This window comes from Enterococcus sulfureus ATCC 49903 (assembly GCF_000407605.1).
GTDB lineage: Bacteria > Bacillota > Bacilli > Lactobacillales > Enterococcaceae > Enterococcus_G > Enterococcus_G sulfureus.
Map to the genome: position 1 here is coordinate 576,713 of NZ_ASWO01000005.1, position 57,671 is coordinate 634,383.

A 57,671-nucleotide genomic window follows, 5' to 3' on the forward strand; every position below is an offset into this window, starting at 1 on the left:
CAATATCGTTTAGCAGTGGATGGTGATTACGACAAAATGATTTTATTAGAAATCAAAAAATCAGAAGTCTCTACACCAGTTGCAGAAGAAGACAATGTCACTGTCTATGGAACATTTTTAGGAATGGTTTCGTATGACTCTACCTTGGGTGAAAAAATTTCAATTCCGGCAATGCATGTTCATATGTTGACAAAAAATTAAAAAAGAGGCTGTGACAGACGTCTGTCACAACCTTTTTTTATTTATTCAAAATGACGATCAGAATTTTGTTCGCTTTGTCCTTCTGCAATCATTCCTGATAATTTGCGATCTAAGACGGGTTTTTTCTTATCTTTAGACTTGATTGCTGCCTTATACTGCCCTCTTGTCATCGCGACGGTCTCTTGTTTATTAAACCTTTTTACAACTTTATCCTCTGGTTTTTTTTCTACGTAGTCTGCATCCTCTTCAAACAAAAGATAATGCTCGTCACTTTTTTTCAATCCAGCCAATAATGCATCTGTCTCTGCTTCTTCTTTTGGACGATCAGGAATCAAAGACTCTGGTGTAAACGTCGGGACAAACGGTGTTTTAGCTTCCGTTTCTGCTACGATCGGTTCTTTCTTGACTGTTTCTACTTTGGGAACTACTTGACGCGTATAACTGCCAAATAACTTTACTTTACCGGTTTTAGTTTCTTCACGTACTGGTTTTTTTCCGTAATCCGGCAATTGCTCTCGATGTTTTTTTAATTCATCTTGTTGTGCTAGACTATGCCCATATCGTTTGGCTAAAGATTTTGGAACATGAGTTGTTCTTCTTCGTGCACGCAACTGTTCACTTTCTGTAAAATCTACTGAAGTCGGTGTAGTCGCTTCTGCAGCTGAAGTTGGCGGCAAATCCGTTAAAATCCATGGCTCTGTGGATGTAAATGGTTTACGGGTTGCATTTGGTTGTAACTTTACACCATCTGTATCAGAAAACGCTGGAAAGCGCGCATATTTACGGTTGATTTCTGAAATCTCTACCATCTAGTTCCCTTCTTTCTAAATCATACATTCTGTTGTTATCTTAACATAAACTACTTTATGCGGCTAATGGTTTTCTACCGTCTCTTGTGACTTTAGTACGATGAATGGCTCTAATGTACTTTGTTTCAACGCATTAGCCAATACTTGTCCTTGGATTATAGGCGATAGTTGTTGAAACTCTTTATAAAAACGCTGTGCTCCATCAGATAATGGATCTTGATCGACTTGATAGATCGCATGTTCAGAAAATAAAGAAGTTTGTTTAGCTGCCGTTAAAAAAATCGACGGACGAAGGATTCGTTGTCGCGCCTTTTTTTCTAGAATGACCTGGATTTGATCTAAAAAATATTCTGGGTCTACATCTCCAATCAATTGTTCTAACGATTCATACTGCTGAAGCTGAAGTTGCTGACGCATCGCTAAAAAGTAATGGGGCAATGTCATCGGCCAAGCTGTAGCAGCATATGCACTTAAAGAGAGCTGTGTGCTGTTTATCGTCGCAGGATAGCAGTATATGAATTCTGATGGTACGATTTCCATTACTTTTTGTTGCTCAAACTCTTGCGTACAGTAATAAAGAAGTCGTTTTGCTTCGTATGACTGTAAATAAGAAAGTAGTGTAGTACACATTTCTTGAACGATAGTTTGATCACGTGTTGCGTCATAAAGAAAACGCGTAGAAAAGTAACGTCGTTCATGACGACAAATCCATCCCAAATTGATGAGTTTTTCTAATTTTCGTTCTACTTTTATCGTTGGGAATTCTTGTTTCAACTGACGAAGCGTAGGTGGCGTGTAGGTAGCTAAATAGTCGATCAGTTTTTGATAAAATCCATCTTGTAACGCTTGTTCTTCTTGTTTCGTTACATTTGCATATAGTATATTCATTTCGACCTCCAAAAAAAAGACGCTCTTAGATTGCTCTAAAAGCGCCTTTATGCTTATTGAAACGCTGCAGTCAATTGTGGCACAACTTGTTTTTTACGTGAAACCACGCCTGGTAAGAACGCACGATTATTTTCTAAAGTAACAGAAAAGGCTTTTTCTACTGGTGTCGTTACATCACCCACAACTAGAATTTCTGAATTGTTTTCTAAAATATCAGTCACGACTAAGACAAACAAATCAAACCCTTGCTCTTCGTTCATCACTGCCATGGTTTTTTCTAATTCTACTTGACGTTCAAACAGTTCATTAATGTCTACTGTATTCACTTGAGCGATACGAACGGTTTTATCGCCCATTGGAAAACTTTTCGCATCTAGATCCACTAATACTTCGACTGTTTTATCTGCTAAATTAGTCCCTGCTTTTAATAAATCTAATCCATATTGTTCTAAATCAACGTTAGCTAATCCAGCTAACTCTTGTGCAGCTGCAATGTCTTCTTTTGTACAAGTTGGTGATTTTAATAAAAGTGTATCTGAGATAATCGCAGATAGCATCATTCCTGCAATCTCTTTTGGGATCACAATTTGATTTTCTTTGTATAGTTTCAATACGATCGTACTCGTACATCCAACTGGTTCTGCACGATAATACAATGGATTTGCCGTTTCAAAATTAGCAATACGATGATGATCCACAACAGCTAGGATATTTACTTCTTGAATATCTGCGACACTTTGTTGGAATTCATTATGGTCAACTAACATTACGTTTTCCACTTCATTTGCTACCGTTTCAATGACACGTGGTGCTGTTAAACCAAAGGTATCTAACGCAAACTGTGTTTCTTCATTTGGTGTACCTAACGCTACAGCTTCTGCTTCATGACCTAATTGATTTTGTAAATGTGCAAAGGCAATCGCTGCGCCAATTGCATCTGTATCGGGATTTTGATGTCCGAAGACTAAACTTTTTGACATGTAATTCGCTCCTTTAGTTGAGTTTCCGATTCTATCATAGCAAAAAAAACGAGATAAGAAAATAACAAATTTCTTATCTCGTTTGATTTATCTTGTTTGATACCCCGTATAGTCTGCGACATGTAACAATTCTTTTGCATTTTCGACCCGATCGTTTGTCGGTGGTTCGATTCCTTCTAAAGGATAAGTCAATCCTAATTCGTCCCACTTGAATTTCCCCATCGTATGATAAGGTAAAATTTCAACTTTATCGACATTTCGAAGTGTTTTGATAAAGGCATCCAAACGAATCAAAAACTCATCATAGTCACTTCTAAATGGAACCAATACGTGACGAATCCAAACCGGCTGATTGATTTCAGATAAATAACGTGCCATGTCTAAAATATTTTCATTGGATTGCGTCGTCAATTGTTTATGCGCCTCGTTATCGATTTGTTTAATATCAAATAAAATCAAATCTGTATATTCCATTAGTTGCGTAAATTTACTAAAGAATGGTTCTTCTCTCGTAAATGGTTTTCCACACGTATCTAGCGTCGTATGAATTCCTAACGCTTTTGCTTTTTTGAATAATTCAATCAAAAAGTCGACTTGTAATAATGGTTCACCACCACTAACGGTAATCCCACCATCTTCGCCCCAATACGCACGGTATTTCAACGCCTCTTCTAATAGCTCATCTGCAGTGTATTCTTTTGCCGTTTTGGCTCCGATTTTCCACGTATCCGGATTATGACAGAATTGACAACGCATCCGGCAACCTTGTGTGAAGATGACAAACCGAACTCCTGGGCCGTCGACGGTACCAAAATTTTCTGTTGAATGTATACTTCCCTTGATTGCCTGATCCATTGCAATTCCTCTTTTCTTTCGCGTTAAACGCGTAATTTTTATAAACGGTCGTGAGAGGTACGTGCGATTACGTCTGCTTGTTGTTCCGGTGTTAAATCACGGAATTTCACGGCATAACCAGAAACACGAATCGTTAAGTTTGGATATTTTTCAGGATGTGCTTGCGCATCTAACAATAATTCATTTGTAAAGACGTTCACGTTGATATGGTAACCACCTTTATCAAAGTAACCATCTAAAACGTTACGTAAGTTGTTGATACGTGTCATATCATCTTTACCTAACCCATTAGGATTGATGGTTTGCGTATTTGATATACCATCTAATGCGTGTGAATACTCTAAACGTGCAGTTGAATTTAATGAAGCTAATAACCCATGTTTTTCACCTAAGAATTTACCATCTTGATAACTTGGGTTTGCTCCTGGTGCTAATGGTTGGCCCGCACGACGTCCATCTGGTGTATTCCCAGTTGCTTTACCATAGACCACATTTGATGTGATCGTAAGTAATGAAGTCGTTGGTGTTGAATTGCGATACGTATGTTGACGTTTGATTTGTGTCATGAAGTAATCTAAGATCCAGTTGGCCATTTGATCAGCTTCAGCATTGTCATTTCCGTATGTTGGGAATTCATTTTGTGGTACATAATCCACAGCCAAGCCTTCTTCATCACGAATCACTTTTACGTTACCGTGTTTGATCGCCATGATACTATCTGTTGCGTGAGAGATTCCAGCGATCCCTGTTGCAAATGTACGTTTCAAGTCAGAATCCATTAAGGCCAATTGTGCTGCTTCATAAGCATATTTATCATGCATGTAATGGATCACGTTCAATGTATTCACATACAATTCAGCTAACCAATCTAATGTTTGTTTGAAGCTTTCCATAAATTCATCAAAGTCGATTTCTTCACCAGTCAATGGACGGTATTTTGGTCCAACTTGCATTTTGGTTTTTTCATCGACACAACCATTGATCGCATACAATACCGCTTTAGCTAAGTTTGCACGTGCGCCAAAGAATTGCATATCTTTTCCGACAACTGTTGCCGATACACAACATGCAATTGCGCAATCATCTGAACCCCATTTTTCACGTAATAAGTCATCATTTTCAAATTGAATCGATGAACTTTCTTTCGCAATACGGGCTGCAAATGTACGGAAACCTTCAGGTAAGTGTGAAGAATACAATACTGTTAAGTTTGGTTCTGGTGATGGTCCCATATTGATCAAGGTGTGTAAGATACGGAAGTCATTTTTTGTGACTAATGAACGACCGTCAATTCCCATACCAGCTACACATAATGTTGCCCAAATTGGATAACCTGAGAACAATTGGTTGTAATCTGGTGTACGGGCAAATTTCACCATACGTAATTTCATAATCAAATGATCGATCATTTCTTGTGCTTCAAATTCAGTGATCACACCACGATCTAAATCGCGTTGGATATAAATATCTAAGAAAGCTGAGATACGTCCGATTGACATCGCCGCACCATTTTGAGATTTGATCGCCCCTAAATAACCAAAGTATAACCATTGGATCGCTTCTTGCGCATTTTCAGCCGGACGTGAAATATCAAATCCATATGAAGCGGCCATTGTTTTTAAGTCATTTAATGCACGATATTGTTCTGAGATTTCTTCACGTAAGCGAATCACATCGTCAGTCATCACTTTGTTTCCGCAGTTCTCATGATCTTTTTTCTTTTGTTCCATCAAGAAATCGATTCCGTATAAGGCTACACGACGATAGTCCCCAATGATACGTCCACGTCCATATGCATCTGGAAGTCCAGTAATGATTTTGTTTTTACGTGCTAAACGCATTTCCGGAGTATACGCATCAAATACGCCTTGGTTATGGGTTTTACGCCAGTCCGTAAAGATTTTTGTCATTTCAGCATCGACTTCATAGCCATTTGCGGTTAACGCATTATTCGCCATTTTGATTCCGCCAAATGGTTGGAAGGCTTGTTTTAATGGAACATCAGTTTGTAATCCAACGATTTTTTCCTCGTCTTTAATTAAATATCCAGGTCCATGAGAAGTCAACGTAGATGGAATGTTGTTGTCCATATCATACACACCATTTTTTTGATGTTGTACTTCAAATAGTTCTTGTAATTTGTTCCATAATTTTTCAGTACTAGGTGCGATTGGTTCTAAAAATTGATCGTCACCACGGTATTCAGTGTAGTTTTTTTGGATGAAGTCACGTGTGTTCACTTCAACTTGCCATTCTCCACCTTTAAATCCGTCCCATGCTTTTGTTGTTTCTGTATTGGTCATTTCCATTGTCATCTACGGTTCCTCCTTTTGATGTTGTTACTACAACAACTTTACAAAAATAGTATAACACATCACAATCTTTATGCAAGTGTTTTCAGTCTTTAAAATCCCGTAAAATCAACTATGTGACAAAAACGTTCGTACATATAGAGTAGAAAAGGATTTTTATTGTGAAAAAAATACTTATATTTTAAGAAAAAGTAAAACACATCTACAAACTGTACTGAAACAGTTCGTAGATGTGTTTTAAAAAAATATAACAGTTACTCTACTTCATGGATATGAACTTGAGTAACGAGACCCCCATCTTTTTCATTTAAAATAAAGGATCCATTTGACTGTCGATCCGTAATCGGATAGTGGACAGCCATCACCTCAAGCTGGTCGCCTTTTTGATTGATGACTTGTAGACCAACTTCGCCTAAAGCCATTCCCACAACACGATGCGCTTGTTTCTTTAATTCTCTAAAGACCATCAATCCTCGTTGAGCACGAGCGGTAGCAGGGATTTCTTGAGCAATCATTCGCTTTAATGCCCCGCGTTGCGTCACATACGTCACAGGTGTTTGATCTAGTGGATCAATCAAGCTAGCACCTACTACATAATCTTCTGCTTTAAGATTCACCGACTTCACACCGGCAGCTTTTGCGCCTAAGACAGGGATATCTTTTAGAGGATATCGTAGTGCAAACGCTTGATGTGTCGTTAAATAAGCATCGAGTGTATCACTTGGTTGCGTTGAAAATACCCCAATCAGTTCGTCTGCTTTATCTTTAAATTTGATCATCGTTTGTGAACGTGTCTTATACGTTCGCCATGGAGAAAACTCGGTTTGCAAAGTTTGTTTCGTATATCCATCTTTAGTAAAGAGTACAAACGTAGCATTTTCTGTAAATTCGCGATACGCAAACACCTGAAAAATCGTCTCTTCGATCTCTAGATTTGTAATCATTTGGGAAATATGTTCGCCAACTTCTTTAAACCGCAGTTCTGGTAACTCATGAACCGGTCGATAGATCACATTGCCTTTATTGGTCACAAGTAATAAATGATCCAACGTATTGGCTTGCGCTTGGTAGACAACATAATCGCCATCTTTCATTCCAGTGTCTTCACCATTTGATGCACTATAAGAACGCAAGCTGCTTCGTTTCATATAGCCTTCATGCGTAATCGTGACCATAACATCTTCTTGTGCAACAAGCACTTCTGTATCGATGGTGATTTCTGTGATTTCTTTTTCGATGGTCGTCACACGTGGCGTACCATATTTTTTCTTGACTTCACGTAATTCTTGTTTCATGAGTTTGAATAACTCTTCTTTATGTTGGATGATTTTTTCTAATTTTGCAATCGTCACAGCGAGTTCTTCTGCTTCTTTGTTTAATTGCGTAATATCCGTATTCGTCAAACGATATAACTGTAAGGTCACAATCGCTTCTGCTTGCTCACTCGTAAAGGCATGCATCATCACCAAATTGTTTTTTGCATCTTTTTTATCTTTACTTTGGCGAATGGTCTCGATGACTTGATCTAAAATCGATAGTGCTTTGATCAGACCTTCTACGATATGCTGGCGTGTTAACGCTTTTTGTAGTTCGTACTGACTGCGTTTTAAGATAACAGATTGTCGATGCTCCACATAACTTGCGAGCATGCGTTTGATCCCAACTTGTTGCGGACGCATCTTATCGATTGCTACAATATTAAAGTTGTAATTGATTTGCAAATCAGTATTTTTGAATAAGTAGTTTAAAATCCCTTGTGCATTGGCTTCTTTTTTTAATTCAACCACGATTTGTAACCCTGTTCGATCGCTCTCATCACGCACTTCAGCGATCCCATCTACTTTTTTATTTAAACGGATCTCATCCATTTTTTTCACCAATGAAGCTTTATTCACTTCATAAGGGATTTCTGAGATCACGATTTGCTGTTTTCCACCTTTAATTTCTTGAATCTCCGTTTTTGAACGAACGATTGCTTTTCCACGGCCAGTTTCATAAGCTTTTTTGATTTCATCTGCTCCTTGTAAAATCCCACCAGTTGGAAAATCAGGTCCTGGAATAAACTGAATCAAATCGTCCACACTAGCTTCAGGATGATCAATTAGATAAATCGTGCCATCGATGACTTCGCTTAAGTTATGTGTTGGAATTTCAGTGGCATACCCTGCGGAGATCCCTGTAGAACCATTAACCAATAAATTAGGAAATTTAGCAGGCAATACTGTCGGTTCTTTTTCTGTATCGTCAAAGTTCCAAACAAAATCGACTGTTTCTTTTTCAATATCTTTTAATAGTTCTCCACTGACTTCAGATAATCGTGCCTCGGTATACCGCATCGCAGCAGGTGGATCCCCATCCATACTTCCGTTATTTCCATGCATTTCAATTAATACGTTACGCAATTTCCAATCCTGACTCATGCGAACCATTGCTTCATAAATACTACTGTCTCCATGCGGATGATAATTCCCCATAATATTTCCGACTGACTTCGCTGATTTACGGAAACTTTTTTCGTGTGTATTTCCATCTTGATTCATTGCAAATAAAATACGACGTTGCACAGGTTTTAATCCATCACGAATATCAGGTAGTGCACGTTCTTGGATAATATATTTTGAATAGCGACCAAAACGGTCCCCCATTACTTCTTCTAATGTCAATTCCTGAATATTTTGTCCGTGTTCCAAGAAATCAACTCCTATTCTTCAACTAAACTTGACTCACTTTATTCAGTAACTTTTTCTTCTGTTGTTTCTAAAATGCTACCTTCTTCTTCTAAGGTAAACTGTACATGGGATTCGATCCATTTACGACGAGGTTCCACTTTGTCTCCCATTAAGGTCGTCACACGGCGTTCTGCTTGAGCAGCATCGTCGATTCGAACTCGAATCAACGTCCGGTGTTCCGGATCCATTGTGGTTTCCCACAATTGATCTGCGTTCATTTCACCTAGTCCTTTATAGCGCTGGATCATATAGCCTTTGCCCATTTTTTTCGTTTGAATCGCTAACTCTTCATCGGTCCACGCATACGCAATTTGAGCCTTTTTGCCAATTCCTTTTGAAACTTTATAAAGAGGGGGTAAGGCAATGTAAACACGACCTGCTTCGATCAATGGTTTCATGTAGCGATAAAAGAACGTTAATAATAAGACTTGGATATGCGCACCATCGGTATCCGCATCGGTCATAATAATCACTTTATCATAATTGCAATCTTCCAAATCAAATTCTGGACCTACTCCTGCACCGATCGTATAGATCATAGTATTGATTTCTTCATTTTTTAAAATATCTTGCATCTTCGCTTTTTCGGTATTGATCACTTTTCCGCGTAAAGGTAAGATCGCTTGGAATTTACGGTCACGACCTTGTTTTGCCGAACCTCCAGCAGAATCTCCTTCGACTAAATACAATTCATTTTTTTTAGGATTTTTGGATTGCGCAGGTGTAAGTTTCCCAGAAAGCAACGATTCACTTTTTTTCTTTTTCTTGCCATTACGACTTTCTTCTCTTGCTTTTCGAGCCGCTTCTCTTGCTTCACGCGCTTTGATCGCTTTTCTGACAATTTGTTGGCTCATCTCACTATTTTCTTGCAAGTAAAATCCTAATTGATCGCCTACTACACTGTCAACAGCATTTCTGGCTGCAGGTGTCCCTAATTTTTCTTTGGTTTGTCCTTCAAATTGTAATAAATGTTCTGGTACGCGAATAGACAGCACGCTTGCAAGCCCTTCACGAAAATCGGTCCCTTCTAAATTACGGTCTTTTTCTTTAAGCAAGCCGCTCTTACGTGCATATTCATTAAATGATTTCGTCAACGAAGCTTTAAATCCAGCTTCATGTGTACCACCGTCTTTTGTACGAACATTATTAACAAAAGACAAAATCGTCTCAGAGAATCCATCATTGTATTGAAACGAAACTTCTACTTCAATCCCATCTTTTTCTCCAGAAAAATAAACGATCGGTGTCAATGGATCTTTTTCTTCATTTAAATACTCAACAAACTCTTTAATCCCTTCTTCATAGTGAAACACTTCTTGAACGACTTCACCCTTACGCTCATCCGTTAAGGTAATCTTTACATCACGTAATAAAAAGGCAGATTCACGCAAACGTTCGGCTAACGTTTCATATGAAAATTTTGTCGTACTAAAAATGGATGCATCCGGTAAAAAATGAACCGTCGTTCCATTTGGTGCCTTTGTTTTTCCGATTTCAACAAGTGTTCCTTCTGGATGACCACCATTTACAAATTTTTCTTGATACTCAATACCATCACGAACGATGGTGACGGTTAACCAAGAAGACAACGCATTGACAACACTTGCTCCGACACCATGCAGTCCACCAGAAGTCTTATAGCCACCTTGACCAAATTTCCCTCCTGCGTGTAACACAGTAAAAATCACTTGGACTGTCGGAATACCTGAAGCATGCATCCCAACTGGCATTCCTCGTCCAAAGTCTTGGATGCTAATACTTTGATCACGATGGATGGTAACGCGAATTTCTTGACCATATCCTGAGAGCGCTTCGTCTACGGCATTGTCTACGATCTCATAGACTAAATGATGTAACCCTCTATGGTCAGTCGATCCAATATACATTCCCGGTCGCTTTCTAACCGCCTCCAACCCTTCCAGGACTTGGATGGACGCATCATTATATTCATTGGATTTATTTACCAAAGTGAACTCTCCTTTATGTAACTTACTAAATTGTAAAACAATACTTCTCATACTCTATATGAAAATCTCTAAAAAGAAAAGTCTCAAAGCTATTTTTTTTTGACAATTTGATCAGATGCTTAGGTTTTAATGAAAAATTTTAGGAATAATTGTTGTTCCGTGCATTTCGTGATAAAATTCTGCTAGGTCAATAAGAAAGTGGGATATTATGACAATTATTCTTTTATTCATTTGTGCATATCTTTTAGGTTCCATTCCTTCTGGTGTATGGATTGGACAATTATTTTTTCATAAAGACATTCGAAAATTTGGTAGTGGGAATATGGGTACAACAAACACCTTTCGTGTTCTAGGCCCTATCGCTGGAACAATCGTGCTGTTCATGGATATTTTAAAAGGGACACTGGCCACGCTATTGCCTAGCTTTTTTGGGTTCACGGCCATCAATCCTTTATGGTTTGGTGTTTGTGCGATTTTAGGGCATACTTTCCCGATATTTGCAAAATTCAAAGGAGGCAAAGCTGTTGCAACGAGTGCAGGGATGATTTTAGCGTATAATCCCTTATTCTTTGCTTATTCAACAGTAATTTTTCTTATTTGTTTATTTTGCACTAGTATGGTGAGTTTAACGAGTATGATCGCTGCGGTTTTAATTACCTTCTCTACTATTTTATTACCACTACTTCATACGCCGATTCTACCAACGTTTAATTGGTTACTTACAGTCATCGCATGCGGCGTCACAGTATTTATTTTTTATCGTCATAAAGCAAATATCGCACGGATCAAAGCTGGAACAGAAAGCCGAATTCCTTTTGGTTTGCGTAAACAAAAAAAATAAGCTTTTCCCTCAATGTTCAAGCGAACTTGAGGGGAAAGCTTTTTTAATACACACTAATTGTATAACTCGTATCAAACACCTCATCATGAGCTAAGGTTTGGATCCCTAATTTTTTTGAAAAATCACCTGTCGTATCAACAGTATCCGCTATTCCTGCCCATGGCTCTAAACAAACAAAGTTGGATTCCACAGGTGAAGTCGACCAAACCCCGAAATAAGGTAAGTCTGTATACGATACCGTAACGCCGTGTGGAGAACTGTCCGAACGAATCGAAAAAGCTGTTTTGCCTTTCGTTTCGAAAATCAGCGCATCTTCTTTAAATAGATCATGAGTTAAATCAATCGCCGTATTCGTTTGACCAAGTGTTTTATGTTCTAGATCGATCAAGTCGTCTTTTAATGGTAAAAACGTACGTGATTTTAATGGTTCAGACACCAAATAATAATCTTCAAACGCTAAAGAAGGATCAACGGGAACATTAAAGGCTGGATGTCCACCAACAGAAAAATGTAGTGTCTGTTGCGAAGGATTTTCAATGTGATACTGTACTGTCAATTGGTTATCCACTAACGTATACAACACGTCTAAACAAAACGCAAAAGGATACATTTTCTTGGTTTCTGCTGTATCAGTCAATCGAAAACGAGCGTGTTGTTCCGTGCATTCCATCACCTGAAATTCTTGATCTCGTGCAAATCCATGACGTGGCAATGTATATACTTCTTCACCCACTTTATACTCGTTATGTTTCAACGTCCCTACGATTGGAAATAATATTGGTGCATGCCGTCCCCAATGTGTCGGATCTGCTTGCCACATGTATTCCAGTGCGTTTTCTTTATCTAAAAAATGATGGATTTCAGCACCAAGTGTATCGATTTGTACTTGGTAGCGTGTATTTTCTAACGTGACCTTCATCGACTCTACCTCCAATTATGAACGTGCAAGTTCTTCTTTGAATCTTGGATTTAACACTTTTAGATACGTCCCTTTCATGCCGAGTGAACGAGATTCAATGATGCCAGCTGATTCTAATTTCCGCAACGCATTCACAATAACAGAACGAGTGATCCCGATCTCATCTGCAATACTAGAAGCTGTCAGACGACCTTCATCTCCATCCAGTTCATCAAAAATCGCTTGTACAGCTTTTAATTCACTGTAGGACAACGTGCTGATCGCCATTTGGACCGAAGTCGCACTGCGAATTTCTTCTTCGATCGTGCGAGATTGTTGGTATAAAAATTGCATTCCCACAACTGTTGCACTGTATTCAGCTAATACTAGATCTTCGTCGCTAAATGTTTTTTCAACACGCGACAAGATAATTGTTCCTAAACGCTCTCCTGCACCAAAAATTGGAACTACAGTCGTTAACCCATTTGGATACAGTTCACGACTTTCGATTGGAAAAGCAGTCATGTCACTGCTAATTGGAATATTGGATTCCGTTTGTGACAGTTGATCGACCATATCGGTATATCGGTCCGGAAATTGTTTTTCCACTAACATATTTTTCACACGATCATTATTAAAATCATGTTGTTCTGTAAAGCCTAATAAAGAGCCATTGCTACTAATAATATACGTATTGCTATCTAAAATTGACCCCAAGCTATGCGCCATTTGGTTGTAAGGTAGATCGGCATGTACACGAAATGTATTTTTTTGTTGCAATAATTCATTAATGCGACGTGTTTTATCTAACAGTCTCTCCATCGTTTTCCCCTCTCACCTATAAAATATAGCGGCTTAGATCTTCATCTTGTGCAATATCATTTAATTTTTCATTTACATAGGCTTCTGTGATTGTAATCTCAGCCATTTGCATGTCAGAAGCTTCAAATAATAAGTCTTCTAATAGTTTTTCTAAAATCGTATGCAAACGACGAGCGCCGATATTATCTGTTTCTTGATTGACTTGATACGCAATATGGGCAATGCGTTCAATTGCTTCCATTGTAAAGGTTACAGAAACATCTTCTGTTGCAAGTAATGCTACATACTGCTTAATTAAAGCGTTATTAGGTTCTGTCAAAATCTTAACAAAGTCTTCTGTCGTCAAATCATCTAATTCGACACGAATTGGGAAACGTCCTTGTAATTCCGGAATCAAATCACTTGGTTTTGACAAATGGAACGCACCTGAGGCAACAAATAAGATATGGTCTGTATTGATGACGCCATATTTCGTGTTGACTTGCGATCCTTCCACGATTGGCAGAATATCACGTTGGACACCTTCGCGTGACACTTCACCAGAATTGCTTTGTGATTTTGATGTGATTTTATCAATTTCATCAATAAAGATAATACCGCTTGATTGTGCTAATTTGATGGCTGCACTATGAATATCCGCATCGTTGACTAGTTTAGCCGATTCTTCTTGAATCAACAATTCGCGAGCTTCTTTTACGCTAAGTGTGCGTTCAATTTTTTTGCTTGGCTTTAACGCACCTAGAGTTTCATTTAAATCGATTCCCATTTGTTCCAATCCATTGTTCATCGCAGGCGCTTGAACTTTTGGCTCTTCGATTTTAATGGTCACTTCACGATCATCTAACACGCCACGTTCTAACTGTTCAAAGATCGCTTGACGATTTGAACGAATCTCATCTGTCAATTCTTCTTTTGGTTCTTCCGTTTGTTGCGTTGCGTTAAACATACTCATCATTTGCTCGTAAGGATTTGTACTTGCTTGTTTTTGTTCTTTTTTAATTCCTGGAACAAGTGCTTTCACTAAACGGCGATTGGCTTTTTTAGAAGCTTGTGCATAGACGCTGTCGTATTGTTCTTTTTTCACTAATTGGATCGCATGTTCTACTAAGTCACGAACCATCGATTCTACGTCGCGTCCTACGTATCCCACTTCGGTAAATTTAGTCGCTTCGACTTTCACAAAGGGTGCAGAAACGATTTTTGCCAAACGACGAGCGATTTCTGTTTTCCCAACCCCAGTAGGTCCGATCATTAAAATATTTTTTGGTGTCACATCATGTTGCATTTGTTCATCTAATTGCAAACGACGGTAGCGATTACGTAAAGCTACAGCAACTGATTTTTTTGCTTGGTGTTGTCCAATAATATACTCATCTAAATCTTTGACAATTTCTTTTGGTGATTTCGCTTGATTCATCATATTAAAATTCCTCTACTATAATATTGTGGTTGGTGAATACGCAGATATCCGCTGCGATATTTAAGGCGTTGCGTGCAATCTCTGTCGCATTTAATTCGCCACCGTATTCCTTCATCGCACGTGCAGCCGCCAAAGCGTAATTTCCGCCTGATCCGATAGCTAAAATACCATCATCAGGGGCAATCACTTCGCCCGTTCCAGAAACAAGTAACATTTCTTTTTCATTCATGACGATCAACATCGCTTCTAATTTTTGCATCGCTTGTTGTGTGCGCCATTCTTGTGCAAGTTCTACTGCTGCACGTTGTAAATTCCCATTGTATTCATTTAGTTTGCCTTCAAATTTTTCTTCTAGTGTAAACGCATCGGCAACACTTCCAGCAAAGCCTACGACTACTTGATTATTGTAGATACGACGAACTTTACGGGCAGTTCCTTTCATGACGATTTGTTCACCCATAGTGACTTGGCCGTCTCCAGCCATTGCAAATTTACCATCTTTTTCGACAGCACAGATTGTTGTAGAATGAAATTCTGATTTCATAAATAGATACTCCTTTTATTTGGCACGTGGATGGAATTGACGATAATTTTGTTGTAACGTCTCTTTTGTCACATGTGCATAGATTTGTGTTGTAGATAGATTACTATGTCCTAATAATTCTTGCACGGTTCGCATATCTGCACCGTTATTTAATAAATGAGTCGCAAAAGTATGACGTAACTTATGCGGATGGATCTCGCTATCGAGGTGACTCTTTTTTAATAGTTGTGTCAAAATATAATCGATCCCTGCTGTGGTGAGACCTTTTGCGCGATGATTCACGAAAAATAGCGTATGCTCTTCGTGATAATGTGCGCATAACCAAGCGCGACCTTGTGTTTCATAGGTTTGCATCGCATGCTTGGCATGATCATTAAACGGAACGATTCGTTCTTTGTTTCCTTTTCCGATCACTTTAAGCACTTGCATTGTATAATCGATCGCATCTACACGTAATGAGGCACACTCACTCACCCGTAAACCACACCCGTATAAGACTTCTAATAAAGCTAAATTCCGTTGATCTAAGGGTTCTGTTCCCTGTACGCTATCAAATAACGTTTGGATCTCGTCTTCGTAAAAGAAACGTGGCAATTTTGGTGTCTTCTTTTTGAGTTGCAAGTACGTAAACGGATTTTCAGCAATTACTTGTTGTCGCAACAAGTACTGATAAAATGAGCGTAAACTTGCGATCTTACGACTAATACTATTGCGACTATAGCCTTGCTCAGATAATTTACTCAAATAAATTCGAACATCGCGATATTCCACTTGCGTATAGTCTGACAAATGAATTTCGTTTAAAAATACTTGGAATTGTACAAAATCTTCCGTATATGCAGCTTTAGTTTTTTCTGAATAGCCCCGTTCAACCGTTAAATAACGGCTAAACTGTGCAAACCAATCTTGACTCATGTCCTAGCCTCATTCCTTTGCTAAATCACGTTTGGTTACACTTACATTTCAAACGGTTGATTAAAATTTAGCACAGTCTTTCTTAAAAAACAAATGAATTGTCAGAATTTAATAAATTGTTCAAAATTCCTTTACAATTCTGAATATTAGCAGAAAATTCTCTCATATTTTTTTAACAAAAAACGTGCAACTGAATGATTCAGTTGCACGTCGTTTAGTTACGAACGAGTCCGATAAGTTTTTTGATTACTTGATAACTTTTGTATTTTACAGGTGAAACGACTTTTGTGTATACACCAAAACGTTCTTCAACTCGTCCATTAAACGAATCCTTAAATTTCAATACGCCATCTGATCCGTCGTATAGACCGTCTACGCCATAAAAATTATAACGTGGAATCTTGCGCGCGATGGCTTCTTGCATCATATAATCTTGAATCAAATACGGAGCATAGAATTTTTTATATTTTTCATAAGTTCCGCTAAACAAATACACCACTTCGGTAGGTTCTATGGCAAACAAGGCTCCAGCCAAAATAACATCTCCAGGCGTTTCGTTGGCAAATTGAGTCGCTTCTTCCATACGTACGTGTACAGTACGTAATTCATCTTCAAATTCGCGTTTTTGATTGTTCTTTTTACGACTTTTTGGATTGATAACCAAAAATGCTTCGATTTCATCTAGGGTTTGTTGGATTTCATTTGCCCGTTTTTCAAGATTTGCCGCATAGGTTGTAAAGTTGATCTCTGCTACGACAAATTTTGCCTTTGGTCCAAATTCACGAAAGAAAGCTTGGTAATAGGCTAAGGATTTATCTGAAAATCCTCGGCGTTCACTCGTTTCTTCGGTTAATTTTTTGAATTTAGGTAATTCTTCATAGGACAACTCACGTAAAATAATGCCATAGTCTTTCGTTTTTTTCACACTATACTGCGCTGATTTAGTATAAGAAGCACGCAAAGTATCTGGTGTAAGCAAAGAAAGATCCTTAATGAAAAATGGTTTTCCATAACTAATATACGCATCTGAATCAATTGGATCAATCGAAAAACCTTGCTTTTGATAGACCACATCATCATCAAACGGCACTTTTTCTAATTCTTCGCCTTGCGCTGTTAGCCAACGTTTCGCTTGGTTCGGTGCAATCGTCAAGATCAAGCCTTGATTTTTTTTGGTATAAGCTGTCAATTCTGCTAAAAAGGTCTCTAGACACGTTGAATCTTGTCGATCGACCATCATGCCGCCATTGATCAGATACATTTGACCAAAACCTAATTTTGTATGCGTCAATAATGAAGAAGCTACGACATCGCCTTGACTATTTTTTAATCCGACAAATTCGCCGTGCCATCCGTTTTTTTCTTGTACTGCTTTCATTTCACTTGTTTGTAAAAAATTTGCTTGTGTAAATTGCGCCTGGTGCGCTTGAAATTCTTCAGGTGTTAACTTCGTAAAAGTATACATATAGGACAACTCCAATTTTCACTTTCTTTTCACAATTTTAGTTCATCGTTTGTTAGTGTATCACTCTTTCTTTCATTTGAAAAGTTAGGCTTTTAGCATTTACTAAAATCTTCAAAAAAAGTCGATTGCTATTTAGCAATCGACTAGATCTAGTTTACCTTATACTTCTGGTTTTTCTTCAGTTGATTTTGATTGCGTAGACTGCACCGCTTCAACTAACTCGCGATTGCCTTTTGTAGTCGCCATCGAATCATTGATCAGGGTGATCAAATCTAGACCGGTTGTTTCTTTGATCGTTTCAAATGTGCGGGCAAGACCAGCTTGTCCCATCTCATGAACCCCATCCCCTTGACCAAAACTTACGATCTTATCGATATTGCTAATTGGTGCATTCACTTCTTTCGCAATTTCTGGTAAGACTTTAATAAACTCGACCAAAATACCTGCTTCATTTAATTTTTGAAGCGCTACTGCCATTTGTTCTTGTGTTTGTGCTTGCGCTTGTCCTACTTTAGTAATTTTTTGTGCTTCTGCTTCCCCGAGTTTCGTCACTTTTTCAGCTTCAGCTTGAGCAGCTAGACGAACTTTCTCAGCTTCGGCTTCGGCATGAGCGATCTCTTTAGCTTTTTCGGCTAAGGCGCGTTGTTCCACAACATATTTTTCGGCTTCAGCTTGCTTACGTAGTGTCGCATTTAATTCTTTTTCCGTTAATTCAGCTTGTTTGCCTTGAATCTCAATATTTTTTTCTTGTTCAATCAAGTTGACTTTCATTTTTTCAACAACTGCGATTTGTTCAGCTTTTGCGTCTGCAACTTCACGCTCTTGTTTATACTGTGCTTCTTTTAAGGCCATTTCTTTATTGGCTTCGGCAATTTCCGTACGACGACGGATTTCTTCTTGTTGAGCCAATTGTTCATTACTCGCTTGCTTAATCCGGGTTTCTCTTAACGCATTGGATTCTGCGACTTCTGCATTCTTTTTCACTTCAGCAATTTGGGGACGACCCAGTGCATCTAAATATCCATTTGGATCACTTACATCTTTAATCGTAAAGGATACAATTTCTAGTCCCATTTTTCTTAAATCTGTAGATGCTACTTGTTGGACTTGTTCTGCAAAATCATCACGGTTTTTATAGATAGCTTCAACGGTCATCGTTCCTAAAATGGCACGTAGGTGTCCTTCTAGTACTTCGCGTGCTTCGTCTTCTAATTCTTCTGTCGATTTGCCAAGATATTGTTCAGCCGCTGTTTTAATCGAATCGACGCTATTGCCGATTTTGACCAATACAGTTGCACTAGCTTTAATTGGTACACCTTGTTCAGTATACACTTCAGGTGTCCCAATTTCTAATTTATGTGTTAATAAGCTAAGGGTATGGGCTTTTTGAACGATTGGAATGACAAACGTTCCACTATTTTTTAAAATTTTAATCCCATCTTTGCCCAAAAATGATCCTGTTACGATTAACGCTTCATCTGGTTTTCCAATACGATAACGAATCATTAAAAAGGTGATGATAGCTAGTAAAGCAATCACAATCCAAACAATTGGGTTCATCAATAAATCTGTAATCATAGTCAATTCCCTCTTTCTAAAAATGAATTTGCTTTTGCGACACGCGCTACGCCTTCTCGATCAAATTCAATAATCAAGACCTTTGTTCCAACAGGATATAACACATCGGCTTGTTGTTCATCTAATTGAAATAAGCGTGCTGGATATAAACTTTGATGCTCAGTGTCTAACACTTCGCCATATCCTTTACCTTGAATTTTAAGTGTAACTTCACCTAAATAATAGGTACGTTCTTCCGCAACGTTCGATTGATTTCTATCTGTAATTTTGTTGTACAGATACATCATTGGTGCAAAACACACACTTAATAAAAGATAGGCTAGAAGAATAGCAAGTAACAACATTAAAATTTTTAATACAAGTGGTGCTTCTTGAATCGCTTGTATACTTTGATTTATCATGCGTTCACCTCTTCTCTTTTCATCATATCTTAATTTTCGAGCGCTTACAATCATTTTCATAAAAAAAGAACTATCGCTCGGTGCGATAGTTCTTTTTTTATTAGACAGTTACTTGTACGCCTTCAACTGTTGCGAGCGCATCTAAAGCACGGTTTGCTAAAGTTTCATAACGTGTTTTTTTGTCACGAATACGTTCTGGAAGTTCTGGGAACAACCCAAAATTAGCATTCATTGGTTGGAAATGTTTACCCGAAGCGTGCGTGATATAATACGCCATCGAGCCAATTGCGGTTTCTTGTGGAAACACGATCAATTCTTCTTGTTTGGCCATTTTAGCTGCATTGATTCCTGCAACTAATCCACTTGCTGCACTTTCAACATATCCTTCAACACCGGTCATTTGACCTGCGAAAAACAAATCATCGCGCTTACGTGATTGATAGGTTTGGTGCAATAATTCTGGTGAATTCATAAAACTATTGCGATGCATCACACCGTAACGTACGATTTCCGCATTTTCTAGTCCTGGAATCATTTGGAATACTCGTTTTTGTTCGCCCCATTTTAAATGCGTTTGGAATCCTACGATATTATAAAGAGAAGCAACCGCGTTATCTTGGCGTAATTGGATAACCGCATAGGGACGTTTCCCTGTTTTAGGATCTTCTAGCCCAACTGGTTTCATTGGACCAAATAACATCGTCTTAGGACCACGTGTTGCCATCACTTCGATCGGCATACATCCTTCAAAGTATTTCTCTTCTTCAAAATCTTTTAATGGAGCCACTTCAGCTGTAACTAATGCTTCACGAAATGCTTCAAATTCCTCTTTGTTCATTGGACAATTCAGATAAGCCGCTTCGCCTTTATTATAGCGTGATTTTAAATACACTTTCTCCATATCGATTGTATTTTTATCAATGATCGGTGCCGCTGCATCATAGAAATAAAAACCATCTGAACCATTAAATTCTTTAATGGCTTGTGCTAGTGGCGCCGAGGTCAACGGACCTGTTGCGACAATCGTAATCCCCTCTGGAATTTCTGTGATTTCTTCTTCAACCACAGTAACAAGAGGATGTTCTTTCACTCGTTTTGTAATTAATTCTGAGAACGTATCGCGATCGACAGCTAACGCGCCTCCTGCAGGTACAGCAGTTTGATCAGCAGAAGTGATAATGACAGAGTCTAAACGACGCATTTCTTCTTTTAATACCCCCACTGCATTTGTCAAATTATTTCCTCGTAATGAATTTGAACAAACAAGTTCAGCAAAATTTCCAGTATGATGCGCCTCAGTTGATTTTTTAGGGCGCATTTCATATAAACGAACCGGTACACCTGCTTTTGCCACTTGCCAAGCAGCCTCGCTTCCTGCTAAACCTGCCCCGATAACATTAACTGTTTTCATATCGTTTCCCCTTTATTGAATAAATTATTTTTGCACATCTTCTTCGTAATCGCCAGTTGGACAAATGACTTGTTTCCCACCTTTGACTTTCTTTTCAACAAGATAATGCGTACATTTTGGACAATCGCGTCCAACTGGTTTATCCCACGACGTAAATTCACACGTTGGATAATTGGTACATCCATAAAAAATACGGTTTTTCTTTGATTTACGTTCGACTACTTGCCCTTCATGACACACTGGACATGGTACGCCAATTTCTTTAACGATCGGTTTTGTATTGCGACAATCTGGGAAATTGCTACATGCATAAAATTTACCATATTTTCCTAGTTTGATCACCATCGGATGCCCGCATAGTTCACAATCAAAACCTGCTGGTTCATCTTTGATTTGAATTTTTTCGATTTTTTCTTCTGCTTCTGTCAACTCTTTTTCAAATGGACGATAGAAACGATCCACAATATTGACCCATTCTTCTTTGCCTTCTTCAACACGATCCAGATTTTCTTCCATCTCTGCTGTAAAATGAACATCCACGATTTGCGGGAAGAATTCTTCTACTAAATTATTCACGATTTCACCAAGTTCTGTTGGTTCAAAGCGTTTTTGTGCTAATTTGACATAGTAGCGTCGTTGAATCGTTTCGAGCGTTGGCGCATAAGTCGATGGACGTCCGACACCATTTTCTTCCAACGTACGAATCAGCGTCGCTTCACTAAAACGTGCTGGTGGTTGAGTAAAATGTTGTTTTGGTTCGATATCGACTGATTTTACAATATCTCCGACAGCAAGTTCAGGTAAGATGTTTTCTTTATCTTCTTTTCCATCGTCGCGCCCTTCTACATAGACCTTCATAAAGCCTTGGAACTTCACTTTAGAGCCATTGGCAATAAACATTACTTCATCTTGTTCGAGCGTAACTTTCATCGTATCTAAGATAGCTGGTTTCATTTGACTGGCAACAAGACGCGACCAGATCAAACTGTATAATTTCATTTGATCTTTATCTAAATATTTTTCTAACGATTGTGGTGTACGTAAGCTGCTTGTTGGTCGAATCGCTTCATGGGCATCTTGAGAGCCTTGAGCGTTGGCCAATTTCTTAGTAGAATGTGCAGCAAATTCTGCACCATAAGTTTCTTCAATAAATCCTGTTACTTCAGCTTTCGCAGAATCTGCAATTCGTTTTGAATCTGTACGCATATACGTGATCAATCCAACTGTACCTTGCTTACCAAGAGAAATTCCTTCATACAATTGCTGCGCGACCATCATCGTTTTACGTGTTCTAAAATTCAATTTACGTGCGGCTTCTTGTTGCATACTACTTGTTGTAAATGGCGCTGCTGGATTGCGTTTCCGCTCATTTTTTTCAACTTTTTTTACTTCAAATTCACGTTTGGTCAACCGTTTTGTGATCGATTCAACATCTTCTTGTGTCTGAAGTTTTTGTTTCTTGCCTGCGACACCCCAAAAATTAGCTTTAAATTTTTTCCGAGCTTTTAAAAAATTACCCTCGATCGTCCAATACTCTTCTGGTTTAAATTGACGAATTTCTTTTTCACGATCAATAATAATTTTTAACGCAACCGATTGTACACGCCCGGCACTTAATCCTTTTTTCACTTTACGCCATAGAATCGGACTTAATGAGTAGCCCACCAAACGATCTAATATCCGTCTAGCTTGTTGCGCATCCACACGATTGATATCAATCGTTCTTGGTTCTTTAAAAGCCGCTTTCACAGCTTCTTTAGTAATCTCATTGAATACTACGCGGTTTTTATCATTTAAGTCTAGTCCTAATAAATACGCAAGATGCCACGCTATAGCTTCTCCTTCTCTATCCGGGTCACTAGCCAAGAAGACTTTTTCAGCTTTTTTAGCCGCTTTACGTAGCTCTTTGATTACATCGCCTTTTCCCCGAATCGAAATGTAATGTGGTTCATAATGATTTTCGACATCAATTCCCATCTTACTTTTAGGCAGATCGCGAATATGACCAACACTGGCCACGACTTTATAATTTCTTCCTAAGTATTTCTCGATTGTTTTTGCTTTTGCAGGTGATTCTACAATAACTAAATATTTATAGGCCATAAAAATGGCTCCTTCCTAAAAGTTTCTACTATATAATAGTTACTTTTTTGTGTTACAAATCGTAGCTAATCATATCGAGTAGAAATTTATTTGTCAAGAAGCGAAGAAATTTTTTTATGCCTTTTTGCACATTTTAGCGATAAAATTGTGTTTCATTGATTATTTTTTGGGCATTTGTTGTGCAAATCGCGCCATCTAAAATCAATTCGTGACACCCTTGGGATTGCCCGGATAAAATATCGCCCGGTACAGCAAATACATCCCGCCCATACTCTAGTGCAAGTTGTGCAGTAATCAATGCACCACTACGCTGTTTGGCTTCGACCACGCAAACCCCATCTGCAATACCTGCGATCACTCGATTTCGCATTGGAAAATGATGCCGTTTTGGCTTGGTGCCTATCGGGTGTTCACTGAGGACTAAATGATGACGGCACATCTCATTAAATAACGAAATAGATTCTTTTGGATAACAATAATCTAACCCGCAAGCTACCACACCAATCGTCTTACCAGTATGGCGGAGTGTTTGATCATGTGCACACCAATCGACTCCTTTAGCTAACCCACTGATTGTTACAATCTCTTCTTTTATAAGCTCTGGAATAAAAGTTCTAATCACTTTATAGGCATACGAAGTCGCTTGTCTCGCTCCTACGATTCCAATAATCTTTTTAGCATCTAATAACGTAATATCCCCTCTATAAAATAACACTAGAGGCGGGGAAGAAATTTGTCGCAACTGTTCAGGATACATCGGATCGAAATAGGTAATAAATTGTTCCATTTTTAGTTTCTCTTCCATTATTTCAGAAGTCAATGCAGAAAAACTAGTCATAAAATCGATACGTGTACGGTGTAATTGTGCAATTTGGCTTAATTCACTTACTGACAATTGGGAAGTGTTTGTTTCTATCAGATGCATCAAAATTTTCCATTTTCCAACGATCCCAATTCCTTTAGAATATGTCAAACGCAATAATAGTTGCGAGATAGATGTTAATTTCTTAAATTTTTCCAAAAAAATCCCTCTTTCCGTAAGTCTTTATATCTACTTACGCAAAAAGGGAACGATTTAACAATATTGTTTTACCGGTGCAAAGGTTTTACGATGAATCGGTGTAATTCCAGTACTCGCTAGTGCCGCAAGATGCTTTTTAGTTCCATATCCTGCATTATGTTCAAAATCAAATTCAGGATATTGCTTCCCATACTCTGCCATTTGTTGATCGCGAATTGTTTTAGCGACAATACTTGCTGCCGCAATCGATACAGATCGTGCATCGCCTTTGATAATCTTGTCTTGTGCAATCGGAAGATCTAGATACATTGCATCGATCAATAAATGATCTGGTTTTACTGTAAGATTTTCAACTGCTTGACACATCGCAAGTTTACTCGCTTGATATATATTGACCTCATCGATCACTTTCGCTGTAATTTCACCAACACCAATAGCCAGAGCACACGTACAAATCTCTTCATAAAGTGCGAGACGTTTTTTTTCACTAAGTTTTTTTGAATCATCTAGTCCTAAAATACCATGATTTTCTGGTAAAATAACCGCAGCTGCTACAACCGGACCGGCTAGTGGGCCACGACCGACTTCATCGATTCCAGCAATTAATCGAGCACCTTGTTGTCTAGCATGCCGTTCAAATTCAGACATTTCAAAACATTTGATGGCGAGTTCGGCTTGTTTTTGTTGACGCTTTTCATATTGACGTAGGGCTTGTTGCACCCCTTTACGAGAATCTTGCTGAAATGTCGTCATTTCAGTTTCAGAAAGCTGCGTGATCGTTGACAGATACTCTTTGATTTCTTTAATCGAGTCCATCATTGTCATCCTCAAATTCATCGACACGATCGAGCGTAAAACGTCCTAAACGTTCTTGACGAATATCTAATAAAATGCGTTCACTGGCGCGTTCATAATCGTCACGAAATCCTAATTTTTTCGTAATTTCCATCAGCAATTCTGCAGCAGGCAATTGCTCCATTTCTTCTGCTAATTTATAACGTTTCGCCAAACGCGTAGGGTAATGACGCACAAAAAAATCAATTCCGTATAAAGCAATATCATCTAAATGAAGCAATTGATCCTTAATCGCACCCGTTAGCGCTAATTTTTTGCCAATTAATTCGTCTTCAAATTTTGGCCATAAAATCCCTGGTGTATCTAGTAGTTCTAGTTCATTGGCCACACGTAACCATTGTTGCCCTTTTGTTACCCCAGGTTTATTGCCTGTTTGAGCAATTTTTTTTCCAATCAATCGATTCATCAACGTCGATTTCCCAACATTAGGAATCCCAATCACCATTGCACGGATCGCTCGTGGCTGAATCCCACGTTCTTGATCCCGTTGACGTTTTTCAGCTAATACCTTTTTCGCTGTAGCCATGATCAATTTTACACTTGAATTTTCTTTGGAATTAATAGCTAAAGCATAAAATCCCTGCTGTTTAAAATAGGCGATCCATTGCTTGGTTTGATACTCGTCCGCTAAATCTACTTTATTCAATAAAATCAGCCGTGGTTTTTGTTGGATAATTTGATCTAACATTGGATTACGAGAGGATAAAGGCAAGCGTGCATCTACCAACTCGAATACCATGTCTACAAATTTTAATTTTTCACTTACTTCTCGTCTTGCTTTGGCCATATGACCTGGAAACCATTGGATTGTCATTTCATTATTCCTCTCACTTTTACACTTATTGGATCCATTTTACATCTTTTATTGGATAATAGACAAAAAAGGCTTTTCCGATAATTTGATCTTCGCTGATGGCACCAAACGAACGGCTATCTTTGGATACCCGTCGATTGTCTCCAATCACAAAATAACTATCTTTTCCTAATTTATCTACATTCATCAACTCTTCTAGTGAAAAGTCGTTTGTATATGAATTTTGATTTTGATCGTTTTGTTTATTTTCAGTTAGATAAGGTTCCGCTACTTTTTTTCCATCGATATACAGCTGGTCGTCTTTGTAACTAACCGTTTCACCCGGCAAGCCAATCACACGTTTGATATATGTATTGCCGTCAGATAATTGAAAGACGACAACATCAAACCGTTTGATTTTCGTAAATTTTTCAACCAATACCCAATCATTTTGTTTTAATGTCGTATTCATCGAGTTGCCCTCAACAGGGATCGGTAAGAAAATAAAGCCTCGAACAATCAATGCAATGAACGTAACGACGACGCTATATTTACATGCTAACCAAAAATAGTCAAGAATGAGTCGCCTCGTCATTTCGCATCACTCCTACTTTTTGAGTTCTTCCAATGCACGTGTATACATTGCATCTTTTTCTTTTAATTGCGTTGCAGCAGCTTCTTGGATTTTTTTGACTGTTGCACTATCTACGACTCCAGTAACCGGCAATCCTTCTTTTGTTTGAAAGTCTTCTACAGCTTTTTTCGTTTCTTCAGTAAATTGCTCACCAGAAAGTTCTCCATAACCTAATCCTGCCAGATAGAGATTCAAACTTTTGACAGCACTTGAACTAATGCCCAACGATAGTTCTTGATCGGTCGGTAATGGGGTTGCATAAACAAATGCTGGATAATCGACTTCGATCGTAGGCGTGATTCCTTTTTCATGAATCCAATTTTTTTTCGGTGTAAGCCACTTCTTAATTGTCAATTTGACTTCACTGCCATCTTGATATTCGGTAATGGTCTGCACAGTGCCTTTTCCAAAAGTTTTTGTTCCAACTAATGGAATATTCGCCGATTCATTGACCGCACCTGCAAAAATTTCAGAAGCAGAAGCACTCCCGCCATCGACTAATACAACTGTCGGCTCGGTTACTTTAAATCCACCGTCTAATTCTTTAGAGGCAACGGTTTTTTGAAGATTTCCATCACGATCTTCTAATTGGACAATCGTTTGACCATCTTTTAAGAACATACTCGCCATATTGCTTACTTGATCTAATAGGCCTCCAGGATTTTGACGCAAATCGATGACAAAAGCAGTTGCGCCTTGTTTGCGTAAAGATTCGACGGCTTCTTTTAATTCTGTTGCTGTTTTTTCCGCAAAGGTGGTGATTTCAATTTTTCCGACATTAGGCTGTTCTTTATCTATACTTGACGTGACCGAATACAATGGAATTTTATCTCTAGTTAACGTCACTTTAAAGGTTTCCTCATTACGCTTAAGTGTTAAGGTCACATTTGTTCCTTTTTCACCCCGAACTTGATTCACGATTTCGGTCAAACTTTTTCCAGTCGTCTCTTTCCCATCCACAGCTAGTATTTGATCACCAGCTTTTAATCCAGCTTTTTCAGCTGGTGTATCTTTAATTGGTGCTTGCGCGATCTGTGGGATACCATCGACTAGCGTTAAGGTCGCACCGATCCCTTCAAAACTATCAGACAAAGATTCGTTGAGTTCTGTTGCTTCAGGTTTTTCTAAATAAGTCGTATATGGGTCATCTAGGGCTTCTGTCATTCCTTTTAACGCCCCATCAACTAATTTATCGGTATCGACTTTTTTATAATAATTTTTTTCCAACACATCATATAAGGCATGGACCTTTGCTAATTCATCTGTGCTGGCTACTTGTGAAGGCATAATGGTATTGGATTGTAGATGATCCACTCCAAATACGACACCACCTGCTACAATCGCTGTGATCGCAAGGGAACTAAAAAAGAGTTTTTTTGATATAGGTTTTTCTTGCTTCATATAATAGCCTCCGACATCTTCTCATTTTACACTATTCTCCCTATACTACCATGAGAAAAAAAAAAGAAAAAGAGCAGACGCTCTTTTTCCATTATTTCTTATTTTCTGTCACGTAAAGCTCCCATAATTCATCAAATAACTGCATTGTCGGGACATAATCGGCTTCTAGCTCTAAATAAGAAGAAATTTCGTCATATTCCGTACTTTGTTTTGGAAATTGCGGATCCAAACTAACGGCTTGAGCAAAATGGGTCACTGGATTGACTTCTAATGCTCCTCTAAGCGTTAAGATATAATGATAGAAACTTCTTGTCATTGCCAATTTTCCTCAACAAATTGCGCGCGTTTTGCGTGATTGCGGGCGAAATTTTCAGGATCTTTTTTATAATATTCCTGATGATACAACTCCGCTGGATAAAAAGGTTGTGCGGCTTCAATAGTGGTCACGATTGGATCTGTAAATCGTTGACTTGAAGCTAACTCTGCTTTACTTTTTTCTGCCGCTAATTTTTGAGTTTCAGTCGTATAAAAAATGACCGGACGATAATTATCTCCACGATCTTCAAACTGGCCAAATGCATCTGTTGGATCGGTTTGCTGCCAATAGACATCTAATAGCTCTTCATAAGAGATTAAAGCTGGGTCAAAAAGAATCTCCACAGCCTCTGTATGTCCTGTTGTGTTTTGTTTGACTTGTTCATAAGTTGGGTTTTCAACATGTCCACCTGTATAACCAGAGACAACGGAATGAATTCCTGGTTGTTCGTCAAAAGGTTTTACCATGCACCAAAAGCACCCACCTGCAAATATTGCTCGTTCCACGCGCTTCACTCCTATTTTTTAGTTGATGCCGGTAAGTATAAACTAGCTTGAATCACATCGTCAACTAAATTAATTTTTTCTGCTTTGATAAATAGACCATTTTGCATTCTAAATTGGTCCAAACGGATCATGACCGTTTTTTCTTTCGCATCGATTTCAATCCATTTCGGCAATTCATAACTGCGTTTGATCAATTTCATCACTTCGCTAATCGGAACACCCAATGTGCCGATTGACAAACTCTTTGCTTTTAATTGTACGTTCCCATCCTCCATCACATAAGGATCAAAATATAAATAAAAGTTGATCGGTACACCTAATAATTTGAATTCACCTTTTAGCATCGCTTGATCGGCTAAAACAAATTCATAATCTAAATCACTTTTTTCTTTATAATCGGTTAAATAAAAATCGATCAATGCATTGACTTGCTTTTTGTTACTTGAAATATTCACCACTGGCGTTCCTTCACGCTCCACGATTTCTGGTGTTTCTTTCACAGGAAATGGCTTGGTCTCTAAAACGCGACTCGTCAAAAAGATCCCTGTTCCTAAAAGAACGCCAATGATAAGCAAACACGCGATTTTCCAATAATTGGGCTTCTTTTGAATTGGTGGTATGTCTTTATTTTTGACTGTTGTCATCGACTCACTCCTTTATTAACCATTCTGATTTGGTTTTAATAATTTCTGTTTTCAATGCTTTTCCTATCAATTGATACCCTATTTTGTTTGGATGGAATTTATCCGATTCAGATAACACATTATTTTCGATCACATCTTTGATTACATTAGTGGTTGCTTCACTTTCACTTGTTTGTCCCTCTAATGAACTTGTCGTTTCTACTGCCTGGTCTTCAGTTCCTTTGTAAAGCAAATCATTGATGGGAATAAAATACATCTCGCTTTGTTTTTTGACGATTGTTTCCGTCGCTTGATTCCAATCGTCTACAATCGTTTGCATCTCTTCAATTGCTGAAAAGTTCAAATAAAATGGATTGTAAATTCCAATAATATATACTGGTGCTTGAGGATTTAATTCACGAATCTTGGTCAATAATTCTTCGACTTGTTTTTGGTACGCTGCTTGTTTTTCTTCCACTTTTTTTACAGATAATGAAAAAATATTTTGTTGGATCACTTTCATCAAATCGTTCCCACCAAAAGACATCGTAATAAAGTCAGCTTGACTAAGCGCTTCTTGTAATGTTTCATCCTTATTCACACGCGCTAAGATTTGGTCACTGCGTTGCCCAGCAACACCCGCATTTTGGTCTTCAAACGTAACCGTTGGATATTGATCTTTTAAATCTTGGGTCAAAATCGAGACATATCCACCTTGATTCGTCTGATCCCCGATCCCTTCAGTTAAAGAATCTCCTAGTGCAACATAGCGCACTGTTGATTTATACGACTGTACCGTAGTGTTTTCTTTTGAGCTAATCGTCGAATCATCTTTTGGCCATGCAACAGCTAAAAGAATCCATGTTGCCAAACCAACAATCGCGATGATTCCGATAATAATTGCAAATTGTCTGATTTTTTTCATCTGTTCACTCCTTTAGTCTGAACGAAAAAACCACAAGAGCACAAGCCGCCCTTGTAGTTTTTTTGGCTATTCGCTGTAATACATCATGGCAAACGCACCGTTTCCAGTATGCGTTGCGATGATCGGTGTTGTATGTAGGATTGGAATATGCATATCAGGAAACATGGTTTCTAATTCTGCTTTGAATTCTAACATTTGTGCGTGCTCTCCAGCGTATGAAATCCCGATTTGCTTCACATTATCTAATCCATTCAATTCTTCTTTGAATTGTTTAAACCACTTCGTATACGTTTTAGGACCTCGCCCTTTGACAGTTGGTAATAATTCAGAATCTTTTAGTTCCATTACAACCCGAATGCTTAAAAAACTAGACAGCAAACCAGTTACACGACTGATTCGACCACCTTTGACTAGATTTTCAAGATTAGAAACACCAATATATAATTTAGTATGTTTCAGTACATCTTGAACCGTAGCATACGTTTCATCTAATGAATATCCTTCTTGTGCCATTTGTGCTGCACGGATCACAGCAAATGACAACCCTTGGTCCGTCATATCTGTTTCAACGACCGTTACTTTACTCTTGGTCAACTGACTAGCTTGATGGGCAGCATCTACTGTTCCACTTAATGCACGCGTCATATGAATCGATAAAATTTCACTGCCATCTGCACCTAATTCATCATATAATGCGACAAATTCGCCAATTGGGGGCTGACTAGTTTTTGGTAATTCTTTTGCTTTTCCCATCATATCCATAAACTGTTCACCAGATAATTGATCATCATCGGTATACAGAGTACCATCAATCATGACAGATAGTGGGACAACTGAAATTCCTAACTCATCGCGAACACTTTTTTCCATCGTGCACGAGGAGTCTGTTACGATCTTAAGTTTTTGCATTCTTTGCTCACTCTCTCTTTAAAAAAAGTCTATTTTCATGTACACTACACATAGACGATAGTTGTTTTTAGTATAACAGACTGCTATTGTTTTTTCATCTATTTTATTACTAAAGTGCAAAGGGATGAGGCTTGTGCAACAAACAAAATTTACACGAAAATATTATATTTTAAATGAGATCTTAAACGCATGTACTCACGGGATCGGATTTGGCTTAAGCATTGCTGGACTAGTCATCTTACTCGTAAAAGGTGCCCATTTAGATGCTCTACACGTCGTTTCGTATGCCATTTATGGCTCGATGATGATCCTGTTATTTCTCTTTTCTACTTTATTTCATAGTTTAATTTTTACTAAAGCAAAAAAAGTCTTCCAAGTATTCGACCATGCTTCTATTTTTTTACTGATTGCTGGAAGTTATACGCCATTTTGTTTATTAAGTGTTGGTGGCGTGATGGGATGGACCTTGTTTGTCTTGATCTGGCTGATGGCCATTGCCGGAATCGTCTATAAATCATTAACCCTTCATAAAGCAAAAACTGTATCCAAAATTTCAACGATTATTTATGTGATTATGGGGTGGTTATGTGTACTAGCTGGACCACAATTGCTTCATTCATTAGGAACTAACGGCATGCTCCTTCTCTTTTTTGGTGGTGTCTCCTATACCGTTGGTGCAGTATTATACAGTTTGAAAAACATTCGCTATATGCATGTCGTATGGCATTTATTCGTTATGTTAGGTGCGACATTGATGTATTTTTCCGTTTTATTCTACACATAAAAACACAAGGCATTCTACTAAAGTAGAACGCCTTGTGTTTATTTTTTTGTAAATAATTCAAAGATATGCGGGTAATGATTTCGCTCATCCATAATGCCAGGAATCGTTTTCGTCAGTGTCCACTCGTTCCTATCGATCAATTCTTCTGGAAAATAGACATCACCCTCAAATTCCGATTCGATTGTTGTACGGTACAGATCGGTACAATAAGCTAACATTGAACGAAAAATCCCAGTTCCACCAATCAGATAATACTTGCCTTCGTGTTGCTCTATATAGTGTAAAATCTCTTCTACTGTATGAAAGATCAAGACCTGATCTGCTTTGTAATCCTTATCAGATGTTAATACGATATTCACACGATTTGGTAACGCTTTTTCTCCCATACTTTCAAAGGTTTTACGCCCCATAATAATCGCATTTCCTGTAGTTTGTTCTTTAAAGAATTTCATATCATTAGGAAGCGACCAAGGAAGTTTCCCATCTTTTCCAATCACGCCGTTTTGATCTTGAGCCCATAATGCAATTAACATACTTTTCTCTCCTTTTACACCGCAATCGGTGCTTTAATTGATGGATGCGGTGTATATCCTTCTAACGTAATATCTGCTACTTCTAAATCAAAGATTGAAATCCCTTCTTTGATCATTAGTGTTGGCAGTTGACGCACGTCTCGTGTCAATTGCTCTTGCATTTGTTCTAAATGATTGGAATACAAGTGCGCATCTCCGATCGTATGAATAAACTCCCCTACCTCTAGTCCTGTTTCACGAGCGATTAGATGTGTCAATAAGGCATAACTTGCAATATTAAAGGGAATCCCCAAGAAAACATCTCCACTGCGTTGATACAACTGGCAGCTCAACTTGTTTTCGTGCACGTAAAATTGAAACATTGTATGACAAGGTGGCAAAGCCATTGTCGGGATATCTTCAGGATTCCATGCAGATACGATCAAGCGTCTTGAATCTGGTGTCGTTTTGATCATTTCAATCACATCTTTGATTTGATCGATCGTTTCGCCACGACTTGTTTCCCAATGACGCCACTGATATCCATACACTTTCCCTAAATCACCAAATTGTAGCGCAAATGCTTCGTCTGATACAATACGTTCACAAAATGTAGCCAGTTCGCGTTGGTAGACTTCATTAAATCGTTCATCGACCAAACAACGTCGACCAAAATCAGTCATGTCTTCACCTGTGTATTGATCACTTTCGATATAGCGTTTAAATGCCCATTCATCCCAAATATGATTATTGTGCTGCAATAAATATCGAATATTGGTATCGCCTTTTAAAAACCATAGCAATTCACTTTTAATCAAACCAAAAGGGACTCTTTTTGTTGTCAATAAAGGAAATCCTTTTGCAAGATCAAAACGCATTTGATAGCCAAAAATACTTTTTGTTCCCGTACCGGTTCGATCAGATTTTTCATTTCCTTCCATCAAAATTTTACGCCCTAATGCTAAGTAAGCTTCTTCCATCGTAAAACTCCTCCTTTATACAAACTGACTCAAATACTCCCAGCGTGCATAACGTTTTTCTAACTGTTCATTTTGTTCATCGATTTGATTTTGTAAGTGTTGTAGTGCAGTAAAATCAGCACCTTGATGCAACATCTCTTCGTTCAAACGCACAATATCTTCTTCGATCGTTGCGATGTCTTCTTCGATTGTTTCCCATTCTTTTTGTTCCATATAGCTAAGTTTCGTCTTTTCTTTGACTTGGACTTCTTCTTTACTTTTAACTTGTTTTGGTGTACGCTCTTTTTCTTCTTTTTTCTGTGCTAAATAGTCTTCAACCGAACCAAAATACGTATCAATTTGAGCATGACCATTGAAAATCACTAATTTTTCCGCCACTTTATCTAAAAAATAACGATCATGAGATACTGTCAACACCGCACCTGGGAATGTTTGTAGATAATCTTCTAAAATCGTTAATGTGGCGATATCTAAGTCATTGGTCGGCTCATCTAACAACAATACATTTGGTTGTTCAATCAACAATTTTAACAGATACAAACGACGACGTTCTCCACCAGATAATTTTGCGATTTTGCTTCCATGTGTATGACGTGGGAATAAAAATCTTTCCAACAATTCCGTGACACTAATCGTCGTACCATCTGATCGTTTGACTTCTTCTGCTACTTCTTGTAGATACGTAATCATCCGCTTATCTGGATCGATCGGTTCCGTCTGCTGTGTATAATAGGCCATTTTCACTGTTTCACCAATACTAATAACACCTGATTGAGCAGTTAGTCGACCGCTGATCAAATTAAGTAGTGTCGATTTTCCTGCACCATTTTCTCCGGTAATTCCCAGACGTTCACGAGCTTGAATCAAAAGAGAAAAGTCTTGCAAAATCACTTTATCTTCTATGGCATAGGAAACGTCTTGTAGCTCGATGACTTTTTTTCCTAAACGCGTGGTATCAAAGTCAAGTTCAATCGCTTCTTGTTGTCCACCTTGTGGCAAAGACTCTTTCAACGTATCAAAACGTTTGATTCGCGCTTGCTGTTTGGTCGTTCGCGCCTTTGCACCAGCACGCATCCAAGCTAGTTCTTGTTTATAAAGTTGTGCACGTTTATTTCCCTGTTCTTGTTCAATGCGATCACGCTCGGCTTTTTCAATCAAATACGCTTCATAATTGCCTTTATACTCGGTTAATTGTCCTTCAGCTAGTTCAAACATTCGATTGACCACACGATCTAAAAAGTATCGATCATGCGTGACCACTAACAAGGCTCCTTTATATTGGGACAGATAACTTTCTAACCAAGTAATAGCTTCATAGTCTAAATGGTTGGTTGGCTCATCTAATAATAATAGATCTGGTGCTGTAATCAGCACTTGTGCCAAGCCAACACGCTTTTTTTGGCCTCCCGAAAGTTCCGCGATTTTTTTCGTTAAATCAGATAATCCGACTTGTTGTAAAATACTCTTTGCTTGCGCATCGATCGTCCAAGCATCCAGTTCATTCATTTTTTGTTCTGCTTGAGTATAGCGTTGTTGCGCTGCTTCATCGGCACCATTTTGGCTCAACTCTCCTAAAGCTTGTTCATACGCACGAACTGCTCGTACTTGTGGATTATCGGCTTGGAATACTGCCTCTAAAATCGTTTGATCTACATTTAAATCTGGTTCTTGAGCTAAGTAGCCGATTTGATAATCACTTGGATAAAAGACAGTTTGTTGATCACCGTCTCCACGTTCGATTCCCGCTAAGATCTTTAGCAAACTTGATTTTCCGGTTCCATTGATTCCAATTAATCCTACCCGGTCTTTTTCATGGATCAAAAATGAAAGCTGATCAAAAATAGTTTTTTCACCATATGTTTTATGTAATTGAACGACTTTTAATTCCTTCATCGGACCACTCTCCTTTTTTCATCTTGCCTATTTTACCATAGAATCAAATCACACGACATAGAAAAAATCCTTTCGATCTATCACTGATCGAAAGGATTGCTTAATCTTTTACTTGCTGTAAAGCATATGACTCTAATAAATTCACTTTTTGACGATACTCATTCGCTGCAACTAGCGTAATTTTATCTGAAACTTCATATTCATCAATAATTTTACGTTCTAGATAATAGCCACGCAAAATTTCTTTTGCATACGCTGGTTCTTGTTGCACTGTAAATGAAAATGGCAAATGAACATGTTGAATTTGTTTTTTCATATCTTCTCTACGACGTAAATAATATTGCACAATCGTCGGTTCAAAAATATCTTCTAACGTCGATAAACTTTGTAATACCAACTCATTATTTTGTAGAAAAACTTTTCGAACATCGAGTACATCACGTTGAATAATCTCTAAACGTGTATCTGCTCGTGTACTTTGCCAAAAACGTTTTGGATGAAGCACGATTCGAATCATTCTACGCCAAAAAACTAAGCTAAAACTAAAGAAAGAAAATACTTGGCGTTTAAATGACGTCTCATAACGTTTTAGAAAACGTGAATACAAACGATATCCGTTCATTGAAATTTCACCTTTACGATAAGACTCTTCCAATCCTTCTTGCTCAATGGCTAAGATCAGAGCTTGGATTTCTTGAACTTCCTGTTGTTCTGATTCTGTCATCGACTCGGTATACAATTCCCATACACGTGAGTGGTAATGATCCATTACCGCTTCAATCGCGATCACTTCGGTTTCTTCTAAACTTGCATCGTCAATATCTTGATGCAAGTTTTCAATCACTTCATTTAAAATCGCCACTTCATTTGGATCGATCGGTTTTTCTGCCTCACCATCTGAAAGCAAAGGTAACGCGATCATTCCTCCAACTAGTGACACCATGATCACACAAGCGGTCAAAAACAGCAGTAACGGCCGTTGATCAAAATCTAATCCATTGATCGATACGGGTAAAATAAAGATCGTAGCTAAGCTGACCGTCCCTTTTACTCCACCAAATGTTAACATTAAAATCTCACGGAATTTCTCTTTTAAATGACGGAATCCTTTAGTGAACCCAAAAAATAAAGAAATTCCAACAAGACGAATCAAAATTAGTGTGATGGCGATCACTAGGATCACAAATACCAAGTGCATATTTGCGTATTCTTGACTTTTCCAAATCGGTGAAAACACTTGTGACAATTCGATTCCTAAAAATAAAAAGACAAGTGAATTTAGCGTAAAACTAATTGTTTTCCATGTACTATCTGAAATATTTGCTAATTCGGCTTCGAATAACGTGACTTTTCGATAGCCCATCGATTGTAGCACCCCAGCAACTACTGCTGCGATAATTCCTGAAGCATGAAACATTTCAGCTAGTAAATAGGCCACAAATGGCAATAGTAATTCAATTAATAAATAGACGATTACATCTTGTGCTGAAATCCGTTCAATCAATTTGATGATGCGATTTTTAATCCAAACCACTACAAATCCAGCAACTGCACCGATTACACTGGATAACAGCAAACTAAAGGATGCGTTCACTAATGAAAATGCACCGGTAACCAGTGCAGCAACTGCAAATTGGAAGGCCGTTACGCCTGATGCATCATTTAAAAGACCTTCTCCTTCTAAAATATGCAAGACTCTTGGTGGAATCTTCAAACGCTTGGCAAGTGATCCTACAGCTACAGCATCCGTTGGTCCTAATGCCGCACCAAAGGCAAAACATGCTGCAAGAGGAATCGATGGCAACAATGTTTTTAACGTTAAGCCGATGATCACTAATGTTCCAATAACAAGTCCAAAGGCTAAAAATAATATAATCGAAAAGTTTTTCAACACTTCTGGTACATCCGCAGCTTCACCTTCTCTAAACAGCAAAGGGGCAATAATCATAATCAAAAAGATTTCAGGTTCAAACGCGATATCTGATGCATATTTCGTCATCCCCAAAAGAATTCCTAAAAAGATCTGTGCTAAAAAGACTGGCACAGTGGGTACCACTTTACTAAAAATGTTTGAGAAAGTGATCGCTATGGCTACAATGACAAGTAGCTCGATAATCTCCATAGCATCATCTCCGTTCTTCTTTTTTCTTTACCTCTACCAATAACTTCAAAAATGCTTCTTTTTTCTCTAATACTTTTTTCTCTACTTCAGATAGATCTGTCTCATGTTTCCCATCTAGCTCAAGTTGTGTCCGTTTCGCTTCTAAGCGTACGATATCATGTTTTAATGATTCCGTACGTCTAAATGTCAACGGATAGCGTTTACGCAAGCACTCCCGCATCGCTTTGCGTTCTTCTAGCGTTAAGTTCCCATATTTATCATGTAATTGTTTCATTTTCACTTCGAATTCCGTTGTCATTTGTCCTTACTCCTTATGTCCGATTCAAGTTCTAACAAATACAAAAGTATACTCTCTTTTTGTGAAATTGCAATACTAATATAATAGATCAGAATGGATTGTTTGTCCAATTCTGATCTATCAAAAATTATTTCGCTAAATACATGTCATAGTAAGCATCCATGATGTCTTTTGTGATCGAAAGATTTGGGTAACTATGATTGCTTTGTTTGATTCTTGGAATCATAATCGATACCGCAATTTCAGGATCTTCAGTTGGACCATAGACTACAGCATTCAAGTTATTTACTGGGATTTCTTGGCCATCTTTATAGGCATATGCTTCGGCAGTACCTGTCTTTGCAGAAAGGTCCATTTTTGCAGTAGCTAAAGGACGTGCAGTAGTAAACGGATCGTTTCCATGTACCACATCATGCATCCCTTGTTGGATAATGGCCATCTCTTCTGGAGTAATGTCGATTTTGTTCAACACTTTTTTCTCAATAGCTTTTTGTAGCGTACCAAGATCTCCATTTTCATTATTGCCATAGATCCCTTCAACAAAGTGCGGTGCAACACGTTCGCCACCGTTGGCAATCGCAGATACATATTGTGCTAACTGAATCGGAGTATACGTATCAAACTGTCCAAAGGCTAAATCGAGAACTTTCCCACCATCAAAATTGGCATCAGATAGCTCATTATAAGCTACTTGTCCTCCAACCGCTTCTTCTGGCATATCCACTCCTGTTTTCACACCTAATCCGTATTGCGCAAATCCTTCACGCAATTGTTCATAAGCTGTTTTTTGATCCGCTAGTCCAGGAATTTGTAAGCTTCCACCTTTATAATCGATCCCTAGTAAGCGTAAGGCAATCTGCATCATGTAAGAGTTGGAAGAAATTTCCAAAGCTTGCGCTGCATCAATATAGCGATTGTTTGATCCATATGGGTTAAATACTGAGGCTTTTGCTGGTGATCCAGCTAGATAAATCGGTTGATCATAGATCGTATTGTTTTCTGGCGTAATCACATCATGATCAAATCCTGTCGTGATCGTTGCAGCTTTGATGGCAGAACCTGGTTCAAACTGACGTCCAACGAAAGTCCCAATGGCATCATCTTGAATTTCAGAAGACCCTTCTTCATGATAATATCCAGAAACACCAAGAATCGCACCCGTTTTTGGATTCATCGCTACAGCATAGATTCCATTTGAAAATTCTGCATCTCCTGAATTGATCAATTCTTGATAGCCATTTTTAACGATTTCATCAAACTTATCTTGGAAAGCTTCATCGATCGTTAATTTCAAGTTATCTCCCTTGGAACCAGCAGATAATTCTTTCGTATTTGAAATCGTTCCATTATTGTCGATCGTCACTTCATATTCAGATTTTTTTCCTTGTAATTGATCTTCATATTGTTTTTCTAAGAAACTGGTTCCCACACGGTCATTTGAAAAATAACCTTTTTTCAAGTATTCTTCCGCTTCTTCTGAAGGTAAACCTTGTTTTGATGTCGATACTCGGCCAATAATACTTGCAAGCGGATTACTGGCTGTCACGACTTCACGATCCCAATCCGTCCCGGTTGAAATCCCTGGTAATTTCGAAGCATTTTCTGCAACAATCGCCAATTCTTCATTGGTGACATCTTTATTTTTTACAAAAACTGGTTTTAAATTCTGACCACTATTCAATCGTGTAAAGATCGTCGCGATTTTTAATTCATTCTCATCAAATTTCAATTGATCGTCATCAATTTGATCGATCATCGCTTGGTATTGTTCTGAACTAGATTTTAATTGATCCTTCGTCGATAGTTTTTTCTGAGCTGCTTCTAAATGTTTTTTATCTGCCAAATAATAATCTTTTAAATCGCGTGGATTCAAATTTTCATCTGCAGGCATCTCAATCAGTTGATTAAGCTCTTTTGCAAGTGCAAGCATATCAGTAGCGCTCATGTCATTTGTTCGTGTAAAGGTAATCGCAGCATTCGCTTGATTCGTAGCCAATACTTTACCCGTGGCGTCATAAATCGAGCCTCGAGGCGTACTTTGTTTCACTGTAGTCACAGTGGCCGATTTAATTTCTTTTTCCCATTTATCGCTATTGACGATCTGCAGATTTCCTAAACGCAAAATCAATGCGACAAACAAAACAAAAATAATAAAAAATAAAAAATTCAGACGAAAAGGAATATGTCCTCTTTTATTTTCTCGTCCTTTCTTTGCATCATTTAAACTTGTTTTCCATACTTCTTTTGACAAAAAATCTTTTCTTCTCATTCTTTCAATCCTTCCTAGAAGACCATTCATCTTATTTTATCAAAAAAAAAGAGTTTCGTACAAAAAACCTGAAACATTTTAAAAACTTTCAAAGTTTAATCGATTTTCACCGAATTGTTTCACAAATGACATTCGTTCTTTTAAAAAAGCATGTAAAACAACGATTATAATCTCAAATACCGTGAAACATTTTAAACAAAATCGAGCATGTGGAAAAGGCAGTTGATATTATCAACTGCCTTTTCTTTATTCACCATATTGAGTTGGGTCTTCTGTTGGAACTTCAGGTACTTCTGAAGCAGTCGTTTCACTCGTTACAGAAGATTTAGTTTTTCCATTGGCTTCATCCGATTTTTTACTAAATAACGTTTCGCCAAAGGTATATTTAGCTGTATCGTTTTTTGTATAATCGGTATCGTCGTAAAACTGATTGCCGATAAATCCATTTTCAGAATAGTAATAATCCTCATCGATGATCAATTGTTCATGCGTTGGAAGATTTAATTGTTTTTTCAACTCATTTTGAACTTTCAACAATTCATCGACACCTAATACTTGGTAATACGTTTCATTGATTGTTTCACTTTCACCTTGCAATTGACCTGAACGAATTTTATCAAAAGCAGGCATATAGTTTTTGCCGATCGCTAACATTTCATCCCAATTCAAATCGGTTAACGTATTTTTTTCAACTGCGTCTAAGATTTTTTTATACTTGCTCACGCTGTCCATACTGATTACTTTTTCTAAGATTTTTGTTACGACTTCACGTTGACGGCGCTGACGACCAATATCACCTTCTGGATCTTCATGACGCATCCGCGCATAAGCTAATCCAGTTTCACCATTTAATTTGATTTTCCCAACGGGTACATGGACTCCGTCTAAGGTAAAATCAATTTTGTTTTCTACCGTAATGCCACCTACTGCATCAATCAAATCACTTAATCCTTGCATATTGATCGATACATAATGGTCTAGTGGAATGTCTAATAACTGTTCTACTGTATCCATCGCCATATCTACACTACCATATGCATAAGCATGATTTAATTTATCAAAATAAGGTGTTCCATAAGGTTCATATCCTACGATATTCGTTAAAATATCTCGGTCTAAACTAACGATAGTGGATTGTTTTTTTTGTGGATTTACCGTTACCACCATCATACTATCTGAGCGACCTTGTTCTGTACGACCTAATGCTCCCGTATCGATCCCCATTAAAATAATGGAGAATGGTTCGCTTTTTGAAATATCTACTGAGCTATCACGCAAATCAGATTTTCGTGATGGCGCTGTTTTGCTGATTCGATTAAACGTATCACTTGCAGAACCATATAAATTCGCGGCATACACAGTTCCGATCGTTACTAAAACGATCAATACACCTAAAACGGATACTGCAATCTTTTGATATGCTTTCATTTTGCACCCCTGTTCTAGTCTACTTTAAATGTCCACTTTTGATTTTGCCATAAGACAAAACAGACTGCAATCGCAAAATGAAATTTCGATTTAATTTAATCTTTTTGTAACAATTTATTTACGTAATGAGAAATTTCCACCTGTCCGTGTCAAGTTAGGATTATAATATGGATCATTTTCGATCAATTTTCCCCATTTGTCATACATATATGCCGTCTCTTTTTCAAAACGTGCTTGTTTTTCAGGTGTATTCTCATAGCCTCTGGACTGTGATTCAAAATGGAACAATTCTACTCCGTGTAAAAAGAGATTGTCTCGACCTAGTGCTTGTTCACGTAAACATAAATCCACATCATTAAACGCGACTGTCAATTCTTCATTAAAGCCATTTAGTTCATGAAAATCTTTGGCACGAATCATTAAACAAGCAGCGGTTACTGCTGAATAATTGACGTTGATCTCTAATTTTCCAAAATACCCAAAATCACCGCGTGGATACGTATGATGTGGGTGCCCTGCAGCTCCTCCCATGCCAAGAACGACACCAGCATGTTGAATCGTATGATTTGGATAATAAAGTTTTGCCCCTACACATCCAATACGCTCAAATTGCGCAAAAGACACCATTTTGCTCATCCAATCTTTGGTAATGACTTCCGTATCATTATTTAAAAACAATAAATACGTTCCGTTTGCTTCTTTTGCAGCTAGATTGTTAATACGAGAATAATTAAATGGAATCGGTAGATCGATCACCTGGAATTTTTCACCTAAGATGTGGGTATACTGTTCATAAAGTTCCTTCATGCGCACATCATCACTGCCATTATCCGCTACGACTATCTCATAATTTGGATACGTTGTTTTTTCAACAATCGATTCTAAACAGCGTTTCATATCGTCATACCCATTTTTTGTAGGAATGATGACACTCACTAACTCTTCTTTTAAAATCTCATAATGTACATCAAACAAGCCATTTCCCGCAGCATGCGTCGCTGTACCTTTGATCTTTCGACGAACCAAAGCATCTTGTACCGCTTTTAATCCTGCATCAAATGCGTACCCTTTCGTCGATTGATCGGCAGCAGTCGATGTTGGTAAAATACGCCAGTAATATAAAATTTTAGGAATATGTGCGATCCGTTCTGGAGTCGTTTGTTCGACAAAACGCAACACGAGATCATAATCTTGTGAGCCCTCATATCCGACACGAAATCCATTGATTTGATGTAAAATCGTAGTACGGTATACACCTAAATGCGAAATATAGTTCGTACCTAATAATAGATCTGGTGAGAAATCAGGTTTAAATGCTGGATCAAATCGATTTCCTTGCATATCGATCTTGTCCTCATCACTATAAATCAAATCGAGTTCTGGATTTTTATTTAATGTTTTGACTACTTCATATAAAGCGATCGGTGCTAATTCATCATCATTATCGAGTAATGCACAAAACTCTCCTGTGGCGATTTCTAAAGCCGAATTGGTCGCTTTAGAGATATGCCCATTGTCTTGACGAAACACGACTTTGATTCGGTCGTCTTGTGCTACAAATTTTTCTAATAAAGGTTTTACGTTAGGATCGGTCGACGCATCATCACTCATACATAATTCCCAATTTTCATAAAATTGCCCTTGAACTGATTGGATACACTTTGTTAACCACTCTTCTTCTACATTGTATACCGGCATTAGAATACTGATTTTAGGTTGGTATGAAAACGTAGCGATTTCCGAACGGATTTCTTCTACATCCCATTGTTCATTTGTGGCTAAAAATGCTGGATAATCCTCTTCTTGTTGCTTCACTTGTTGCTTTTTCATACGATTTAGCGTAGCTTTTAAGCCATTTTTTTGATAATAACGTACGACACGTTTCATATTTTGGACTTGTTTTTGCCAATTGGTTTCGCGTCCAGGAATCGCTGGATAGACTTGTGTTAGATCAATTGTTTCAATTCGTTTTTGTTCGCCTGATTGAAACACAAGCTCTAACTTAGATGCCGAACGTGTCACTTCAAGTTGAAAACCAGCTTCAAGATTTCCACTTAATTTTTGTGCCATGATGACATCGCTTCGGTAGACGGATTGAATCGTCACGTGATCATGTGCGGAGGCAATACTAATTTTCGGTACTGTTTTAGTAACGGGATCTAATGCCCACCCGGTAATCAGATAGCTCTTTTGTTTTTTATCTTGTTGAATCGTATCAATATAAACAATTAATTCATTTTCAGACATTTCGTTTCTCCTTAATTCAATGCATTAGGATTTTGGTAAGGATCGTGGAGTGTCTTAAACGTATCCTCCCAAGCTAGTCGATAGCTTTCTTCGGGTTTTTCACCTATATATTCAAACAAACTATATGGAGTAAATACAAATTTTTGATGCAGTGTAGTGTACACTTCAGGACCAAATAGTGTTGCAGTTGGCTGTTGTGTAAGCAAGTGTTTATAATCTAAGGTCTCTAGATCAGATTTGCGGATCGCTAAACTATCCATCGTCGCTAGATAAATCTCTCTAGGCAGCACCGAACGGAAATAGTACCCAATCGACTCTTTTGTTGCGCCCTGATCATCAAATAGTACACGTGGTTGACGCAAGCTTACCCCAACATTTAAGACACGCTCATCTTTTTGTACGATTTTCCCAGTGACTGCTCCAACAGTTTCTTGGCGTAATGGATTCAATAATTCTTTCAACCAGTCCGCATTTTTAGGCGTTAGCCATTCGTTTAAACAAACGATATATTCCCCATTTGCTTGTTCGAGTAAGTCAAAAGGCGCTTGTGCTTCAACAAACGATACTCGTTTGTCACTCGTTGGGAAAGCTTGTTGGAATTTTTTTGGAACAAGCAATTCGATATTGCTGTAATACGTATTTTGCAATAGGTCTTCAATCCACAAGCTCACTCGTGCATATTCTCCTAGAGCAATAATTGACACTAGCGGTTCTTCTTGATAGAGATAATCGACTTTATATGCCCCATAGTGTTTCGTCATCGTAACTTTTGCTGGGATATCACGCTGTGAAAGATGTTCTTCGATCGCGCGTTGACCAGCAACATACGCATACTCTTTACTTTTTGGATCAAAAGCAACTGAAGTTTCGACAGTTCGCCAATGATAACAAATCACAGGAATATGATGGACTTTTTTCGCGGCTTGTGTCGCACGTAACACAAAATCATAATCTTGACTTCCATTAAATTCACTACGTAACCCACCAATTTTATCTAAAATATTGCGTTTTACAACGACGAAATGGGTGATGTAATTATGTCCTAAAAGTAACGTAGGATTCCAATTTGGTTTGAAAAACGGATCAAATCGTTTGCCTGCAAGATTGAGTTTATCTTCATCCGTGTAGATAAACTCATATTCGCTATCTTCATTGATTGCTTTGACTACTTCGTAAAGTGCTTGAGGTGCTAATTCGTCATCATTATCCATAAAGCCGATATATTCACCCGTAGCCAGTTCAATCGCTGAATTCGTCGCTTCTGAAATATGTCCATTTTGTTCACGAAAAACTGCTTTGATTCGAGCATCTTCATGAACATAACGTTCGATCAATGGACGAATCTCCGCCTTTGGTGAGGCATCATCTGCTAAACAAAGTTCCCAATTATCATAATATTGATTTTTCAACGAATCGATACAGGCACGTAACCATTTTTCTTCAACATTATATACCGGTACGACTAAAGAGATTTTAGGTGTCATACCAAAGTGTTTGATCTCTTGTTTCACTTTTGCCACATCATATTGTTCATTTTCTTTGATCCATTTATCGTACTGATCTGCTTGTTCTAAACGCAATTTACGATTACGTAATACATTACGCAATCCTTGTTGGCGAACAGCACCTAGTAGATAGCGAGCTTTTTTCGCCCATGGTGTATTGTCTAAATTGTGACGTTGAAATTTAAACGCATATTGTGTCGTTGTATCCGGAATCGATACCAACAAACCCACAACTTTTTCAATTTGTTTTTGCTCGATTTCAATCATAAACCCGTATTTTTCTTTTTCGGGTAGTCCAAACATTTCGTTCACATCTTTGCGATAAATCGGGCTAACCAATGACACTAATCCTTCAAATAACGGTACTTGATAGATCAAAGGCGTTTGTTGCGCTACTGCAAATCCCCATCCTTTAATAATGGCAACATTGCGATCAGGATCATTTTCAATAGTTTCAACCATTAATTTCACATCGGGAAACAAACTATCTTGATACAAATGGTAGTGTTTTAATTCTGCCATACGCCATTTTTCGCTACCTTGCTTCACTGAAGTACGAGATAACACTTGAGCTGTTTTGGTCAACAGTTCTTCTTTTTCATTTTCTAATGCCAATAACTCTTTGGCATGCGTTTCTTTTAAGCGTTCGATAACACTTTCTTGTTGGTGTGCATAATCTAACACTTGTGTTTCTAAGGAAGAGAAACTGTTTTGATCAACTAAATTGAAATAAAACGAGAGCGTTTTTCCTGCAATTTGATCATGCGTAAAGACAAAATAAGGATTTTCATCGATTCCGGTAAACACATAGGTTTTGCCATTGACCCAAACTGCGTTGGTTTTACTTGGACGAATCATTTTCCCTTCTATCTCCGCATAAAATTCCATGACGCCATTGCCTTCAAAAGGAACGATTTTCAGTTCATTAACGTTTGCTGCAATATCATGTGTACTGAACTGATTTTCTTTAGTTTCTTGATTGTATAACAAAGGATGGATCTCTTGCTTTCCATCTAATGTAAAAACCAATTGCACTTGTTTGACGAAATGTGAATTGATCGGTTGCATACGTTTTGGCATCTCGACAGGAGATTTAGTCAGTGCATAAAAGTATTGATATACTTCACCAAACGGACGCATTTTAAAGGCATATCGAATTTTTTCCGGTAAATCTTCATAGGCCGTTTGAATCTCATTTTGTCCAACCTGGGAATACGTAAATTCTTCAATAGCAATATGTAGATCTAGGGATTGAAAGACTTTTTCAAATCCTGCTTGTGTGTAAAACGTATTGTGTGTGTGATCAAGTAATCCAAATTCTTTCCACTCTAATTGATTGTTAAATAAGCCAATCAAAGCAGAGTTATGGGCTAAGTTTGGAAAACTGATCAAAATCTGCCCATCTGGATTAAGAACTGTTTTCGCTGCCTTTAATGCCATAATAGGATCGACTAGATGTTCTAGTACATCGGCAAATACAATGTAATCAAACGACGTATTTTTGAAATACTCTACCCATTTATACTCTTCGATATTGCCTAAAAAACCATCAGTAGCAAACTGCATAACAAAATTGTAGAGTTCTTCATCGAACTCTACAATAGATACTTGACACTTTTTTTCTGTAATTAAATAATTGGTCATCCGGCCATTACCTGGACCAAATTCTAAAACGGTACTATTTTCTTTAATTTGACGAACGATTTTCCCTACACTACTTTGCTCATCGACTGTCATCTCAAAATCATATTTCATTATTGAACCGATCCTTTCCATTCGTGATCTAATACAACGATCCCTTCACCAACATATTTACCGGTGATGAACATCGTAATATATTTTGTTTTATAAACAAATGGAACCGTCGCATTTTCTTCAAATAATGCCACGTCAAAATAATACTCTCCACCTAAAAGCGCCATTTTAGGGTATTCGATATAAAAGGTATTTAATCCTTTTTTCCAAGGAATCTCTGTTTCGTCTAACAAAGTATTCAATCCGCATACATATTGATTATTCACTGTACGGATCGCAACACCTAGTACAGGGTGTTTGATCGATGGATCATTTACTTCATACTCTACTTTGACAAAGACTTTACTATCTTGGACAACTAAATCGATTGGATTCATCTCTTCATCTAATAATGTAGCAGATTTCACTTCTACGATATCTAACGCAGAATGCTCTTCCACTTTATTTTTTTCACGATCGACTGTTTTGATTGATTTTTTCTTCAAGAAGTTTTCGTATTCTTCGGTAATTTCCATGGTTTCGCCTTCTGCTTCAACGACACCATTTTTCAACCAATACACCCGATCACAAAAACGACGAACCGCATTCACATCATGAGACACGAACAATACCGTTTTTCCTTGATTTCGAAATTCGGTGAATTTTTCCATACATTTTAATTGAAACTCTAAATCCCCTACAGCTAGGGCTTCATCGACAATCAAAATTTCAGGATCCACATTGATCGCAATCGCAAAAGCTAAACGGACAAACATCCCGCTTGAATAGGTTTTAACAGGTTGATACAAATGATCTCCAATATCAGCAAAATTGATGATGTCATCGATTTTATCTTCCATTTGATCACGAGAATACCCTAAAACCATTCCGTTTAAAAAGATATTGTCATATCCAGTATACTCAGGATTAAATCCAGAACCTAATTCAAGTAAAGCCGCAATATTCCCGTCAATCTTCACTTCACCTTCAGTAGGAGTTAATACACCCGTAATGATTTTTAAGATGGTTGATTTTCCGGAACCATTTTCACCAATAAATCCTACCATCTCACCTTGATTGACATGAACATTCACATCATTTAACGCATAAAAAATCTCATGATAACTTTTGCGTTTTGGGTGCAATGCCTCTTTTAGGCGTGCTGTTGGATTTGGATACATATTATAAGTTTTCGTTAAATGATTAATTTCTACTACACGTTTTTTCATGTCGTTTCTCCTTACAGTACATCAGAAAAATGAGGTTTCAATCTTCTGAAGATAGTACTTCCTAATATCAATAAGATAAACGTTACGACCCAGAAATAAATGGATAACGTTGGATTTTGCCAGAACCATGCGCCACCAAAGAACGCGTCTCGGTATCCTTGAACCACGTAAAATAGCGGGTTAAGTTTTAAGATAAATTGAATCGTTGGATTCGGAAATTGATTGATACTCCACAATACTGGAGTTCCCCACATTAACGCTTGCATGATAATCGCGATAAATTGATTCACATCTGGCACAAATGGTTGAATAGATGCGGTAAACCACGTCAAACCAGTTAAGAAACACATTAATGCAAATAAATAGTAGAAAATTTGCAAGAAGTGTAAATTTGGATAAACACCAAACAACATGGATGCAATGAGCGCTACAAGTACGAAGAATCCATGCATATACAAGTTTGACAAAAGCTTCGCAGTAGGTAAGATACGAATGTTGAATACAACCTTTTTAACTAAATAGCTATATTCACGATATACATTGGTACCCGATCCTAACACATCTGAAAAATAAAACCATGGAACGATCCCTGTCATCAAGAACAAAATAAAAGGATATTTCCCATCAGTTAACGGTGCTTTCAATCCAATATCAAATACAAACCAATAAGTCAATACAGTTACTAACGGATTGGCAAAGGCCCAAAAAATCCCTAATAATGAACCTGCATAACGAGAACGAAAATCGTTAACAGAAAATTGAATCAATAGCTTTTTGTTACGGTAAATATCTCTACAAAAATAAAACAATTCTTTAAACATTTACATACCTTCCAAATCATTTAAATTTAGTTCTAACGCTTTGATTTTACAGAAGTTTTTGTTCATTAGCAAGATAAGGCTAAGAAAAAAGGATTTCCTTCATCAATCTGTTAAGATTTATTAAGGAATCTTTACAAAAAAAAAGTCTGTAAATACAGACTTTTACTTCACCGCATACCATGCAATGCCTTCATCTTTCCAACCTTTTTTCACTAATTCATTGGTTTCTTTTAGATTTTGAGTATAATGATGGCTTCCTGCTTTGGCATTTGGATTATACACTCGATAAAGTGGATGCTTCATTTCAGTAGAAGAATACCAACCGATTCCTTCATCTTTCCAACCTAATTTTACTAAATTATTTTTTTCAGCTATAGCCAAAGTATAATGATGATCGCCAGAATTCGGATTGTACACTCGATAGACCGGTTTTCCAACTGCAGGTGCGATCCAACCGGTCCCTTCATCTTTCCAACCAAGTTTCACTAAATTATTTTTTTCATTTTGTTGCATCGTGTAAAAATGCTCTCCTGAATTTGGATTGTATACTCGATACATCGCCATCGAAACATCCGTTCCTGAAATCGCAAAATCAGATAATTTCTTCGTTTCGACCACACCATTTTTACGCGTTACAACAACTTCACCTGTATACGTTCCCGTTTGATATCCATGATTTTTGATATCTACGATCGCTTGATTGCCATTTTTTGTGGTCGTAGTCGTATAACTATACGCTTTATTTGGTTGATTTTTAGGTTGTACGTTCACTTTAACCGATTGTACACTTGCTGCATCATTGGTTTGGACTTGAATCGTTGCTTGTCCATTTTTTTGATTTTGAGTATCAAGTGTAGTAGTAATCTGGATCGGTTTGACCGTAAACGTATCCGCACCTACTGATCGCATTTTTCCACTTTTCGTTTTCACATAATCGTGTACATGGTACAAGCCACTATTTTTATGGTTGCTTACTGGGATTTTTGCCGACCACGTTTTTGTCGCAGTATCCAATACTCCAGGATACCATTTTAGATCATCTTGACCATTTACGTCACTCCATACCGCAAATAAAACAGAATCGACCATTTGATTATCTTCTAATTGCAAACTCGCTTGAAACAATGAGCTATCTTTTGACAACTCTTTGACACCGTGTGAAACGACTTTATAATTAAACGCAAACGTCGGACCATTGCCTGTAACCGTCGCATATTTTTGCTGCGTATCGATTACCTTTACTTCATATCGATAAGGACCTTCAGAATACCCAAAGTTTTTAGCCTCAAATGAAGCCGTGTATTTTCCTTGTGCATTCGGCTGTAACGTTACCGTCTGAACATTTTGTTGATTTTCTGTTGACCAAGCGTTCACTTGGATTTTTTGTAGCGTTTTATTATTTGCAGCTGCTGCATCAAATGAAATCGTAAATTTCCCAGCTGCATTGTCTGTTACGGCAGTCGTGACATTCTTGATCACCGGTCCGTCTAATTTAACATCGCTTAATGGTTTTGCAGTTTGTTTATTGTTATTGCCTACTGCATAAACATGCACATGAAATGGATTGTCAAAACCGGCATGTTTTTTGGCATCCACTTTCGCTAGATAGCTACCATCTGCTTGTAATGTAGCTTTATACCAGACGATATCAGACTGATTCGCTGTCGTCCATACCGGCACATTGATTTCTTTAATGCCACTATTTGCCGTCGCTTTTACTCGAACATCAAACGTTTTTTGTGTTTGATTTACATTTTCGACTGCTGCACTAGTAATCACGGGTGCTAAAGAAAATTTATCGTACATGTACCCGACTAATTCACGATACTCATTCACAGAATATCCATATTTTGCAAAATAGCCCACAGGATCTCCATGGTCCGTTCCACCTAAATAATTGGATACTTCTGCATGGCTCCATAACGTCCCTGATTTATCATTTGGTTTTCCACTCGGCGCGCTTGGCGTCAATCCAAATTGATCTAATTTCATCGCCATATAATACGCATTGTTCATAATCGATTTCATAAACGCTGTTTGATTTCCATGCTCAACTAATTCAACATGCATAAAATAACGATTGGCGATTCGCCCAGCTCCCCACGCGCCATAACTTGGATCATGAATTTCGATAATATTATTTTCATCGACAAACGCATGGACAAACGCATTATCCCAATGACTGTCCATGTACGCGATTTCTCCCCAAATCGTGGAATTTGGATTTGCAGTTTCATGAATAACGATACCGTTTGGTTTTGCTTGTTCTCCGGATTCATCTAGTGTACGATAACGAAATAGCTCATATTGGCGCCAATCTTTCTTGATCGTTGCTAATTTAAACGACCCATTTTCAAATTGGCGAATAATCTCTTTATTCATCCCTGAACTAGCTGTAAACGCTCGACTTTGCATCGCATTTTGAGTATTTGCTCCAGGTAAAATTTTATCACCCAACAAGTCTTCTTTTGTTGGTTGTTTTGGAAAATAAGGATCCGTCGTATTTTCTGGAATCACTTCTTCCCCACTACTTGTAGCACTCGATGCTTCATTGGTTGTTGTACTAGTTGTTGTACTGGTTATAGCGGTCTCACTCGATGGTATGGTTGTTGCTGTGGATTCTGTAGATAAACTAGCAGATGTAGTAGAAGATTCTGTAGCAGATGTTGAAGATTCTGGTGTAGTGCTCGATTGAATCATTTCTTGCGCTTGTATGATCTGCGGACTCCATAATAAAAAGCTTGAAAGGACGAGCGCTGATTTTTTCAGGTGTAAGTTCATCTTTTAACTCCTTATGTACATTTATTCTCGGCGGTTCCTTTAATTATCTTAACACAATTCTTTTGGATTTCTTATGTTATTATTAATTTTTTCTTAAAAAAATGGATAGTCTAGACTAGACTACCCATTTTTTATTAATTTTTGGTCTGCTTATTTCATTCCAAAGAATGCAATTCCTTCTGCTTTCCAACCTAATTTCACTAAACCATTTACTTCATCAGAATGTACTGTGTACAAGTGAGAACCAGCATCTTTTGCATTTGGATTGAATACGCGGTAAACATTTACTGCTTTGTCTTCAGCAGAGTAGAATACTACGCCTTCTTTATTCCAACCATGTGATGCAACTTGGTTGTACTCTGTTTCATTTGTTGTGTAGAAGTGTTCACCTGAGTTTGGATTGTATAGACGGTAAACAGGTTTGCCTTTGCTTGCTGCATTCCAAGCAGTACCTTCAGCTGTCCAACCTAATGAAACAACATGGTCGTATTCTGCTTTGCTTGCAGTATATAGATGTTCGCCATTGTTTTTGTTGTATGCACGGTACAATGGTACAGCAGTTGCAGGAGCTTTCGCAGTATAAGCTTCTTTCACTTTATTTAACTCATCCATTGTTTTTGCATCATTGATTTGTTTTACAAAAGCTTTTTTCTCAGCAGGAGTTAAGTAAGCCGCTTGTGTCAATTCGTTACGTGCTTCTTCTTTTGCTGTTCTTAAAGCAATAGCTGCATCGATTTTCGCAGTGTATGCAGTTTTGTTTGCTTCAACTTTTAATAGATCAGCATTTTCTTTTGCTACTTCTAAGTTACCCGCAGCAATCATTTTATCGATTTCTTTGATCAACTGTTCGTCAAATTGTTTTGCATTTTGTGCAGTTGCTTTGGCAACAGTCGCTTTCATTGATTCGATTGATTTAGGTGAAGTTGCTGTACCTAACTCTTGTACATAGCCTTTTTGTTGCTCTGCATTCAACGCAGTCAATTCATTGTTGATGATATCTACTGCATTCGCATAGTATTCTTTAGGATTTGTAGTTTGGCTTAAGTTTTGTTGTTTCGCTGCTAAGCTGATTTCTTCAACTTGTTTCATTGAGTTTGCAGCTAAGATTTGCGCTACGTAATCTGTTTTTTGTTGATTTGTTAAATATGGAAGTTTTGTCACGTTCGCAATGGTCATTTCTTTTGCTTCTTTTAATGCTTGTGCTTCTGCTTTGATTTTAGCATCTGCTGCTTGTGCATCTGAAACAACTTTATCGATCTTCGCTTGTGTATCTGCTGCAGCTACTTTACTGTTGTAATCTGCTTTTTGTGCTTCTGTTAAGCTAGACAAGCCGTTGATTGTTTTCATTGCAGCCGCTTTTGCATCTGCTAATACTTTAGCCGCATCGGCAGCTTGTTTATTCGCAGCATTTGTCGTTTCCGCATTTGCCAATACTTTTTTCACACCGTCTACTGATTTAGCTGCATTGATTTCTTTAACTGCTGCTTCTTTTTCAGATGGTGTTAAATACATATACGTGTCTACTGTTGCTAGACCCACTTTTTTCGCTTGGTTAAGATCTGTTGTTTCTAGACCCATTTTCAAGTTCTCTGCTGCTGCAGTATCCACGATGCTGTTTACTGCATCTACAGAAGTTGCGGCATTGATTTGGTTTACGTACATTTCTGTATTGTCTAAGTATTCAAGTTTATTCACTGTTTTTACAGCTTCTGCTTTTGTTGTAGCTAAATAATTCGCTGCATCTTTGTCTTTTGCTGCTTTAGCTTGCGCTTGAACACCAGTTACTGTCATTTCTTTATTGATTGCATTGGTGAATGCTGTTTTTTCTGCTGCTGATAAATGAGTATAGCCATTTACTTCTGCAATCGCTGCTGTACGTGCAGTCGCTAATGCTGCGTTGTTTTCAGCTTGTGCTTGTGCTACGTAAGTGTTGATTGCTGATTTTGATGATGCATTTTCGATCGCATAAATGTAATTTCCGCGAGATAATTCAGTGATGTTTGGCAATGCTTTTACTGTAGCTAAGCCTTCAGCACGAACTTGTTCAATGTCTTTTTTCTCATTGATTGCGTTATTGATTGCCGCTTGATACTCTGCATTGACTTTGTCTAACTCTGCTTGAGTTGTTGCGCTATTGGCTTTAGCGATTAAATCTGTTTTTACTTTTGTATCTGTGATCGTTGTATCATTATTGATCGCACCGATCAATGCTTTTTTATTTTGTTCAAATTGAGCTTTATCGTGAGCAGCTTTTGCTTCTGCAATCGCTTTTGTTACTTCTGCATCAATTTTTTGTACTTGTGCTGTAGTTGTTGCTTGGTTTAATGATGCTGTAAATTGTGCTTGTTTTTCAGTACTTAATAATTGACCATCAGCTGAAGCTAATTTCGCTTCAACAACTGCTTTTGCTGCAGTCACGTCTTCTTGGATCGCTTGATTTGTCAAGTTATCGATTGTTGTTGCCCATCCAGCATCACTTGCTATTACCGCATTGATTTGTGCATTATAGGCATCTTTTCTTGTTTGTGACAAGTAAGTCAAGCCATTCACAGTAGCTACTGCAGCTTGTTTTTTAGTTGCTACATTTGCATTTTGTGCATTCATTGTTTGCGCATTTTTTGTATTTTGCGCAACGACTTCATTTTGAGCCGCTAATACAGTATTGAATTTAGCTTGTGTTGTTTTAAAGTTATCTGTAGTATCTGTAACTGTTGTCTCATTTACAAATGTTTGTTGTGCATTTTTTACAGTTTGAACTGAAGTCATGTTATTGTTCATGTAAGAATCAGTCGAGATATTTGTTAATTTCGCTAATTCTTTGTTTGCATTGGCTACTGTAGTAGATTCAAAATTCACTACCGCATTGTTGACAACAACATTGTATCCATTTGTTTTTAATGCATTGTAAACTGCTTCATTTGAAGTCGCTGCATTGATTGCTTTTTTCGCTGTATCCATTTGTGTCGCTGTCATAGATTCAACTAAGCTATCTAATTTTTTCAATGAATCTTCTTTAGCAGCTTCTAACGTTTTTACAACTGCTACTGTTGTTGTTGCATCCGTTGTTTGTGCTAATACTGAAATCGGAGCTGTACCAATTGTACCCAAAACAGTTGCTAATAAGACTGGTGCTACGACCCAATTTTTTTTCGCTTTGTACATTTTGTAAACACGTTTTGATCCCGTGTTCACGGCTGATAAATTATCTTGGCGAACATTTTTGTTTTTTTTCATCCGAACAAACCTCCATTGTTTTAACTGTATGCTACAAACAATTTGTAGTACACCATAAATTCTAGGCTATCGATTTGTGAATGTCAACGAGTTTCAAAACTGTCACCTCTATATTTTTTGTTATTTAATTTTTAAAAAATAAGCATTTATATTTAAAGACACAAGTATTTTACATCTTTTTTACTAATTATAATTTTCGTTATTATTTAATAATTCATTATTACACAAGCATTTTTGTTGATTTTTTCATTTTTAATATTTTATTAAAATAATAGAATTTATTTTAATATTTTTATATAAAAATATATGCGATTTTTTTTATATTTTCACTGTCAATTAAAAAAAAACGTCAAGCTAATCTAGTTAGCTTGACGTATATTTCATTTATTTATTTATTTTCTTGTTCTTTTGTTTCAATCGCGTAATCTGTTCCTTTGATAATATTTTTGTTATAAAAGTCAGATTTTTTACTGATTTCGTTGATATATTTATCTTGTCCAAGTTCTTCCATCAATGTCGGTTTATCTGAATACAAGTTGGTTCCTAAGCCTAAACGATCTCCTTCGATTTTTGCGCCTAAAGCAGCAAGTGTCGTTGGAAACATGTCTGTTGCATTGAACGTGCGTTCTTGATTGGATTTTTCAACTGTTGTAGGAGAATTTAAGATGACATTGTAAACACTGCGTTGATAATCGTCAGGTATACTTTGAGTATATTTCCGATCCATTGTCGGATGATCTCCTACGATGACAATCGTCGTATCGGGATAAAATGGTTGTTCCTTGATCCAATTCACAAAATCAAATACTTGCTGATCAGAATAATGGATCACATTACGGTATTGATCATTAAATAAATTAGGTGTTTGATCTGAAGCATATCCATCCTCAAAATGCGTATCTGTTGTTAGCATCGTAAAGTTGAACGGTTCACCTTTATTGGCAAGCTCTGTAATCGAGTCTTTCGCAAACGGGAATAACTTTTCATCTTCTACTCCCCACCAAACAGAATAGTCTTGTGGAATCAGTTGTTGTCCTTTAATCCAAAAATAGTCTCTAATCTCGTATTCACCATGATTCATAAAATACTTATCTCGTCCACCAAATGAAGCTGGTGATCCAATATAAAGCATCTGGTTATATCCTTCATCGTGTAATACTTCTCCTAAAGCATACGCCCCCGGCATGAAACTATCTCCTTTGCCGCCGTAATCATTGACATCGATCCCACCGCTCGTTCGTAACGGCAGACCTGACGTTTGTGCAAACATCGAACTTACTGTTTGATTGGCACCAGGGATTGAAATCATGCCGCCAAGCTGATCGGTATTTGAAAAACTAGTTCCTTCATTCAACGCATAGTTCGTCAAATTAGGAATTAAACTTCTATCTTCTGCACCACCATTTTCTTTAGCAGCGTACGTATTTTCCATTGATTCTAAATAAATATAGATCAAATTACGTTTTTTTTCTGGAAAAACAATTTCAGTCTGTTTCGTATCGACATACGATTCGTCATAAATTTTTGTTTTTTCAAAATAATAAGCTTTCACATCCGCATATCCTAGTGCATGAATACCTAACCCAGTCATGGTAAACACATAAACAAGTACAATACCGACTAACGTGACTGGTTTTAGATACCAATGAGTTTTCTGTTTACGACGATCAATAAAATATTGAAGGATATAAAGAAATGGTAACGATAACCAAATCGTTAGAAAAGCACTGTTAAGTAAAGGGCCTTTTAGATATGCAAATAGATGCGTATTGTCACTACCTTCTAACGGTTGGCTCAACGTAAACACGATTTGATCAAAACGTAAGTTTCCAAAGTAACTCATTGCCCAATCACTTGAAAAGAAAAATAAGGTACTCAAAAAGATACCGATTCCAATGATAACTGCACTAAAGCTATATTTCAACGTCCACTTCAACTGAACTTTTGGCAAATATTCTAAAAGATAGCGCCCTAAGTAATACACCCCAAACATAAAAAAGAATACCAAGCCCACAGCCAATGTATGATTTTCATTTGGCGGAAATGGGACTAATAGACTGATTTTATGCATGAACGGCAATCCGAAACGCTTCCAAACAAAAAAGTTTGTTACAATCTCAGCTAAAGCAAACCAAGCAAACAGTGCATATGTATTCATGTTTCGCTTAGGCTTTTCTAAAAAGCCTAATATCACTAAACTGATTCCTACAGTCAATAAAATAACTATCACCTTCTCTATATAAATTGCCTTTCTATTATACTAATTCTATTCATATAACACAACGGAATTTACTTAACTTAAAAAAACATCAACAAACTTCATAAAAAGTTCGTTGATGTTTTCTTAGCGCTTCATAATTACATACACACGTTGAGAATCTACATAAATATCCCAAAAATAATTTGAAACGACTTGCTCTTTTTCCGCAGTATCAAAATCCGTAAAGTCATATGGTTGTAAAGACATGTCCATATTGCTCATACGTTGGAATAACATCAAATTAAACCAACTCATGTCTCCGTTTCGTGGCACCAATTGCTTGATAATCGGATAATTAATACTTGTACTTTCTAAAAGCGGGCTATCCTTAAACAAATTACTAATCCAGACTTCTTGACGTTCGTTGGTAACGGCTAAAGACAAATCTGCGGCTAATCGTTGCCCTTGTTGCTCAAATGATTGCTGCTGGTAGTTTAAAGTAGAGGCATATG

Annotated in this window: 45 protein-coding genes (2 of these 45 running past the window's edge); 3 read left to right on the forward strand and 42 right to left on the reverse strand. The window is 37.6% G+C overall.

From position 1 onward, the window contains the following. On the forward strand, nucleotides 1–201 hold the 3' end of the coding sequence (locus I573_RS08830) for a hypothetical protein (protein ID WP_016185358.1). 435 nt of this gene lie to the left of the window's left edge; 201 of the gene's 636 nt are visible here — the last part of the coding sequence; its start codon lies off the left edge, out of view; the stop codon is at nucleotides 199–201. A 41-nt stretch (nucleotides 202–242) separates the two neighbouring features. Here the strand turns inward: I573_RS08830 and I573_RS08835 are convergent, their stop codons facing one another. The 7 genes from I573_RS08835 to parE all read right to left on the reverse strand — a co-directional run bounded on the left by I573_RS08835 (nucleotide 243) and on the right by parE (nucleotide 10,741). Beyond that, complete coding sequence (locus I573_RS08835; RefSeq protein WP_016185357.1) at nucleotides 243–1,010, reverse strand: hypothetical protein; 768 nt, start codon at nucleotides 1,008–1,010, stop codon at nucleotides 243–245. 63 nt (nucleotides 1,011–1,073) lie between these two features. Continuing rightward, entirely contained in the window at nucleotides 1,074–1,898 is an 825-nt protein-coding gene (locus tag I573_RS08840; protein WP_016185356.1) for a DUF1803 domain-containing protein, read from the reverse strand. Between the two features lie 53 nt (nucleotides 1,899–1,951). Further along, a complete protein-coding gene (locus I573_RS08845) occupies nucleotides 1,952–2,878 on the reverse strand; it encodes a manganese-dependent inorganic pyrophosphatase (protein ID WP_016185355.1) in 927 nt (308 codons plus the stop codon). A gap of 87 nt (nucleotides 2,879–2,965) precedes the next feature. Further along, entirely contained in the window at nucleotides 2,966–3,733 is a 768-nt protein-coding gene (gene pflA / locus I573_RS08850; protein ID WP_016185354.1) for a pyruvate formate-lyase-activating protein, read from the reverse strand. Between the two features lie 38 nt (nucleotides 3,734–3,771). After that, entirely contained in the window at nucleotides 3,772–6,048 is a 2,277-nt protein-coding gene (gene pflB / locus I573_RS08855) for a formate C-acetyltransferase (RefSeq protein ID WP_016185353.1), read from the reverse strand. A 251-nt stretch (nucleotides 6,049–6,299) separates the two neighbouring features. Continuing rightward, nucleotides 6,300–8,735, reverse strand: coding sequence for a DNA topoisomerase IV subunit A (gene parC / locus I573_RS08860; protein WP_016185352.1), 2,436 nt, complete (start codon nucleotides 8,733–8,735; stop codon nucleotides 6,300–6,302). Nucleotides 8,736–8,773: 38 nt separating this feature from the next. Next, nucleotides 8,774–10,741, reverse strand: coding sequence for a DNA topoisomerase IV subunit B (gene parE / locus I573_RS08865; protein WP_016185351.1), 1,968 nt, complete (start codon nucleotides 10,739–10,741; stop codon nucleotides 8,774–8,776). Nucleotides 10,742–10,949: 208 nt separating this feature from the next. Here parE and plsY point away from each other — a divergent pair, with 208 nt between their 5' ends. Next, nucleotides 10,950–11,582, forward strand: coding sequence for a glycerol-3-phosphate 1-O-acyltransferase PlsY (plsY, locus tag I573_RS08870; protein ID WP_016185350.1), 633 nt, complete (start codon nucleotides 10,950–10,952; stop codon nucleotides 11,580–11,582). Nucleotides 11,583–11,625: 43 nt separating this feature from the next. Here plsY and I573_RS08875 read toward each other — a convergent pair whose 3' ends face one another. The 20 genes from I573_RS08875 to I573_RS08970 form a co-directional block, all read right to left on the reverse strand. Continuing rightward, nucleotides 11,626–12,501 carry an aldose 1-epimerase family protein gene (locus I573_RS08875; RefSeq protein WP_016185349.1) on the reverse strand — a complete coding sequence of 292 codons (876 nt, stop codon included), beginning with the start codon at nucleotides 12,499–12,501 and terminating at the stop codon, nucleotides 11,626–11,628. A 15-nt stretch (nucleotides 12,502–12,516) separates the two neighbouring features. Beyond that, a complete protein-coding gene (gene codY / locus I573_RS08880) occupies nucleotides 12,517–13,302 on the reverse strand; it encodes a GTP-sensing pleiotropic transcriptional regulator CodY (protein WP_016185348.1) in 786 nt (261 codons plus the stop codon). A 16-nt stretch (nucleotides 13,303–13,318) separates the two neighbouring features. Beyond that, nucleotides 13,319–14,722 carry an ATP-dependent protease ATPase subunit HslU gene (gene hslU, locus I573_RS08885; protein ID WP_016185347.1) on the reverse strand — a complete coding sequence of 468 codons (1,404 nt, stop codon included), beginning with the start codon at nucleotides 14,720–14,722 and terminating at the stop codon, nucleotides 13,319–13,321. Nucleotide 14,723: 1 nt separating this feature from the next. Beyond that, nucleotides 14,724–15,266, reverse strand: coding sequence for an ATP-dependent protease subunit HslV (gene hslV, locus I573_RS08890; protein WP_016185346.1), 543 nt, complete (start codon nucleotides 15,264–15,266; stop codon nucleotides 14,724–14,726). Nucleotides 15,267–15,281: 15 nt separating this feature from the next. Next, complete coding sequence (gene xerC / locus I573_RS08895; RefSeq protein WP_016185345.1) at nucleotides 15,282–16,181, reverse strand: tyrosine recombinase XerC; 900 nt, start codon at nucleotides 16,179–16,181, stop codon at nucleotides 15,282–15,284. Between the two features lie 214 nt (nucleotides 16,182–16,395). Beyond that, nucleotides 16,396–17,646, reverse strand: coding sequence for an aminoacyltransferase (locus tag I573_RS08900; RefSeq protein ID WP_016185344.1), 1,251 nt, complete (start codon nucleotides 17,644–17,646; stop codon nucleotides 16,396–16,398). Nucleotides 17,647–17,805: 159 nt separating this feature from the next. Further along, complete coding sequence (locus I573_RS08905) at nucleotides 17,806–19,224, reverse strand: flotillin family protein (RefSeq protein WP_016185343.1); 1,419 nt, start codon at nucleotides 19,222–19,224, stop codon at nucleotides 17,806–17,808. A 2-nt stretch (nucleotides 19,225–19,226) separates the two neighbouring features. Further along, nucleotides 19,227–19,625 (reverse strand): hypothetical protein, encoded by a 399-nt coding sequence (locus tag I573_RS08910; RefSeq protein ID WP_016185342.1) that lies wholly within the window; start codon nucleotides 19,623–19,625, stop codon nucleotides 19,227–19,229. A gap of 100 nt (nucleotides 19,626–19,725) precedes the next feature. Beyond that, nucleotides 19,726–21,036: an FADH(2)-oxidizing methylenetetrahydrofolate--tRNA-(uracil(54)-C(5))-methyltransferase TrmFO gene (trmFO, locus tag I573_RS08915; RefSeq protein ID WP_016185341.1), complete on the reverse strand. Its 1,311-nt coding sequence runs from the start codon at nucleotides 21,034–21,036 to the stop codon at nucleotides 19,726–19,728. 24 nt (nucleotides 21,037–21,060) lie between these two features. Then, nucleotides 21,061–23,139: a type I DNA topoisomerase gene (topA, locus tag I573_RS08920; RefSeq protein ID WP_016185340.1), complete on the reverse strand. Its 2,079-nt coding sequence runs from the start codon at nucleotides 23,137–23,139 to the stop codon at nucleotides 21,061–21,063. A 133-nt stretch (nucleotides 23,140–23,272) separates the two neighbouring features. Next, complete coding sequence (gene dprA, locus I573_RS08925; RefSeq protein ID WP_016185339.1) at nucleotides 23,273–24,160, reverse strand: DNA-processing protein DprA; 888 nt, start codon at nucleotides 24,158–24,160, stop codon at nucleotides 23,273–23,275. 54 nt (nucleotides 24,161–24,214) lie between these two features. Then, nucleotides 24,215–24,979 (reverse strand): ribonuclease HII, encoded by a 765-nt coding sequence (locus I573_RS08930; protein ID WP_016185338.1) that lies wholly within the window; start codon nucleotides 24,977–24,979, stop codon nucleotides 24,215–24,217. Further along, nucleotides 24,963–25,829, reverse strand: a complete 867-nt coding sequence (gene ylqF / locus I573_RS08935) for a ribosome biogenesis GTPase YlqF (protein ID WP_016185337.1) — start codon at nucleotides 25,827–25,829, stop codon at nucleotides 24,963–24,965. Before ylqF ends, I573_RS08930 begins: the two co-directional genes overlap by 17 nt. 25 nt (nucleotides 25,830–25,854) lie before the next feature. Further along, nucleotides 25,855–26,403, reverse strand: a complete 549-nt coding sequence (lepB, locus tag I573_RS08940) for a signal peptidase I (protein WP_016185336.1) — start codon at nucleotides 26,401–26,403, stop codon at nucleotides 25,855–25,857. A 12-nt stretch (nucleotides 26,404–26,415) separates the two neighbouring features. Next, a complete protein-coding gene (locus I573_RS08945) occupies nucleotides 26,416–27,843 on the reverse strand; it encodes a S41 family peptidase (protein ID WP_016185335.1) in 1,428 nt (475 codons plus the stop codon). Between the two features lie 91 nt (nucleotides 27,844–27,934). Then, on the reverse strand, nucleotides 27,935–28,159 hold the full coding sequence (locus I573_RS08950) for a YozE family protein (RefSeq protein WP_016185334.1): 225 nt from the start codon (nucleotides 28,157–28,159) through the stop codon (nucleotides 27,935–27,937). Beyond that, complete coding sequence (gene msrA, locus I573_RS08955; protein WP_016185333.1) at nucleotides 28,156–28,665, reverse strand: peptide-methionine (S)-S-oxide reductase MsrA; 510 nt, start codon at nucleotides 28,663–28,665, stop codon at nucleotides 28,156–28,158. Before msrA ends, I573_RS08950 begins: the two co-directional genes overlap by 4 nt. Nucleotides 28,666–28,676: 11 nt before the next feature. Then, complete coding sequence (locus I573_RS08960) at nucleotides 28,677–29,309, reverse strand: YpmS family protein (RefSeq protein WP_016185332.1); 633 nt, start codon at nucleotides 29,307–29,309, stop codon at nucleotides 28,677–28,679. A 4-nt stretch (nucleotides 29,310–29,313) separates the two neighbouring features. Beyond that, a complete protein-coding gene (locus tag I573_RS08965) occupies nucleotides 29,314–30,213 on the reverse strand; it encodes an SGNH/GDSL hydrolase family protein (protein ID WP_016185331.1) in 900 nt (299 codons plus the stop codon). A 66-nt stretch (nucleotides 30,214–30,279) separates the two neighbouring features. Further along, nucleotides 30,280–31,122 carry a DegV family protein gene (locus I573_RS08970; RefSeq protein ID WP_016185330.1) on the reverse strand — a complete coding sequence of 281 codons (843 nt, stop codon included), beginning with the start codon at nucleotides 31,120–31,122 and terminating at the stop codon, nucleotides 30,280–30,282. 133 nt (nucleotides 31,123–31,255) lie between these two features. Between I573_RS08970 and trhA the strand changes: the two genes are divergently transcribed. After that, nucleotides 31,256–31,906 carry a PAQR family membrane homeostasis protein TrhA gene (gene trhA / locus I573_RS08975; protein WP_016185329.1) on the forward strand — a complete coding sequence of 217 codons (651 nt, stop codon included), beginning with the start codon at nucleotides 31,256–31,258 and terminating at the stop codon, nucleotides 31,904–31,906. A 38-nt stretch (nucleotides 31,907–31,944) separates the two neighbouring features. On the opposite strand, the gene I573_RS08980 is transcribed toward trhA, so the two are convergent. From I573_RS08980 to I573_RS09050, 15 genes are all read right to left on the reverse strand, one after another. Then, nucleotides 31,945–32,439 carry a dihydrofolate reductase gene (locus I573_RS08980; RefSeq protein WP_016185328.1) on the reverse strand — a complete coding sequence of 165 codons (495 nt, stop codon included), beginning with the start codon at nucleotides 32,437–32,439 and terminating at the stop codon, nucleotides 31,945–31,947. A 14-nt stretch (nucleotides 32,440–32,453) separates the two neighbouring features. Continuing rightward, a complete protein-coding gene (locus tag I573_RS08985) occupies nucleotides 32,454–33,398 on the reverse strand; it encodes a thymidylate synthase (RefSeq protein ID WP_016185327.1) in 945 nt (314 codons plus the stop codon). Nucleotides 33,399–33,413: 15 nt separating this feature from the next. Next, on the reverse strand, nucleotides 33,414–35,291 hold the full coding sequence (locus tag I573_RS08990) for an ABC-F family ATP-binding cassette domain-containing protein (protein ID WP_016185326.1): 1,878 nt from the start codon (nucleotides 35,289–35,291) through the stop codon (nucleotides 33,414–33,416). A 100-nt stretch (nucleotides 35,292–35,391) separates the two neighbouring features. Further along, nucleotides 35,392–37,413, reverse strand: a complete 2,022-nt coding sequence (locus tag I573_RS08995) for a cation:proton antiporter (RefSeq protein WP_016185325.1) — start codon at nucleotides 37,411–37,413, stop codon at nucleotides 35,392–35,394. Nucleotides 37,414–37,417: 4 nt separating this feature from the next. Then, nucleotides 37,418–37,711, reverse strand: coding sequence for a hypothetical protein (locus tag I573_RS09000; protein WP_016185324.1), 294 nt, complete (start codon nucleotides 37,709–37,711; stop codon nucleotides 37,418–37,420). A 127-nt stretch (nucleotides 37,712–37,838) separates the two neighbouring features. Then, nucleotides 37,839–39,980: a penicillin-binding transpeptidase domain-containing protein gene (locus I573_RS09005; RefSeq protein ID WP_016185323.1), complete on the reverse strand. Its 2,142-nt coding sequence runs from the start codon at nucleotides 39,978–39,980 to the stop codon at nucleotides 37,839–37,841. Between the two features lie 246 nt (nucleotides 39,981–40,226). Continuing rightward, nucleotides 40,227–41,408: an LCP family glycopolymer transferase gene (locus I573_RS09010; protein ID WP_016185322.1), complete on the reverse strand. Its 1,182-nt coding sequence runs from the start codon at nucleotides 41,406–41,408 to the stop codon at nucleotides 40,227–40,229. A gap of 114 nt (nucleotides 41,409–41,522) precedes the next feature. Next, nucleotides 41,523–43,655 (reverse strand): glycosyltransferase family 2 protein, encoded by a 2,133-nt coding sequence (locus I573_RS09015; protein WP_016185321.1) that lies wholly within the window; start codon nucleotides 43,653–43,655, stop codon nucleotides 41,523–41,525. Nucleotides 43,656–43,666: 11 nt separating this feature from the next. Beyond that, nucleotides 43,667–46,915: a glycosyltransferase gene (locus tag I573_RS09020; protein WP_016185320.1), complete on the reverse strand. Its 3,249-nt coding sequence runs from the start codon at nucleotides 46,913–46,915 to the stop codon at nucleotides 43,667–43,669. Continuing rightward, nucleotides 46,915–48,123, reverse strand: coding sequence for an ABC transporter ATP-binding protein (locus I573_RS09025; RefSeq protein WP_016185319.1), 1,209 nt, complete (start codon nucleotides 48,121–48,123; stop codon nucleotides 46,915–46,917). The genes I573_RS09020 and I573_RS09025 overlap by 1 nt, the downstream gene beginning before the upstream one ends. 11 nt (nucleotides 48,124–48,134) lie before the next feature. After that, complete coding sequence (locus I573_RS09030) at nucleotides 48,135–48,944, reverse strand: ABC transporter permease (protein WP_016185318.1); 810 nt, start codon at nucleotides 48,942–48,944, stop codon at nucleotides 48,135–48,137. A gap of 162 nt (nucleotides 48,945–49,106) precedes the next feature. Next, nucleotides 49,107–51,725: a GBS Bsp-like repeat-containing protein gene (locus I573_RS09035; protein ID WP_016185317.1), complete on the reverse strand. Its 2,619-nt coding sequence runs from the start codon at nucleotides 51,723–51,725 to the stop codon at nucleotides 49,107–49,109. 150 nt (nucleotides 51,726–51,875) lie between these two features. Beyond that, a complete protein-coding gene (locus tag I573_RS09040) occupies nucleotides 51,876–54,959 on the reverse strand; it encodes a KxYKxGKxW signal peptide domain-containing protein (protein ID WP_016185316.1) in 3,084 nt (1,027 codons plus the stop codon). A gap of 388 nt (nucleotides 54,960–55,347) precedes the next feature. Beyond that, on the reverse strand, nucleotides 55,348–57,189 hold the full coding sequence (locus I573_RS09045) for an LTA synthase family protein (protein WP_245555077.1): 1,842 nt from the start codon (nucleotides 57,187–57,189) through the stop codon (nucleotides 55,348–55,350). Between the two features lie 114 nt (nucleotides 57,190–57,303). Further along, nucleotides 57,304–57,671, reverse strand: the 3' portion of a protein-coding gene (locus I573_RS09050) for a glucosyltransferase domain-containing protein (RefSeq protein WP_016185314.1). 1,120 nt of this gene lie beyond the right edge of the window; the window shows 368 of its 1,488 coding nt (coding positions 1,121–1,488); its start codon lies off the right edge, out of view; the stop codon is at nucleotides 57,304–57,306.

Excerpts from the sequence above, each read along its gene's own strand:
- I573_RS08960 (WP_016185332.1), bottom strand. The coding sequence starts at position 29,309 with ATGACAACAGTCAAAAATAAAGACATACCACCAATTCAAAAGAAGCCC.
- ylqF (WP_016185337.1), bottom strand. The coding sequence starts at position 25,829 with ATGACAATCCAATGGTTTCCAGGTCATATGGCCAAAGCAAGACGAGAA.
- I573_RS09025 (WP_016185319.1), bottom strand. The coding sequence starts at position 48,123 with ATGAAAAAACGTGTAGTAGAAATTAATCATTTAACGAAAACTTATAAT.
- I573_RS08840 (WP_016185356.1), bottom strand. The coding sequence starts at position 1,898 with ATGAATATACTATATGCAAATGTAACGAAACAAGAAGAACAAGCGTTA.
- trmFO (WP_016185341.1), bottom strand. The coding sequence starts at position 21,036 with ATGAAAACAGTTAATGTTATCGGGGCAGGTTTAGCAGGAAGCGAGGCT.
- I573_RS08845 (WP_016185355.1), bottom strand. The coding sequence starts at position 2,878 with ATGTCAAAAAGTTTAGTCTTCGGACATCAAAATCCCGATACAGATGCA.
- I573_RS08985 (WP_016185327.1), bottom strand. The coding sequence starts at position 33,398 with ATGGAAGAAGCTTACTTAGCATTAGGGCGTAAAATTTTGATGGAAGGA.
- I573_RS08930 (WP_016185338.1), bottom strand. The coding sequence starts at position 24,979 with ATGATGGACTCGATTAAAGAAATCAAAGAGTATCTGTCAACGATCACG.
- lepB (WP_016185336.1), bottom strand. The coding sequence starts at position 26,403 with ATGACGAGGCGACTCATTCTTGACTATTTTTGGTTAGCATGTAAATAT.
- pflA (WP_016185354.1), bottom strand. The coding sequence starts at position 3,733 with ATGGATCAGGCAATCAAGGGAAGTATACATTCAACAGAAAATTTTGGT.
- I573_RS08950 (WP_016185334.1), bottom strand. The coding sequence starts at position 28,159 with ATGACAAGAAGTTTCTATCATTATATCTTAACGCTTAGAGGAGCATTA.
- I573_RS09010 (WP_016185322.1), bottom strand. The coding sequence starts at position 41,408 with ATGAAAGCATATCAAAAGATTGCAGTATCCGTTTTAGGTGTATTGATC.
- I573_RS08905 (WP_016185343.1), bottom strand. The coding sequence starts at position 19,224 with ATGATTACAGATTTATTGATGAACCCAATTGTTTGGATTGTGATTGCT.
- I573_RS09000 (WP_016185324.1), bottom strand. The coding sequence starts at position 37,711 with ATGACAACGGAATTCGAAGTGAAAATGAAACAATTACATGATAAATAT.
- I573_RS08995 (WP_016185325.1), bottom strand. The coding sequence starts at position 37,413 with ATGGAGATTATCGAGCTACTTGTCATTGTAGCCATAGCGATCACTTTC.
- I573_RS09035 (WP_016185317.1), bottom strand. The coding sequence starts at position 51,725 with ATGAACTTACACCTGAAAAAATCAGCGCTCGTCCTTTCAAGCTTTTTA.
- I573_RS09015 (WP_016185321.1), bottom strand. The coding sequence starts at position 43,655 with ATGTCTGAAAATGAATTAATTGTTTATATTGATACGATTCAACAAGAT.
- I573_RS08980 (WP_016185328.1), bottom strand. The coding sequence starts at position 32,439 with ATGTTAATTGCATTATGGGCTCAAGATCAAAACGGCGTGATTGGAAAA.
- plsY (WP_016185350.1), top strand. The coding sequence starts at position 10,950 with ATGACAATTATTCTTTTATTCATTTGTGCATATCTTTTAGGTTCCATT.
- I573_RS08835 (WP_016185357.1), bottom strand. The coding sequence starts at position 1,010 with ATGGTAGAGATTTCAGAAATCAACCGTAAATATGCGCGCTTTCCAGCG.
- codY (WP_016185348.1), bottom strand. The coding sequence starts at position 13,302 with ATGGAGAGACTGTTAGATAAAACACGTCGCATTAATGAATTATTGCAA.
- I573_RS09020 (WP_016185320.1), bottom strand. The coding sequence starts at position 46,915 with ATGAAATATGATTTTGAGATGACAGTCGATGAGCAAAGTAGTGTAGGG.
- I573_RS08910 (WP_016185342.1), bottom strand. The coding sequence starts at position 19,625 with ATGATAAATCAAAGTATACAAGCGATTCAAGAAGCACCACTTGTATTA.
- I573_RS08990 (WP_016185326.1), bottom strand. The coding sequence starts at position 35,291 with ATGAAGGAATTAAAAGTCGTTCAATTACATAAAACATATGGTGAAAAA.
- I573_RS09040 (WP_016185316.1), bottom strand. The coding sequence starts at position 54,959 with ATGAAAAAAAACAAAAATGTTCGCCAAGATAATTTATCAGCCGTGAAC.
- pflB (WP_016185353.1), bottom strand. The coding sequence starts at position 6,048 with ATGACAATGGAAATGACCAATACAGAAACAACAAAAGCATGGGACGGA.
- I573_RS09005 (WP_016185323.1), bottom strand. The coding sequence starts at position 39,980 with ATGAGAAGAAAAGATTTTTTGTCAAAAGAAGTATGGAAAACAAGTTTA.
- I573_RS09030 (WP_016185318.1), bottom strand. The coding sequence starts at position 48,944 with ATGTTTAAAGAATTGTTTTATTTTTGTAGAGATATTTACCGTAACAAA.
- I573_RS08970 (WP_016185330.1), bottom strand. The coding sequence starts at position 31,122 with ATGCAAAAACTTAAGATCGTAACAGACTCCTCGTGCACGATGGAAAAA.
- xerC (WP_016185345.1), bottom strand. The coding sequence starts at position 16,181 with ATGAGTCAAGATTGGTTTGCACAGTTTAGCCGTTATTTAACGGTTGAA.
- I573_RS08945 (WP_016185335.1), bottom strand. The coding sequence starts at position 27,843 with ATGAAGCAAGAAAAACCTATATCAAAAAAACTCTTTTTTAGTTCCCTT.
- I573_RS08965 (WP_016185331.1), bottom strand. The coding sequence starts at position 30,213 with ATGAAAAAAATCAGACAATTTGCAATTATTATCGGAATCATCGCGATT.
- hslV (WP_016185346.1), bottom strand. The coding sequence starts at position 15,266 with ATGAAATCAGAATTTCATTCTACAACAATCTGTGCTGTCGAAAAAGAT.
- hslU (WP_016185347.1), bottom strand. The coding sequence starts at position 14,722 with ATGATGAATCAAGCGAAATCACCAAAAGAAATTGTCAAAGATTTAGAT.
- I573_RS08875 (WP_016185349.1), bottom strand. The coding sequence starts at position 12,501 with ATGAAGGTCACGTTAGAAAATACACGCTACCAAGTACAAATCGATACA.
- I573_RS08900 (WP_016185344.1), bottom strand. The coding sequence starts at position 17,646 with ATGTATACTTTTACGAAGTTAACACCTGAAGAATTTCAAGCGCACCAG.
- topA (WP_016185340.1), bottom strand. The coding sequence starts at position 23,139 with ATGGCCTATAAATATTTAGTTATTGTAGAATCACCTGCAAAAGCAAAA.